General features: G+C 63.5%; 47 protein-coding genes, 5 tRNA genes and 1 pseudogene (1 of these 53 running past the window's edge). 9 read left to right on the forward strand and 44 right to left on the reverse strand.

Annotation, left to right across the window (positions count from 1 at the left end):
• Positions 1-498: 498 nt before the first annotated feature.
• From MUN85_RS06690 to aspS, 12 genes are all read right to left on the reverse strand, one after another.
• Positions 499-1,260, reverse strand: a complete 762-nt coding sequence (locus MUN85_RS06690) for an ABC transporter permease (RefSeq protein ID WP_250505971.1) — start codon at positions 1,258-1,260, stop codon at positions 499-501.
• On the reverse strand, positions 1,257-2,162 hold the full coding sequence (locus MUN85_RS06695) for an ABC transporter ATP-binding protein (RefSeq protein WP_250505972.1): 906 nt from the start codon (positions 2,160-2,162) through the stop codon (positions 1,257-1,259). Before MUN85_RS06695 ends, MUN85_RS06690 begins: the two co-directional genes overlap by 4 nt.
• 94 nt (positions 2,163-2,256) lie before the next feature.
• Positions 2,257-2,937, reverse strand: a complete 681-nt coding sequence (locus MUN85_RS06700) for a lysophospholipid acyltransferase family protein (protein WP_250505973.1) — start codon at positions 2,935-2,937, stop codon at positions 2,257-2,259.
• Positions 2,934-3,644: a (d)CMP kinase gene (gene cmk, locus MUN85_RS06705; RefSeq protein ID WP_250505974.1), complete on the reverse strand. Its 711-nt coding sequence runs from the start codon at positions 3,642-3,644 to the stop codon at positions 2,934-2,936. The genes MUN85_RS06700 and cmk overlap by 4 nt, the downstream gene beginning before the upstream one ends.
• Entirely contained in the window at positions 3,641-4,729 is a 1,089-nt protein-coding gene (locus MUN85_RS06710) for a prephenate dehydrogenase (protein WP_250505975.1), read from the reverse strand. Before MUN85_RS06710 ends, cmk begins: the two co-directional genes overlap by 4 nt.
• Before the next feature lie 9 nt (positions 4,730-4,738).
• Positions 4,739-5,479 carry a pseudouridine synthase gene (locus MUN85_RS06715; RefSeq protein WP_284500993.1) on the reverse strand — a complete coding sequence of 247 codons (741 nt, stop codon included), beginning with the start codon at positions 5,477-5,479 and terminating at the stop codon, positions 4,739-4,741.
• On the reverse strand, positions 5,473-6,048 hold the full coding sequence (scpB, locus tag MUN85_RS06720; RefSeq protein WP_250505977.1) for an SMC-Scp complex subunit ScpB: 576 nt from the start codon (positions 6,046-6,048) through the stop codon (positions 5,473-5,475). The genes MUN85_RS06715 and scpB overlap by 7 nt, the downstream gene beginning before the upstream one ends.
• Positions 6,035-6,847 carry a segregation and condensation protein A gene (locus MUN85_RS06725; RefSeq protein ID WP_250505978.1) on the reverse strand — a complete coding sequence of 271 codons (813 nt, stop codon included), beginning with the start codon at positions 6,845-6,847 and terminating at the stop codon, positions 6,035-6,037. Before MUN85_RS06725 ends, scpB begins: the two co-directional genes overlap by 14 nt.
• A complete protein-coding gene (locus MUN85_RS06730; protein ID WP_250505979.1) occupies positions 6,848-7,705 on the reverse strand; it encodes a ParA family protein in 858 nt (285 codons plus the stop codon).
• A gap of 17 nt (positions 7,706-7,722) precedes the next feature.
• Positions 7,723-8,340, reverse strand: coding sequence for an L-threonylcarbamoyladenylate synthase (locus MUN85_RS06735; protein ID WP_092561567.1), 618 nt, complete (start codon positions 8,338-8,340; stop codon positions 7,723-7,725).
• Positions 8,341-8,374: 34 nt separating this feature from the next.
• The gene (locus MUN85_RS12915) at positions 8,375-9,106 is read right to left on the reverse strand and encodes a GNAT family N-acetyltransferase (RefSeq protein WP_250505980.1); all 732 of its coding nucleotides are present in this window, start codon (positions 9,104-9,106) and stop codon (positions 8,375-8,377) included.
• Positions 9,103-10,881: an aspartate--tRNA ligase gene (gene aspS / locus MUN85_RS06745; RefSeq protein ID WP_092561621.1), complete on the reverse strand. Its 1,779-nt coding sequence runs from the start codon at positions 10,879-10,881 to the stop codon at positions 9,103-9,105. The genes MUN85_RS12915 and aspS overlap by 4 nt, the downstream gene beginning before the upstream one ends.
• 87 nt (positions 10,882-10,968) lie before the next feature.
• Between aspS and MUN85_RS06750 the strand changes: the two genes are divergently transcribed.
• On the forward strand, positions 10,969-12,378 hold the full coding sequence (locus tag MUN85_RS06750; RefSeq protein WP_250505981.1) for an MFS transporter: 1,410 nt from the start codon (positions 10,969-10,971) through the stop codon (positions 12,376-12,378).
• A 158-nt stretch (positions 12,379-12,536) separates the two neighbouring features.
• A pseudogene (locus tag MUN85_RS06755) lies at positions 12,537-14,255 on the forward strand (DEAD/DEAH box helicase); the annotation flags it as partial.
• A gap of 17 nt (positions 14,256-14,272) precedes the next feature.
• Here the strand turns inward: MUN85_RS06755 and MUN85_RS06760 are convergent.
• Genes MUN85_RS06760 through MUN85_RS06775 form a run of 4 tightly spaced genes read right to left on the reverse strand, consistent with a single transcriptional unit; the run spans position 14,273 to position 19,709 of the window.
• Positions 14,273-15,853, reverse strand: coding sequence for a GTPase (locus MUN85_RS06760; protein WP_250505982.1), 1,581 nt, complete (start codon positions 15,851-15,853; stop codon positions 14,273-14,275).
• Positions 15,853-17,607 (reverse strand): dynamin family protein, encoded by a 1,755-nt coding sequence (locus MUN85_RS06765; protein WP_250505983.1) that lies wholly within the window; start codon positions 17,605-17,607, stop codon positions 15,853-15,855. Before MUN85_RS06765 ends, MUN85_RS06760 begins: the two co-directional genes overlap by 1 nt.
• Positions 17,604-18,935: a histidine--tRNA ligase gene (gene hisS, locus MUN85_RS06770; RefSeq protein ID WP_250505984.1), complete on the reverse strand. Its 1,332-nt coding sequence runs from the start codon at positions 18,933-18,935 to the stop codon at positions 17,604-17,606. The genes MUN85_RS06765 and hisS overlap by 4 nt, the downstream gene beginning before the upstream one ends.
• Positions 18,936-18,980: 45 nt before the next feature.
• Positions 18,981-19,709 carry an MBL fold metallo-hydrolase gene (locus tag MUN85_RS06775; protein ID WP_250505985.1) on the reverse strand — a complete coding sequence of 243 codons (729 nt, stop codon included), beginning with the start codon at positions 19,707-19,709 and terminating at the stop codon, positions 18,981-18,983.
• Between the two features lie 126 nt (positions 19,710-19,835).
• Here MUN85_RS06775 and MUN85_RS12740 point away from each other — a divergent pair, with 126 nt between their 5' ends.
• Positions 19,836-21,407, forward strand: a complete 1,572-nt coding sequence (locus tag MUN85_RS12740; RefSeq protein ID WP_431603550.1) for a DUF349 domain-containing protein — start codon at positions 19,836-19,838, stop codon at positions 21,405-21,407.
• Between the two features lie 66 nt (positions 21,408-21,473).
• The gene (locus MUN85_RS06785) at positions 21,474-21,992 is read left to right on the forward strand and encodes a hypothetical protein (protein ID WP_250505986.1); all 519 of its coding nucleotides are present in this window, start codon (positions 21,474-21,476) and stop codon (positions 21,990-21,992) included.
• Here MUN85_RS06785 and MUN85_RS06790 read toward each other — a convergent pair.
• The 24 genes from MUN85_RS06790 to MUN85_RS06905 all read right to left on the reverse strand — a co-directional run bounded on the left by MUN85_RS06790 (position 21,989) and on the right by MUN85_RS06905 (position 44,140).
• Positions 21,989-24,286 carry a RelA/SpoT family protein gene (locus tag MUN85_RS06790; protein WP_250505987.1) on the reverse strand — a complete coding sequence of 766 codons (2,298 nt, stop codon included), beginning with the start codon at positions 24,284-24,286 and terminating at the stop codon, positions 21,989-21,991. The genes MUN85_RS06785 and MUN85_RS06790 overlap by 4 nt on opposite strands.
• A gap of 38 nt (positions 24,287-24,324) precedes the next feature.
• Positions 24,325-24,867 carry an adenine phosphoribosyltransferase gene (locus MUN85_RS06795; RefSeq protein WP_250505988.1) on the reverse strand — a complete coding sequence of 181 codons (543 nt, stop codon included), beginning with the start codon at positions 24,865-24,867 and terminating at the stop codon, positions 24,325-24,327.
• Entirely contained in the window at positions 24,864-26,000 is a 1,137-nt protein-coding gene (gene secF, locus MUN85_RS06800) for a protein translocase subunit SecF (protein WP_250505989.1), read from the reverse strand. Before secF ends, MUN85_RS06795 begins: the two co-directional genes overlap by 4 nt.
• Positions 25,997-27,781, reverse strand: a complete 1,785-nt coding sequence (gene secD / locus MUN85_RS06805) for a protein translocase subunit SecD (RefSeq protein WP_250505990.1) — start codon at positions 27,779-27,781, stop codon at positions 25,997-25,999. The genes secF and secD overlap by 4 nt, the downstream gene beginning before the upstream one ends.
• Before the next feature lie 45 nt (positions 27,782-27,826).
• Positions 27,827-28,228 carry a preprotein translocase subunit YajC gene (locus MUN85_RS06810; RefSeq protein WP_250505991.1) on the reverse strand — a complete coding sequence of 134 codons (402 nt, stop codon included), beginning with the start codon at positions 28,226-28,228 and terminating at the stop codon, positions 27,827-27,829.
• Positions 28,229-28,315: 87 nt separating this feature from the next.
• Entirely contained in the window at positions 28,316-29,344 is a 1,029-nt protein-coding gene (gene ruvB / locus MUN85_RS06815; RefSeq protein ID WP_250505992.1) for a Holliday junction branch migration DNA helicase RuvB, read from the reverse strand.
• Entirely contained in the window at positions 29,344-29,928 is a 585-nt protein-coding gene (gene ruvA / locus MUN85_RS06820; protein ID WP_250505993.1) for a Holliday junction branch migration protein RuvA, read from the reverse strand. Before ruvA ends, ruvB begins: the two co-directional genes overlap by 1 nt.
• A 77-nt stretch (positions 29,929-30,005) precedes the next feature.
• The gene (gene ruvC, locus MUN85_RS06825) at positions 30,006-30,626 is read right to left on the reverse strand and encodes a crossover junction endodeoxyribonuclease RuvC (protein ID WP_250505994.1); all 621 of its coding nucleotides are present in this window, start codon (positions 30,624-30,626) and stop codon (positions 30,006-30,008) included.
• 10 nt (positions 30,627-30,636) lie between these two features.
• A complete protein-coding gene (locus MUN85_RS06830; RefSeq protein WP_250505995.1) occupies positions 30,637-31,362 on the reverse strand; it encodes a TSUP family transporter in 726 nt (241 codons plus the stop codon).
• Between the two features lie 26 nt (positions 31,363-31,388).
• On the reverse strand, positions 31,389-32,147 hold the full coding sequence (locus MUN85_RS06835) for a YebC/PmpR family DNA-binding transcriptional regulator (protein WP_250505996.1): 759 nt from the start codon (positions 32,145-32,147) through the stop codon (positions 31,389-31,391).
• Positions 32,148-32,191: 44 nt separating this feature from the next.
• A complete protein-coding gene (locus MUN85_RS06840) occupies positions 32,192-35,245 on the reverse strand; it encodes a transglutaminaseTgpA domain-containing protein (RefSeq protein WP_250505997.1) in 3,054 nt (1,017 codons plus the stop codon).
• The gene (locus tag MUN85_RS06845; protein ID WP_250505998.1) at positions 35,242-36,228 is read right to left on the reverse strand and encodes an AAA family ATPase; all 987 of its coding nucleotides are present in this window, start codon (positions 36,226-36,228) and stop codon (positions 35,242-35,244) included. Before MUN85_RS06845 ends, MUN85_RS06840 begins: the two co-directional genes overlap by 4 nt.
• A 13-nt stretch (positions 36,229-36,241) precedes the next feature.
• The gene (locus MUN85_RS06850; protein ID WP_250505999.1) at positions 36,242-37,396 is read right to left on the reverse strand and encodes an NUDIX hydrolase; all 1,155 of its coding nucleotides are present in this window, start codon (positions 37,394-37,396) and stop codon (positions 36,242-36,244) included.
• Positions 37,393-38,577, reverse strand: a complete 1,185-nt coding sequence (locus tag MUN85_RS06855; protein ID WP_250506000.1) for a glycosyltransferase family 4 protein — start codon at positions 38,575-38,577, stop codon at positions 37,393-37,395. The genes MUN85_RS06850 and MUN85_RS06855 overlap by 4 nt, the downstream gene beginning before the upstream one ends.
• Positions 38,574-39,512 (reverse strand): phosphatidylinositol mannoside acyltransferase, encoded by a 939-nt coding sequence (locus MUN85_RS06860; RefSeq protein ID WP_250506001.1) that lies wholly within the window; start codon positions 39,510-39,512, stop codon positions 38,574-38,576. Before MUN85_RS06860 ends, MUN85_RS06855 begins: the two co-directional genes overlap by 4 nt.
• On the reverse strand, positions 39,509-40,120 hold the full coding sequence (pgsA, locus tag MUN85_RS06865) for a phosphatidylinositol phosphate synthase (protein WP_250506002.1): 612 nt from the start codon (positions 40,118-40,120) through the stop codon (positions 39,509-39,511). Before pgsA ends, MUN85_RS06860 begins: the two co-directional genes overlap by 4 nt.
• Positions 40,114-40,656: an HIT family protein gene (locus MUN85_RS06870; RefSeq protein WP_250506003.1), complete on the reverse strand. Its 543-nt coding sequence runs from the start codon at positions 40,654-40,656 to the stop codon at positions 40,114-40,116. Before MUN85_RS06870 ends, pgsA begins: the two co-directional genes overlap by 7 nt.
• Positions 40,646-42,676: a threonine--tRNA ligase gene (gene thrS / locus MUN85_RS06875; RefSeq protein WP_250506004.1), complete on the reverse strand. Its 2,031-nt coding sequence runs from the start codon at positions 42,674-42,676 to the stop codon at positions 40,646-40,648. Before thrS ends, MUN85_RS06870 begins: the two co-directional genes overlap by 11 nt.
• Positions 42,677-42,841: 165 nt before the next feature.
• Positions 42,842-42,915 (reverse strand) — tRNA-Cys (locus tag MUN85_RS06880).
• A 24-nt stretch (positions 42,916-42,939) separates the two neighbouring features.
• Positions 42,940-43,015, reverse strand: a tRNA-Gly gene (locus MUN85_RS06885).
• Positions 43,016-43,044: 29 nt separating this feature from the next.
• Positions 43,045-43,119 (reverse strand) — tRNA-Val (locus tag MUN85_RS06890).
• A gap of 20 nt (positions 43,120-43,139) precedes the next feature.
• Positions 43,140-43,211 (reverse strand) — tRNA-Val (locus MUN85_RS06895).
• A gap of 158 nt (positions 43,212-43,369) precedes the next feature.
• Positions 43,370-43,442 (reverse strand) — tRNA-Gly (locus MUN85_RS06900).
• Between the two features lie 89 nt (positions 43,443-43,531).
• Positions 43,532-44,140 carry a hypothetical protein gene (locus MUN85_RS06905; RefSeq protein WP_250506005.1) on the reverse strand — a complete coding sequence of 203 codons (609 nt, stop codon included), beginning with the start codon at positions 44,138-44,140 and terminating at the stop codon, positions 43,532-43,534.
• A gap of 121 nt (positions 44,141-44,261) precedes the next feature.
• Here MUN85_RS06905 and glgX point away from each other — a divergent pair, with 121 nt between their 5' ends.
• The 5 genes from glgX to MUN85_RS06930 are packed head-to-tail and all read left to right on the forward strand — an operon-like array spanning position 44,262 to position 52,586.
• A complete protein-coding gene (gene glgX, locus MUN85_RS06910) occupies positions 44,262-46,544 on the forward strand; it encodes a glycogen debranching protein GlgX (protein ID WP_250506006.1) in 2,283 nt (760 codons plus the stop codon).
• Between the two features lie 21 nt (positions 46,545-46,565).
• Positions 46,566-49,052: a malto-oligosyltrehalose synthase gene (gene treY, locus MUN85_RS06915; protein ID WP_250506007.1), complete on the forward strand. Its 2,487-nt coding sequence runs from the start codon at positions 46,566-46,568 to the stop codon at positions 49,050-49,052.
• Positions 49,053-49,054: 2 nt separating this feature from the next.
• A complete protein-coding gene (treZ, locus tag MUN85_RS06920) occupies positions 49,055-50,809 on the forward strand; it encodes a malto-oligosyltrehalose trehalohydrolase (protein WP_250506008.1) in 1,755 nt (584 codons plus the stop codon).
• A 26-nt stretch (positions 50,810-50,835) separates the two neighbouring features.
• Positions 50,836-51,393, forward strand: coding sequence for a DUF3000 domain-containing protein (locus tag MUN85_RS06925; protein WP_250506009.1), 558 nt, complete (start codon positions 50,836-50,838; stop codon positions 51,391-51,393).
• On the forward strand, positions 51,390-52,586 hold the full coding sequence (locus tag MUN85_RS06930) for an HRDC domain-containing protein (RefSeq protein WP_250506010.1): 1,197 nt from the start codon (positions 51,390-51,392) through the stop codon (positions 52,584-52,586). The genes MUN85_RS06925 and MUN85_RS06930 overlap by 4 nt, the downstream gene beginning before the upstream one ends.
• On the opposite strand, the gene MUN85_RS06935 is transcribed toward MUN85_RS06930, so the two are convergent.
• The 4 genes from MUN85_RS06935 to tgt all read right to left on the reverse strand — a co-directional run.
• The gene (locus tag MUN85_RS06935) at positions 52,583-53,824 is read right to left on the reverse strand and encodes a carboxylate--amine ligase (protein WP_250506011.1); all 1,242 of its coding nucleotides are present in this window, start codon (positions 53,822-53,824) and stop codon (positions 52,583-52,585) included. The genes MUN85_RS06930 and MUN85_RS06935 overlap by 4 nt on opposite strands.
• A gap of 10 nt (positions 53,825-53,834) precedes the next feature.
• Entirely contained in the window at positions 53,835-54,728 is an 894-nt protein-coding gene (pflA, locus tag MUN85_RS06940; RefSeq protein WP_431603551.1) for a pyruvate formate-lyase-activating protein, read from the reverse strand.
• 7 nt (positions 54,729-54,735) lie between these two features.
• Positions 54,736-56,994 (reverse strand): formate C-acetyltransferase, encoded by a 2,259-nt coding sequence (gene pflB / locus MUN85_RS06945; protein ID WP_348647961.1) that lies wholly within the window; start codon positions 56,992-56,994, stop codon positions 54,736-54,738.
• A 100-nt stretch (positions 56,995-57,094) separates the two neighbouring features.
• On the reverse strand, positions 57,095-57,671 hold the 3' end of the coding sequence (tgt, locus tag MUN85_RS06950; RefSeq protein ID WP_250506012.1) for a tRNA guanosine(34) transglycosylase Tgt. 647 nt of this gene lie beyond the right edge of the window; only the last 577 of its 1,224 coding nucleotides appear in the window; its start codon lies off the right edge, out of view; it ends in the stop codon at positions 57,095-57,097.

Genomic DNA, 57,671 nt, shown 5'->3' on the forward strand with positions numbered 1-57,671 from the left:
CCGGCTCGTCGAGGGCCAAATCGTCACGAACTGGAAACAAGCACTCGCCCAACTCGCAGCCGCCTACCCAGACCGTATCAACCCCTACTTGTAACCAATCAACTTACACAAAAAACTTGACAGGCCCCCGCGAATTTTTCTGCTGCTTCACTCACGGTTAGCCCTTGGTCCAGGATGGAACGCACGATGACGAGGTTCTTGTGGTTGCGCATACTCCGACCATGCCGAAGGTGTCAACGATGTCGCGAGACATCTGTCATGTGTCAGTGTGCTGTGGCTGTCAAGGATGTCGCGAGACAGCTGTCAAGTATCACCGGCCAGGCCCGCGCAGATTGGTGTCAACTATGTTCTGACACTGCACATGGTCGCCCCGGTAGCCAGCCGTACCGCGAAGACGATGCTAGCGAGTGCAAGGAGTACCCACGCCACCCACAACAGAAGTCCTTCCCACAGCCGTGCGGGATGGCCGGGCGGTGCCGGTTGTGGTCTCACGATCCCCTACTCCCATCGGAATAGCTTCGCTGCTATCGCGGATGCCACCAGAGCGATGGCTGCCATCATTGTAAGCTGCGCCCACACCGACCATCCCAGGCCGACGGTGTGAGCGGCCGCTGCAGGATCCCATGAAGCCAAGAGGTTCTGGACCCCCGGAGGCACGAAATCGCCGATAGTCATGACGATGTCCGGCAGCATGAAGCGAGGCAGAAAGACGCCGCCAAAGAACATGGTGAGCAAGAACAGCACCATCGAAATCCCGGTCGCTGACTGCGCCGTCGGGGTGACCGCCGCGCTAATCATGGCGACGCCGACAAGCGCAGCGAAACCCAAGACGAACGCGAGCATAAACGTCACCGGCTGCTGCGGAAGGCTCACATCGAGTACCAGCCAAGCCGCGGCGATAAGGATGACAGCCGACAGGACAACAAAGACGAAGGCGACGATGAGCTGAGCCACGAGCAGCATCGACGGATGAACGGGCGTCGTTCCTAGCCGCCGCAGAATACCGCGCTCTCGATAGGTCGCCACGACGATCGGCACGTGTTGAACGCCGATCGCGATCATCCCAATCACGAGTGCTGATGGAGCCCAGTGGTCAACGAAGCGCACCCCAGCAAATTCTGGTGACGGTTGACGCAGGATTGGAATCGAGCCCAACCCGAGCAGCAGCACGGTCGGAAACAGCAGTCCGTAGGCCACTGCTATGGGATCGCGCAGGAATAGTTTGGTTTCTGTCATGATGAGCTGCCGTAGTGCGGTCATGCGCCCTCCTTGGTCGTGAGGGCGAAGAAGGCGTCCTCGAGATTGGGCTCTTTGGTTCGGAGTTCTTCAGCGATGATTCCGTGCCTGGCTAGTTCACCGGCGGTGGTAGCTAGCAGATGTCCGGTGCCCGTGACGGTCCACATCCGATGCTCCACAGTGACGTCCTCGACGCCGGGCAGCGCCGCGATCGTGCTCGGATCGAGATCCTGGCCAAGCCGGAAATGGAGGGTCTGTGCGCCGCGCACTAGGTCGACGAGAGCTGCGGGGCTGCCCTGAGCAATGATCCGCCCGTCATCGATCATGGCGATCTCATCGCATAGGCGCTGTGCCTCGTCCATGAAATGGGTGACGAGAAGGATGGTGACGCCGGTATCCCTCACCCCTTCAATGAGCGACCAGGTTTCTCGCCGCGCCGAGGGATCAAGCCCGGTCGTCAATTCGTCGAGAATCGCGACCTTGGGATTGCCGATAAGAGCGAACGCAATCGACAATCGCTGCGCAAGGCCGCCCGAGAGCTTTGCGTAGGGCGTGGTGCGATGCGCCGCGAGATTGAACATGTCGAGCAGTTCGGCACTCGAGCGCGGATGGGGATAGAACGAGGCATATAGATCCAGAGCTTCGATCACGGTGAGGCGATCCGGGAGCGCGCTTTCTTGCAGTTGAACCCCGAGTAGCTGGCTAAGTCGCCGGTGCTGCGTAGCGGGGTTGAGACCGCAGACCCGGACGGTACCCGAATCTGGCGTGCGCAGGCCCGAAATGCACTCCACGGTGGTCGTCTTTCCGGCGCCGTTGGGCCCGATGATGCCGAAGATCTGGCCCGGGCTAACGGTCAGTGAGATATCGTCGACGGCCACCTTGGGGCCGTACGTTTTCCTGATGTTTTTCAGCTCGATTGCTGTCATACCTGACAGGCTAGAAATTCGAGCCGGCTTTCACATCCACGTTCTGGGTGCGCTCGCGGTTGATTGAGGTATCCCCCGTTTGGGGGATGGGGCGTTACATCTCCGGCAGGGCAATCCCGGTTCGTGCGGAGGCTTCCCGGATGTGCCGTGACATGACGTCGGCGATCTGGCTCATGGCCTCGGCGGTGGCGGCGCGCCCCTTGAGATCGGCGACGTCGACGGTCATCGGGGTGCCGAACTCGACGTAGAGCTTGGTTCGGGGCCGGGGCACGTGGGAGCGGGAATCACCTGGGCCGCGGGTGCCAAGGACCGCCGTCGGGATGATCGGTGCGCCCGAGCGCAGGGCGAGCCAGGCGACCCCGGCGTGGACGGCTGAGATATCGCCGCGCCCGCGGGTGCCTTCGGGAAAGATACCGACCAGGCGATCTTCCTCGAGCAGCGCCAGGGCGACCCGTAGGGCCGCGGATCCGGAGGATCGATCGACGGGAATCTGGCCCGAATACGTCATGAGGAAACCGAGAGCGGAGTCGAAAAACTCTTGCTTGACGATGAAATGGGAGCCGCGGGGCAGCGCCCCGTGCACGACCGGGCCGTCCATAATGCCGACGTGATTGGCGGCCACGATCGCGCGCGTGTGTTGGGGAATGTTCTCGGCGCCGACGACGGTCGTATTCCAGTAGATGTGATCAAGAAACCACCCGACCCGCCGAGACCACGTGGGGCCCCAGCGCCGGATGTCGCTCGGTTTGACCTGCTGGCCGCGTGCCCCGCTCATGATCGGGCGCGCTTGGCGCGTGCCTCATCGACGATGGCGGCGAGCGCGGCGAAGGTCTGATCGGGGGTGAGGTCGGATGAATCGACGGTGATGACGCCGTCGGCGGCCGTCGTGAAATTGGAGACTGTTGAATCATCGGCATCGCGGCGGATGACTTCGTCTCGCGTCGCGGCAAGGGAGGACTCATCATCGGAGCCGAGCCGCTGGCGGGCGCGCCGGGTAAGGCGGGCGTCTTCGGATGCGGTGAGCAAGATTCGCACATCGGCATCGGGGGCGACGACCGTCGTAATATCGCGCCCCTCGGCCACGATCCCCTTGCCTCCCGAGCGTCCGCCGTCGCGTTCGGCGGCGATCAATTCGCGCTGCCAGGCCTTCATCAGGGCCCGGACCTGTAAGTTCGTCGCGACCGCGGACACGATACGCGAGACGTCGGCCGAATACAGCGCCGCGCCTAGTTCGCTGCCTTCGAGCAGGACGCGCGGCCTGGCCGGGTCCATCACCATCTCGAGCGGCATGTTCTCAATCGCCGCGGCAACCGCGTCGTGATCGACCAGATCGAGGCGCTGGTTGCGCGCGTAGATCGTCGCCGCGCGGTACATCGCCCCCGTGTCGAGGTAGGACAGTGCGTAGCTGCGCGCGAGTCGTTTCGCGATCGTCGACTTTCCGACGCCTGAGGGTCCGTCGATCGCTATCACTAAGCCGGTCATCTCACGACACTCCAATCGAGGTTTTCCAAATGGGTGGCAAGGAACTCGCCAACGGTGGGCTCAACCGAGATGGTGGCAAGACCGACCTTCGCGCCGGCGGCGTGTTCCAGGCGCACGTCTTCGATGTTGATTCCGCCGCTGCCGATATCGGCGAATAGCCGCGCGAGTTCGCCGGGCTTGTCCGGCACGTAACACACGATCTCCTCGTAGGTGCGCTGCGCGCCGCCGTGTTTGCCCGGGATTCGTGCGACACCGGCGTTACCCGCTTCGATGGTGGAAGCGAGGGTGGCGACGGCAGCTGGCGGGTACAGCTCCGATTCACATTCAACCAGTGCCTCGATCACCGACCCGAGGGCGTCGTGGATGCCCCGCAAGTGCGAGAGGACGGGAGATGCGTTCACGCTGAGGATATTGGACCACAGCATCGGGTCAGACTTGGCGATCCGCGTCGTATCGCGCAGTCCCTGGCCCGCGAGCGACAGGGCGCCTTCCGGTACCTCGGCGAGGCAGGAAGCGAGCAGCGAACTGACGAGTTGGGGCACGTGGCTAACAGCCGCGACCGCGTCGTCGTGCTCGGCGGCGTTCATGACGATCGGCAAGGCGCCGACGTCGACGGCTAGGGTGGCCACGAGGTCTTGCGCCTCGCGTGAGGTGGCGGGGGTGGGCACCACGACCCACGGCCGCCCTTTGAAGAGGTCGCCGTCGGCGTTCGGTGCGCCCGAGCGTTCCTTGCCGGCCATCGGGTGTGAGCCGACGAACCGCTCGAGACCGCTCGGCGCAGCCGCGAGAATATCGTCGATGACGTAACTTTTGACGCTCGCGACATCGGTGACGATCGCCTTCGGGTATGCCACGAGTTCGCGCACGACGACTTCGGCGGTCACGTCCGGCGGGGTGGCGACGATGACGAGGTCAACGTCCGTATCGTTTTCCCCCGGTCGAGTAACTTCGCCCGCTCCGAGCCCGCAGGCGAGTGATAGCCCGAGGGGCGAGACGTCATCGAGCACCACTCGGTGCCCGAGGGAGGACAGGGCAAGGCCCAGTGAGGCTCCCAGCAGGCCCGCGCCCACGACACGAGCGGTCATGATCTGCTCCTAGAGTCCAACAGTGTGCATGAGCTCGGCGAGCTCCTTGCTGTTCAATGGCCGCGATTTGCCCGGGCGCATGTCGCCCAGGTCGATCGGCCCCACCGACGTGCGCACGAGACGCACCACGGGATAGCCGGCCTCTTCCAGCATGCGGCGCACGATGCGGTTGCGTCCCATGTGGATCGTGATCTGCACGAGACTCAGCTCGTCCTGGGACTCCATAAGGATGAACTTGTCCGCCTTGGCGAGCCCGTCTTCTAGCTCGATGCCCTTGCGCATGAGGTTCGGGATTCCTCGGTGCATCTTGCCTTTGACCGTCGCGACGTAGGTTTTTCGCACCTCGTAGGACGGATGTGTCAGCCGGTGGGCAAGCTCCCCGTCATTTGTTAGGAGAAGGAGGCCTTCGGTCGCAATGTCGAGGCGTCCCACGTGGTAGAGTCGCTGCCCGTAGTGACCGACGTACTCCCCTAGCGCCGGACGCCCCTCGGGATCATCCATCGTGGAGACGACGCCCTCGGGCTTATGGAATGCCACGGTTAAGTGCTCGTCGTTTTCGGTAAAAATGCGGCGATTATCGACGTGGATAATGTCGGTTGGTAGCGCCCGCGAACCGAGTTCACGCACCACGGTGCCATTGACTTTCACTCGGCCGGAAGCGATGAGTTTTTCGCACACGCGGCGCGATGCCACGCCTGCGTTCGCCATTACCTTTTGGAGGCGTTCGCCCTCTTGAGCCATCTCTACCATTCCTCTTCGCTTTCCAATTCCTCACCGTCGGGCAGATAGGGTGCAAGCGGCGGGAGATCCTGCACGCTATTTAACCCCATCTTTTCCAAAAAGTAGGTCGTCGTCTGATAGCGCATCGCGCCGCTGTCTTCGCTGCCGGCTTCCTCGATCAACCCACGCGCCAGCAGCGTACGGACGACGGAGTCGACGTTCACGCCTCGGATCGCACTGATTCGGCCGCGCGTGACCGGCTGCCGGTAGGCGATGACCGCGAGGGTCTCTAACGCCGCCTGCGTCAGGCGCGAGGTTTGCCCGGCGAGGACGACCTCCGCCACGATCCGCTGGTATTCCGGCGCGGAATAGATGCGCCACCCACCCGCGCGCTGCAGCAAGCGAAAGCCCCGTGGCCGTGAGCCGCCGACACCTTCATAGTCGCTGGCTAGCTCCTGAAGCAGCTCACCGATTTGGGCACCGGACACACCGACGGCGTCGGCGAGTGCCTCCTCCGTCAGCGGGGTCTCGGCGACCATGAGGATTGCTTCGAGCGCAGCTAGGTGATCGCGCGGATTAAGATCGTCAGTTCGCTGCATCGGTTGGGCCTTCCTCGTATTCGTCTCGCAGGTGAATCTCGGTGGACTCATCGCCCAAATAGACGACGGCGAGTTCGTCTTCGGGGTGTGCCTGGTCAAAGTCGAGGACCTCGTCGCGATACAGCTCGAGAAGGGCTAGGAACCTCGAGACGATGACCGCCGGCGACGAGGCATCCGCAACGAGAGCCCGAAACGTCAAGCGCGGTGAGCCTTTGAGACGCTGCAAGATCACCTGGGCCTGCTCTGCGACCGGGACGACCGGGTGGTGCAAATGGTCGACCCGTACCTGCGGTTCGCTCGTATCTCGGCTAAACGCCGCTGCGGCGATCGCTGCGAGTTCGTTCGGTCCAATCGACCAAATGAGCTCGGGCAAAAGCTGTGCGAATTGAGGTTCCAACGGCACTAGGCGCGGATGCGCGGCGGACGCTTGCCGCAGCCGGTCCTCAAACTCGGCGGCCACCTCTTTGAATGCGCGGTATTGCAGGAGGCGAGCAAACAGAAGATCGCGTGCCTCAAGCAGCTCGAGGTCCTCCTCATCGCTCTCGGCGCTGCGCGGCAGCAGGCGCAGTGCCTTCAGGTCGAGCAGCGTCGCGGCAATGACGAGGAACTGGCTCGCCTGAGATAGGTCCCATTCTTCGCCGGAGGAAAATGCGTACGCGAGAAACTCGTCCGTCACCTGCGCGAGGGCTACCTCAGTCACATCCAACTGATGTTTGGATATCAGTTGGAGGAGCAGATCGAACGGACCGGAAAAGACGTCCAGCTCGACGGAAAACCCTTCCGACGGTGCTGCGGACATTTAGGCAGCGGCCCCGCGCGCAATGAGTTCGCGCGCTAAGCGGCGATAGAGCTGGGCGCCCGCATGCTTCGGCGCGTAGCTGGTGATGGGCTCGGTAGCGACCGTGGCGTCGGGGAATTTGACCGTACGCGTGATCTTCGTATCGAAGAGACGGTCGCCGAAGGCCTCGCCGACCCGCTCGATCACTTCGCGCGCGTGCAGGGTACGCATGTCGACCATCGTCGCGACGATGCCATCGACCTTCAGCTTCGGGTTGAGTCGGCTGCGGACCTTATCGATTGTCTCCACGAGCAGGGCAACGCCGCGCAGGGCAAAGAACTCAGCCTCGAGCGGGATGAGGACGCCGTGGGCGGCGGTCAGCGCGTTGACGGTCAGCAACCCGAGCGAGGGTTGGCAGTCGATGATGATGACGTCGTAGTCGTCCATCACCGGATACAGCACGCGCATGAGGGCTTGCTCGCGTGCGACTTCGTTTACCAGCTGTACTTCGGCTGCCGACAAATCGATGTTCGCGGGCACGAGATCGAGACCAGGGGTTGAGGTCTGGTGGATGATGCGCCGAACGTCCGGCTCCGCCGCCATGAGGTGGGTGTAGATCGTTTCATCAAGCTCGTGGGCGTTGATGCCAAGGCCGGCGCTGGCCGCCCCTTGCGGATCGAAGTCAACGATCAGGACCTTGCGGCCGTACTCGGCCAGTGCGGCGCCCAGGTTGATCGTTGTCGTTGTTTTCCCTACCCCGCCCTTTTGATTACACATGGCAATGACGCGGGCCGGACCGTGGCCAGAAAGTGGCTCAGGAATGGGAAAGCCCTCTTCGTCGGCCGGGTCCGGGATCAACTTCGGTTGGTTCAACGTCACGTCCCTAGGGTAGTCGATTATGATCCGTACAACTCTCCGGCGCCTTGGCGCAGGATCTCTGGTGCCCCACTTGTCAGGTCGACGACCGTTGTGGGTTCGGGCAGCGTGACCGGCCCCTCGACGACGACATCGAGAAGATGGCCGTACCGGTCTTGGATTTCCCATCCTTCGTTCATGGGCTCCTCCTCCCCCGGCGGAATCAGGGTGGAGGACAAGATGGGTTCACCGTGCGCCTTGAGGATTTCCTGGGTGATGGCGTGATCGGGAATCCGCGCGCCAACGGTGTTCTTCTTCGGGTTCAAGGTCATGCGCGGAACTTCCTTGGTTCCCTTCAAGATGAAGGTGAAGGGACCAGGGGTGAGCTGCTTAATCAGTCGGAAGGCCGGATTATCGACGATCACGAGCGGGCCGAGCTGCGCAAAATCCGCGCACATGAGGGTGAAATGGTGTTTTTTGTTCAGCTGACGGATCGTGCGGATGCGATCGAGCCCTTCCTTGTTCGCAAGCGAACAGCCAAGGGCGTACCCGGAGTCCGTGGGGTACGCGACGACACCACCCGCTGCGAGCGTCTCAGCTACCTGGTTGACCAGGCGTTGTTGCGGGTTAACGGGATGAATGTCGAGATAACGGGCCATGGTCTCAGTTTACTGCCGGGCCGCGCATTCGACGTCACATCCGCCGCCAACCGCGAATTGCGTGCTCTTCGCGATAGCCAAGACGTCGATAGATGCGCAGCGCGGGTTCGTTGCTTTTCCACACGCCGCATTGGACGACCGCGCCGCGCGTCAGCCCGTAGTTTGTCAGCGTCGCCATCATGGCTGCCGCGATCCCCTGCCGGCGGTAGGCCGGATCGACGCCGAGGGCAGACAGCGAGATTCCGGCCTCGCCGCCTACGAGATGCTCGGGCAGGTCCTGGACTGCGACGATGCCCGCAATGACGCCGTCGGGGGCTTCGTAACCCCACCACTGATAGGCGGGGTCGTCGCTTTGGACGTGCGTGTCGGGATTGCAGCGAGATTGCGCATCGCGAATTTCTTCCGGGCTCAGCGTAAGAGGCGCAACCCGCTCTTGTCCGGCCTGGTGCGCGATCGGAGTACGGCACGCCATCCACCACCAGTCACCGATGGGGAGAAAACCGGCTGCGCGCAGGACCTCATCATCGGCGTGATCCTCCCGAGCTTCAGCCATTACGAAGTGGACGTCCTCGGGCAGGTAGGACTCGATGAGTTCGGGTGAACGCTCACCTACGACGAGGACATCGCCTCGCTCTGGGTCCGTGGGAAGCAAGATGAACGATGGCGTTGGGCCGTCCAGAGAGAAGACTCGGTGGCCGGCCCAACGCGTCGTTGCCTCAGCAATGTTTGGCCAGTGTGCTGCGGCCTCCTCATACGAGGAGATCACTCCTTGTCCGCCTCGGCGTCCTCGGGGCTGGCATCAACACCGGCTTCCTTGCGTTGTTCGGCCGTGATCGGCGCCGGAGCCTGCGTCAGCGGATCGAAACCGCCGCCAGACTTCGGGAATGCGATGACATCGCGAATCGAAGGCGCCTTGGCAAGCAACATGACAATTCGGTCCCAGCCGAAGGCGATTCCGCCGTGCGGGGGCGCACCGAACTTGAAGGCGTCGAGCAGGAAGCCGAACTTCTCTTGAGCTTCTTCCGGTCCAATACCCATGACCTTGAAGACGCGTTCCTGCACGTCTCGACGGTGGATACGAATCGAACCGCCACCGATCTCGTTGCCGTTGCACACGATGTCATAGGCGTAAGCCAGCGCGTTGCCTGGATCCTCTTCGAAGCGGTCAATCCATTCGGGGTTGGGAGAGGTGAAGGCGTGGTGGACGGCGGTCCAGGCCGAATGGCCGAGATCCACGTCATCGTCCTGACCGGCAGGCTTGAACAGGGGTGCATCCACAACCCATACGAAGGACCATGCGTCGTCATCGATGAGGTTGCAGCGCTTGCCGATCTCCAGGCGTGCGGCCCCGAGCAGCGCCCGGGAGGAGTCCACCGCGCCGGCTGCGAAGAAGATCGCGTCGCCTGGTTCGGCTCCGGCGGCTGCCGCAAGACCATCGCGCTCCGCATCGGAGATGTTCTTGGCAACCGGGCCGCCAAGGGTGCCATCTTCTTGGACCGTGACATATGCAAGGCCACGGGCACCGCGCTGCTTTGCCCATTCCTGCCACGCATCGAACTGGCGTCGGGGCTGCGAAGCGCCGCCCGGCATCACGACAGCACCGACATAGGGGTTCTGGAAGACCCGGAACGGCGTGTCCTTGAAGTAGTCGGTCAGGTCAACGAGTTCGAGGTCGAAGCGCAGGTCCGGCTTATCGGTGCCGTACTTTTCCATCGCCTCGGCGTACGTCATGCGCGGGATCGGGGTCGACAGGTCGTAATCAACGAGCTTCCACACGGCCTTCAGGACGTCCTCGGCAACGGCGATGACATCGTCTTGTTCGACGAAGCTCATTTCGATATCGAGCTGGGTGAACTCCGGCTGCCGGTCGGCTCGGAAGTCCTCATCGCGGTAACAGCGCGCGATCTGGTAGTAGCGCTCCATGCCGCCAACCATCAGAAGCTGCTTGAACAGCTGCGGGGACTGCGGCAGTGCGTACCAGGAGCCGGGTGATAGCCGCGCCGGGACGAGAAAGTCGCGGGCGCCTTCGGGCGTCGAGCGAGTCAGCGTCGGAGTCTCAATCTCGACGAACTCGTGCTCATCGAGGACCTTGCGAGCGGCGCGCGAGACGTCGGAGCGCAACCGGATCGCCTTCTGGGCGCTGGAACGGCGCAGATCGATGTAGCGGTACTTCAGGCGTGCTTCTTCTCCGACCTGGCCGGCGTCCTCGGCGTGATCGGAGATCTGGAAGGGCAGGGCTGCACACGGATTGAGGACTTCCACGTCCTCTGCGATGACCTCGATGGCGCCGGTTGGCAGCGTATCGTTCTCGTTGCCCTCGGGCCGCCGGTTCACGGTTCCGGTGATCTTCAAGACGAATTCGCTGCGGAGCTGGTGGGCGACGTCCTCGCGAACGACCACCTGGCAAATCCCCGAGGCGTCGCGCAGGTCGATAAAAGCGACCCCGCCGTGATCGCGGCGACGGTCCACCCAGCCGGCGAGGGTAACGGTCTGATCAATATGTTCTTCGCGCAGGTCCCCTGCGCGGTGTGTGCGGAGCATGGTGCATCCTTCCCTAATCGGTGTGCGAACCGCGAAACGGGCGGTCGCGCGCTTGAGTCTACCGCTGATGCGGGCGACAATCGGCTGGTGACAGACATCAAGCCGCATTCCGAGAGCGATGCGTTTCTTCGCCGCTTACTGTGGCTTTCGGTCACCCTGATCACCGTGGGGGCCTTCGAAGCGCTGGCATTAACGACCGTTATGCCGCGCGTTGCCGAAGCCCTCAACGGCGATCACCTCTACGCCATCGCCATGGGAGCGCCGCTGGCCACCCACGTGATTTCTACTACGTTCGGGGGCAAGTGGGTCGACGCCCGCGGTCCCTTCCTTCCCACGATCACCGGCTGTGCACTTGCGGCCTCGGGACTCGTCATCGCTGGCCTCGCTAATCACATGGCAGTCGTCGCGATCGGGCGTGCCGTGATGGGGCTGGGCACCGGCATGCTCATGGTCTCGCTCTACGCCATGGTGGGCTCACTCGTGCCCACGGCGAAGCAGCCGATGTTCTTCGCGGTCTTTGCTGCTGCCTGGGTTGTGCCCTCGATGTTTGGCCCCTACTTCGCGGGCCTCATCGCGGAGAAATACTCCTGGCGAGTCGTATTCCTTGCTGTCGTTCCCATCCTCGTGCTCGCGATCCTCGCGATGATCCCGATCCTGAAGCCACTGCCGCGTAAGCACGAGAGCGTCTGGAAGGATCACGGCGCTTACCGCCTTGTGCTCATCGCCACCGGAGCGGGTGGCGGTGCTGCTCTCATGCAGGTGGTGGTCGCGCGGCGCTCGATCCTCGCAGCGATCCTGTTTCTCATCCTTGCTGCGGGCGTCTTCTACCTGTTGCGCCAGCTCCTGCCGGCCGGTTCTCTCACCGCACACAAAGACCAGGTTGGCGCGGCAATCGCGACCCGCATGTGGATCAATGCGCCGATCGTGGCTACTGAGTCCTTCCTGCCGCTCATGCTGGTCAAGATTCATGGCTGGGAGGTCAGTAGTGCGGGCATCATTTTGACCATCGGTGGAATTTCCTGGGCTATCGGATCATTCGTCCAGGGCAAGATCGCCGATCCTGAGCTCCGTCATCGGTTGCCGATAATCGGCGGAGGCCTCGCCACGATCGGCATCCTGGTCGCAGCGTTTTCCGCCCTGCCGTTCGCTCCCCCATTGCTGACCGCACTGGGATGGTTGCTCGCGGGCGCGGGCATTGGTCTGACGCTTCCTGCCATGAGCGTTGTCGCCCTCGGCAAGACTCCGCAGCATGAGCACGGTCAGATCTCGGCGTCCCTGCAGATTGTCGACGGTATCGGCGCTGCCCTGGCCATCGGTGTCGTCGGGTTCTTCCAGATGGTGCCCTACATCGTCGGTAACGGAAAGTTGGATGGCAATCCCTTCGTTCCGGGGCTTATCTTCATGGCCTTGCTGGCCGCGTTCTCGACGTTCACTGCGACTCGTGTGCCCAAGCTCACCGCCTCGGACAACATTGGTTCCGCAGCGCGGGCAGACTAACGCGATAGGGTGGACGGGCCCCGCTGGAGAGTCCGCGGGTGACATTTTCTGAGCGCGCACCCCGAGCCTGGTTTCTCTGTTAGGCCATTGGTGCTCCTGATCGGGTCAGCTACTCCCGACAGCCGCTTAGCACCGATGGGATTGATCATTTCATGACAACTTTTGCTGACCTTGGCCTGCCCGAGGAGCTCCTCGACACCGTCACGGACCTAGGATTTACCACCCCAACCGATATCCAGCGCGAGGCCATCGGCCCGCTCCTTAGCGGCCGAGATGTCGTCGGTATTGCGCAAACCGGCACCGGCAAGACTGCCGCTTTTGGCCTTCCCCTGCTTGCTCGCATCGATCCCGATGCCTCCCAGGTTCAGGCCCTCGTGTTGTGCCCGACGCGTGAGCTTGCGCTGCAGGGCGCCGAAGCTATCAAGACCTTCGCCTCCCGACTACCCGAGATCACGATCGCGGCCGTCTACGGTGGCGCCGCCTACCAGCCGCAGATGAAGGCGCTCAAGCGCGGCGCCCAGGTCGTTGTCGGGACCCCGGGCCGCATCATGGACCTCATGGAAAAGGGCGCTCTTGACCTTTCCCACGTGCACGTCCTGGTGCTGGATGAGGCCGACGAGATGCTGCGCATGGGCTTTGCCGAAGACGTCGAGCAGATCGCCAGCCAGTGCCCGAAAGAGCGCACCACGGCCCTGTTCTCCGCGACCATGCCGCCGGTGATCGCCAAGGTCGCTAAGCAGCACCTGTCCGATCCTGTCCGCCTCGAAGTCACGAGGCAGGCGTCCACCGTCGATACGGTGACTCAGGAGTACGCCGTCGTTCCTTTCCGCCACAAGAATGGTGCGCTGGCTCGAGTCCTGGCCACGACGAGCGCCGATGCGGCCATCGTCTTTGTGCGTACCCGCGCCACCGCTGAAGAGGTGACCGCCGACCTGACCGGGCGCGGTATCGCCGCGGCCGCGCTGTCCTCCGACGTGCCCCAAAAGGAGCGGGAGCGGCTCGTGGAGCGCCTGCGCGGCGGCTCGCTCAACGTCATTGTCGCGACCGACGTTGCGGCCCGCGGCCTCGATGTTGAACGCATTGGGCTCGTCGTCAACTTCGACGTACCGCGAGAAGGCGAGGCCTACGTCCACCGCATTGGCCGGACCGGCCGCGCCGGGCGTTCCGGGCGTGCACTGACCTTCTTTACCCCGAAGGAAAAGCACCGCCTGCGCCAGATCGAGCGCCTGACCGGCTCCGAACTGACCGAGATCCGGATTCCGAGCCCGAAGGACGTCTCGCACCATCGCGTCACCCAGCTGCTCTCCGAGGTTCCTGCCCGTATCGAGGCCGGCCGACTAGAGCTCTACCGCGAGGCCATCGCCGAATCCGGTATCGACGTCACCGACCTCGCGGCCGCGCTGCTCGCGCTCGCGGTCAAGGACAACGGGCCGTCGAGCGACGATTCGGAACAGATTTCCAGCGTCGACTTCGATGACCCGCGCAGCGGCCAGGGCCGCGGGCAAGGACGCGTCCGTGTTCCGGCCGGCGGCACGCGCTACCGCGTGGAGGTCGGGCACAAGGACCACGTGCTCCCGGGCGCGATTGTCGGCGCCATCACGGGCGAGGCAGGCCTGAAGGGAACCGACGTCGGCAAGATCGATATCTTCCCCACCTTCTCCCTCGTCGATATCCTCGTCGACCTCGATGCTGAAACGCTGCGCACGATCGGCCGCGCCCAAGTCCAGGGCCGAGCACTAAAGATCCGTCCCGATCGCGGGCCGCGCGGCGGCAAGCGCACCGACCGCAAGCCGGCCGGCGGGTTTGCTCGCACGGGCTATAAGGGCAAGAAGCGCCGTGAAGAGGCCGGGCACTGGGACAAGCCCAAGCGCAAAGGCTACGGACGCAAGAGCTTCTAGCGCGTGCCTGCCGCGCGTCTGGCCGCGTCGACGAAGAAGGAGTAATCCTCCAACTGTTCGCGTACCGGCTGGATGAGTTGGCGCTCGATTCGTGAATCGACGGCCGTCATGACCCGGGAACGGGTGATGGCGGCCCGTCGCTTTGCGCCGGCGCGCGCCGTCAATCGCCCGATGAGAGCAAGCAGGAGGCCGATGGCAAGGCCTGCCAGCAGGATGAGCGTTGGGACTGAGATGCCGCGCCACGTCGGAGCCGAAAGGTCGAACTGGAGGTAGGAGGCGACCGCGATCGCCGCGAGCCAGCCGCCGCCCACGAGGACCGCGATCGCTGCCAGGACCTGGATGATGCTCGCGAGCGTCCACCAGCGGGCGGGGGCAAGCGGCAGCTCGACCCGCGCGAGGGCTTCATCCAGGCTGTCGGTCAGCGCCGGAATGCGAGCCTGGGTATCGGCGACGAGCTCATTGCGCCACCTATCGGGCAGATTCTTCGCCGAACCCAAGACGAACTCATGCGCGCTGGAGCGCACGTTGGCGGCCTGCACCGCCGTCGGGGCGGGAAGCGAGGTGGTTGGCACGATCGCTTCGCGCTCGATCCGATCCTTGCGTCCAGCCGCGAGGTGGAGTTTTGCCAGCGGGTCGGGCCGGAGGCGAGCAACCCAGCGCACGAACGGCCACCCCACATGCTGAGTGCTGCGGCGCTGATAGGAACGCGCCACGGCCGAGGCGAGCGCGTCCATCCCGGCGGCCTTCGCAGCGGCGGTCACGAGCGGCTGGGTCGGCGCGAGCGAGGTCTCGGAGGAATCGACCTCCGCCAGCAGGCGCTTGGCCACGTGAGTGATCTCGGAGCGGGACTTTGCGCGCACCGCTTCCTGCCGGGAGGCAATGCCTTCGAGGGTTTCGCGCAGCTGGGTGACGCCCGCTCCTGTCTTCGCGGATGTCGTCACGACCTCGACCTTCGACAGCCCGTCGGCGGCGAGCAGGCGCTTGACGTCGGCGACGACGCCGGGCACATCAGCGGGCGCGATCTGGTCGATCTGGTTCAGGACGATGACCGTGACGTCCGCGTGGCGTGCCAAAGGCGCGAGGAAGTCGTGATGGACGACGGCGTCGGCGTATTTTTGCGGGTCCATGACCCACACGAGGACGTCGACGACCTTGGCCATCTTCTCGCTGAGCTCGCGGTGGTGACGTTCGACGGAGTCGATGTCCGGCAGGTCGACGAGAACGAGATCCTTGCTGAGGACTTCGCTCGTCGCGCGTTGGGAGAACTCGAGCCAGTCCAGCAGCGCCGTGGTCTCGGCATCGATGGCGCGCGCGAGGGCCAGCGGTTCGGTGGTTGTTGGCCGGGTGTGGGCCACGCGCGCGAAGGATGTCTTCGTCAGCGCATTCAGGAGCGAGGATTTTCCGGAGCCCGTCGTTCCGAACAGGGAGGCGACGGTCCTCGTCGTATCGACGCTGCCGCGCGCCGAGACGTTGGAGACGACCTCCCGGCCGGCTTCGATCACGGCCGGGTCGAACCTACCGTCGGCGAGGTCGAGGGCACGGGTCAGGTGATTGAGGTGCTCGGCGATGGTGGCCATCAGGCGGTCAGCCCTTCTGCTTTGCGGGCGCGTGACAGGTCGATCAAGGCATCGTGCAGGGTATCGGGCGCTGCGGGATCGAGCCCCAGGTCGGTCAGCGGCGACCGGTAGGCCTGGGCATGCCAGGCCAACAGTTCGCCCGCGCGTTCCTCCAGGTTCTTGCGCGCATTGCGAGCCATCTTGCGGACGGCCTCATCGCCGAAGACCGCTTCCAAGAGTTTTTGTCCGACGACGGCGGTGCCGCCGGCAGCGGCGACCTCCATGCCGGTAATCACGCCACCGGTGGAAGCCAGGATCACGAGCATGAGCGCGATCCCGAGGGTGTTGACGCCGAGCGACATCGTGCGAGCGGAGAAGCGTCGATCCTCGCCTTCACTTCGGACCATCTCGAGAACGTCGCGTTGCCAGGCCCGAACCGTCTGCGCTGCACGGTCATCGAGCTCGCTTCGCGGTGGCAGGTTGATGTGGGCGCGCATGAGGAGTTCGCGGGCGGCGGGCTCGCGCTGCCAGGCGTAGTCGACCTCGCTGCCGGCACGCGAGGCTTCGGCGGCCAGCAGGGTGAATAGCCCGGTTTCGATCGCTTCTTCGACCTCGGCTTCGGGCGCGGGCTTGCCCTTGAAAAACGCCCCGAGCCGGTCCCGCATCCGCCCGACGGCCGCTTCGATCGATCGGATGAAGTCCCCGGTGCCGACGAACTCCTGCCAGCGCGCGAGCACCTCGCCACGCAGCATCGAGCCATCCTTCGTGGCCTCGGTGATCCGCGAGTGTGCGTCCGCATAGGAGTCGTCGACGCGGCGCGCAAGGTCCGTATAAAACGAGATCGTGTCGCGCGAGGCATCGATCGCATCAGCGCCGGTACGAACGAGCTCGTCGAGCGCGCCGGCCAGCGTCGTGCGTGCGACCATGGCTCGCGTCGCTGCGTTATCCGTCAAGCCCTTCAGCCATCCGACGATTGGCTCGATCGATTCCACGGGGATGCGTCCCGTGTCGGTAATGTTCTGCTCGCCGATAGTAAAGACGGGTGCCTGCGCCAAGCCGGCCTCGGTGAGCCGACGGGTCAGGTCGGAGCGGACTTCGTAGGCCGCCCCCGACGGAACACGATTCAACACGACGGCGACGACGACCTTGCGTCGCGCAGCCTCGCTCAAGAACTCCCACGGTGCCGCATCGGCGTAGCGTGCCGCGGTGGTGGTGAAGATCCACAGATCGGCCGCGGCCAGGAGCTGGCGGGCGAGCGCGCGGTTCTTTTCTTCTACCGAGTCGATATCGGGCGCATCGAGGAGCGCAAGTCCCGGCGGGACGCGCCGCGTCGCGCGGATCTCGACTTCGCTGGTGCTGCCCTCTTCCACGGGCGACATGCGCTCATCGATGCCGCGTCGCACGCGAGCCAGATCCGGCAGGATCCGCGAGCCTTCAAACCACGAGGTGTCATCGGGGTGGTGAATGAGCACGGGCCGGCGCGTCGTCGGCCGGATCGCCGAGGTGTGGGAGACATTCGTGCCAAGCAGCGAGTTGACGAGCGTGGACTTCCCCGCGCCGGTCGAACCACCTACGACCGCGAGCAGCGGCGCATCCAGGGCCTCGTAGCGCGGGATGAGGTAGTCATCGAGCTGAGTCATCGCCTGGCGGCTCAGCGCCTTGCCGCGCTGCGCGTCGCGGAGCTCAAACGGAAACTGCAGGCCCGCAAAGCTCGTGCGGACCTTCCTCAGGGCATCCCCGACGTGACGGGCGGGCGCAGCCGCGTGATCGGTCACGATGACATGTCTCCTTGTCGCCAGCGGGCCACGGGGTATAGGTCCTTATCCGGGGCCTGCCAGGAGCGCGGATCAGCCTCGACCTGCTCGCCACTTCGAATGTCCTTGACCTGATTGTCGCCCGGGAACCAGACGAAGGGAATTCCAAGCCGGTTGGCGTGGCGGATCTGCTTGCCGAATTTCGCTGCCGTTGGGGCAACATCGGCCGCAATGCCTCGCGCGCGGAGCTGAGCTGCGATCTCATTGGAGGCGTGGCGCTCGCTTTCGCTCGTCACGGCCACGAGCACGACCGTTGCGACCGGCCGCCCCACTTCGGCGCTCGCCAGGAGCCGCGAGAGCAACCGGGTGACGCCGATGGAGATACCAACACCCGGGAAACTGCGCTTTCCGACGGTTGCGAGCGAATCGTAGCGTCCCCCGCCACCGATGGATCCGAGGTCTTCATGGCCGACGAGCAGCGTCTCGTAGACGGAGCCGGTGTAGTAGTCCAGGCCGCGCGCGATCTTCAGCACCGCGCGGATCGCGCCGGGCCGGGTCGCCTGCGCTTCGGTGAGCAAATCCCCCAGCTCACTCAGGCCCACCTCGAGTAGCTCGGTCGACACGTCGAGCGCACGCACCTGCTCGATGACTTCCGTGGCGTCCTCACCGGAAATCCGCGCGAGGTCGAGCGCCGCTTCGGCCTGCTGCGTACTCAGCCCGCCATCGTCGACGAGAATCCGTGCGACCCCCTCCTCGCCGATCTTGTCGAGCTTGTCGACCGCGCGCAGCGTGCCGGCAACATCGACGATCTGCAGGCCCTCGTAGAAGCCTTCGCACACCTTGCGGTTGTTGACCTGAATGATCGTTTGGCCGATATCGAGGCTTTCAAGCGCTTCAGCCATAACGAGCGGGAGATCAACCTCGTAGTGGAATGGCAGCGTGTCCTGGCCGACGACATCGATATCGGCTTGGACAAATTCCCGGAACCGGCCCTCCTGGGGCCGCTCGCCGCGCCAGACCTTTTGGATCTGATAGCGCTTGAAGGGAAAGACCAGATGCCCGGAATTCTCGACGACAAAACGTGCGAATGGCACCGTCAAATCGAAATGGAGCCCCAGCTGCGCGTCACTGCTATCGCTCTTCACATCGTGGATCCGCGACAGTGCGTAGACCTCCTTGGACGTCTCGCCCTTTTTCGCCAGCGTCTCCAGCTTTTCGACGGCCCGAGTTTCCAGCGGGCTAAAACCATGGAGCTCGAACGTGCGTCGCAAAGAATCGAGCATCTGAAGCTCGGCGAAACGTTCGTGAGGTAGGAGTTCAGGGAACCCAGAAATCGAGGAGCGAACCATGGCTCCTATTGTTTCACGCTCCGGCCCCCGGTTCGAACTACTCGCCTAACGCGCACCGAATTGCAGGAATGGGTTTGTTGCCTTTTCATGCGCCATTGTTGTGGCGGGGCCGTGACCGGGAAGAATCATCGTCTCGGGATAAATGACGGTCGCCAAGGTCCTCAGCGAGGATTTCATCTCCTCATCATCGCCACCCGGAAGATCGGTGCGGCCCATCGAGCCCGCAAAGATCACATCACCGCCGAGCATGACGAGGCGCACGCCCGAATCGCTTTGCTCGCCGACGTTACCAAAGCTCGGGAGCTCCGCGTCTGCGGTTGCCTGGGCGAGGAAGACAGTGGAGCCCTCGGTGTGACCGGGCGCGGGAATACCCCGAATGACGATGCCCGGAGCAATCGGCGCGCCCTCGCCTTGGCAAACCTCAGGGGCCAGCTCAACGAGGTTCGTCGGGGCCGAGAGCGGATAACCAGCTAAGGCTTCAAAAGCGAACTCCGGCGGCAGGCCGAAGTTTGGGGTGGAAAAGCGGTAGCGATCGGGCGAGGGCACGATGACGGGTTGCTCCCCCGCAACTGCTGCCGCATCCCACATGTGATCCGGATGCGCGTGGGTAAGCAGAACCGCCGCGACGGATCCATCGTGCTCGGCGAGCCACTGCCCGACAGGTTCGGAAGTCAGAGCACCGGGGTCGACGACGACAGCAGATTTCGATTCAGGATCGAAAAGAATGTAACAATTAGCGGCCAGCACGGGAGAAACGAAGCGACGAATGATCACGATTCGATTATATCGAGCCACTCATGAGGAAAGGTGATCTGCAAGACACTAGAGTGGTGATGTACTGTGCGCATCGATTACGCGCGCCCTCGCGAGTCCCATGCGGTATCGCAACCACGAAAAGGAGTGAGTCCGTTGACCGAAGAGCAGCAGAATCCCGAACAGGTTCCCGCTCACGAAGGTAGCCGGGAGACCGAAGCACCTACCGAGGCTCCTCCAGCCGACGCATCACCTGAGGCCGAGCCGGCCCCGGCGGCTGTGGCTCCCGAGCCGCCGAAAGAAGAAGAAACTCCTTCGCAGGACGCCACCGAGACGGCCCCCGCGGCTCCGATGCCGGCGCCGCCTGCTGCAGCTCCCGTTCCAAGCCCGACTCCGCCGCCCGCAGCGCCAGTGGTGCCGCCGCCATCGGCCGCTCCCCTCACCGCCCCGACGGGTGTCCCGCAGGTGACGGTTGCCGCGCCGAGTCTGGATGCTGACCAGGCCGGAGAATACGGCCGGGTCGACGAGGAGGGCAACGTCTGGGTACGAGAGAATGCCGGCGAACGCTCGGTCGGACAGTTCCCCGATGCCTCCCCGCAAGAGGCCCTCGCGTTCTACGTTCAGCGCTACCTGGATCTCGATGCCGAAGTTCGGCTAGCCGAAGCGCGCCTGCCCCACTTGAATGCCCGTGAGGTCGATACGACGCTGACGTCCCTGAAGGAACAGGTGGCGGCACCTGCAGCCGTTGGTGATCTCGATGGACTTCGCGCCCGCGTCCAGGCGCTGGAGACCGCAGGCGCAGAACGCAAGAAGCAGGCGGCAGCTGAACGCGAAGCGGCTAAGAAGGCAGCGGTCGAGCAGCGCGAAGCGATCGTCGCCCGGGCGGAGAAGATCGCGAATCGCGATCCCCAAAAGACGCAGTGGCGGCAGTCCGGCCAGCAGATCCGTGACCTGCTCGGGGAATGGAAAGAGGCGCAACGCCGTGGCCCGCGTCTTGACCGACCGACGGAGGATGCCCTGTGGAAGCGCTTCTCGCACGCCCGCACCACCTTTGACCGGCATCGCCGGCAGTTTTTCTCTGGGCTCGATGCCAAGCAAAAGGAATCCAAGGCAAAGAAGGAAGAGCTCATTGAGCGCGCCACCCAGATGTCCGATTCCACGGATTGGGGACGCACGACGATTGCCTACCGCGATCTGCTTGAAGAATGGAAGGCTGCGGGACGCACCAATCGCAAGGATGATGACGAGCTCTGGAAGCGTTTCCGCGCGGCCCAGCAGGTCTTCTTCGATGCACGCAACGCCTCGAATGCGCAGGCCGATCAAGAGCAGCAGGAAAACCTCGTGAAGAAGCGCGAGCTGTGTGAACAGGCGGAAGCGCTCCTGCCGATCACCGATCCCAAGCGCGCCCGTTCCGCACTGCGTCCCATCCAGGACGCCTGGGAGCAGATTGGTTTCGTGCCGCGCAACGCGATGAACGAGGTCGAAGGCCGGATGCGGAAGGTCGAGGATGCGATCCGGGAAGCCGAGCAGGAGCAGTGGCGCGCCACCGATCCGGAAGTGACGGCTCGCAAGAGCGCGCTCGCCACCCAGATCGAAGATGCCCTTGCCACGCTCGATGACAAGATCGCTCGCGCCAAGGAATCCAACGATTCTGCCAAGGTCGCCAAGTTGGAGGAAGAGCGCGCCGCCAAACAGGCCTGGCTCGACACCATCAGCTAGTTATACCTAGTCTCGGGGCGCTGTGGATATCTGCCACGGCGCCCCGCAGTCGTGTCTACTGGCGGTATGCACTCCCCGATCGCCCACCTTCGTCCGATGGGCCCAAGCGAGCCTGTCATTGATCCGTTACTGGAGACCGATTCCTGGCAGCTCGGATTCCTCACGACGAACCCGTCGCTGCTGCCAATCCGCTCGGACCCGGATTTCCGGTCACGCATCGTAAGCCATCAGCTGCAGGGCGACTATGTCATCGCTGGCCGGTCGGCACTCTTCGTGTGGGGCGCGCGGGTGCCCGACGTTCACGAGATCTATCCGCGAGCCAAGGCCCCGCCGCCAGGCACCCGAGTCTTGGACGTGCATCTGCACTATCGGGATTTCGTGCGGTTTGGTAGCCGCGTCGTGACCGAGCCCTATCGCAGCATCATGGACACGCTGAGCGTCCACGGGTTGACGTACCTGAGTGACATTATCGATCTTCGCTCACGGATTTCTTCATCGAAGCTTGCCCACCGCTGCCGTGCGTCAAAGATCGCCCGCCCCGTGTGGGAGGAAGTCGTGGAGATTTTAGAGGTGATGGGCCACTAGCGGCTTTGCCGGCGTGCGCCTGGCCGGATGCGGGAGGCTTCATAGACCCCGTCAACACTGCGCAACGCAGACAAAATATGGGTCATATGGGTGGCATCGGCGAGTTCGAAAACGAAGCGCAGTACGGCCAGTCGGTCACGGTTGACCGAAGTGGAAGCGGAGTGAATGTTGACGTGGTTATCCGACAGGATCTTCGTAATATCGTTCAGCAGTCCCGCACGGTCGATAGCCTCAACCTGGACCTGGACGAGGAAGGAGCCCTGCCGGTGCTCCCCCCAGCTAACTTCGAGAATGCGCTCGGGCTCGCGCTTGAGGTTGGCAACGTTCGCGCAATCCACGTTGTGCACGGAAATCCCGGAACCGCGAGTCACGAACCCGATGATGTCGTCACCTGGAACGGGTGTACAACACTTGGAGAGCTTGACCCACGCTTCGCCCTGCTGCATGCCCTCGACTATGACGTTGGGTTCATTCAGGCTCGCGCGGCGTTCCTGCTGGGTGCCGGGCACCGTCGCCTCGGCCAAATCCTCTTCCGCGCCTTCGTCGCCGCCGACGAGCTCGATGAGTTGCGTCACGACATTGCCGGCTGAGATGTGTCGCTCGCCTACCGCGGCGTATAGGGCCGAAACGTCTTGGTACTTCAGCTCATCGGCAAGGGCCGTCAAGGATTGATGGCTCATGAGGCGCTGGATGGGAAGGTTCTGTTTCCGCATCGCCTTGGCAATGAGGGTCTTGCCTTCTTCAACGGCCTCTTCGCGACGTTCCTTGGAGAACCACGCACGGATCTTGTTACGTGCGCGGGCCGAGCCGACAAAGGTCAACCAGTCGCGGCTGGGTCCGGCATTCTCCGCCTTCGAAGTGAAAATCTCGACTGTGTCGCCGTTATCGAGCTGGGTCTCCAAGGGAACGAGCTTGCCGTTAACCCGCGCTCCCACAGTGTGGTGGCCGACTTCGGTGTGAACCGAGTAGGCGAAATCGATCGGGGTCGAGCCGGAGGGCAACGTGATGACGTCACCGCGCGGGGTGAAGACGTAGACCTCGGTCGAGGCCATTTCATAGCGCAAGGACTCGAGGAACTCGGCAGGGTCCTGCGTTTCTTTTTGCCAGTCCACCAGCTGCCGTAGCCAGCGCATGTCTTGCGGGTCCGAGCCGGGGGCATCCGTGGGCTTCGTGGCGTTCGGATTCTGCTTGTACTTCCAGTGGGCAGCGACGCCAAACTCCGCGGCCTTATGCATCTCATAGGTCCGGATCTGAACCTCGATCGGCTTACCACCGGGACCAAGAAGCGTCGTGTGGAGTGACTGATAGAGGTTAAACTTCGGAACCGAAATATAGTCCTTGAACCGGCCGGGAAGGGGCTTCCAGCAGCCATGCAGCGCGCCAAGGACGCCATAACACTGGGTCACGGTGTCAACGAGGACTCGGATTCCGACGAGATCGTAGATGTCGTTGAAGTCTCGCCCTCGCACGATCATCTTTTGGTAAATCGAGTAGTAATGCTTTGGCCGACCGGTGACCGTTGCCTGAATACCGGCCTTGCCAAGGACGTCTTCGATGCGCGAAAGGACGTTATTGAGGTATTCGGTTCGCGCAGGGGCGCGGTCCGAGACCAGGTGGATGATCTCTTGATAGACCTCGGGGTACAGGGTTTCGAAGGAGAGATCCTCGAGTTCCCACTTGATGGCGTTCATGCCGAGACGGTGCGCTAGCTGGGCATAGATCTCGAGGGTCTCGCGAGCCTTGCGTTTCGCGGATTCGGACGGAACATATTTCCACGTGCGGGCATTGTGCAGGCGGTCGCCCAGTTTGATGATGAGAACGCGAATGTCCTTGGACATTGCCACGACCATCTTGCGTACGGTTTCTGCCTGCGCAGCATCGCCGTAGTTGACCTTGTCGAGTTTGGTCACGCCATCGACGAGCAGCGCGATATCGTCGCCGAATTCTGCGCGCAGGTCGGACAGCCGGTAGGAGGTGTCTTCGACCGTGTCATGCAGCAGCGCGGCCGCGAGCGTTGACGGCGTCATCCCTAATTCAGCGAGAATCTCTGCCACCGCGACAGGGTGGGTGATGTATGGCTCGCCGCTCTTTCGGAACTGACCCTCGTGCGCCCGCTTCGCGACAACGTAGGCACGCTCAATCAGATCGGTGGGTGCCTTGGGGTGGTTCTCATGCAGGGCCTTAACGATCTTCTCGATCGCTGGATCGACCTTGTGCTTACGCGTCCCGAGCCAGTGCAGCATCGAGCGCTGCGAGGTGTTCCCACTTGGGGTTGTGGACTCGGGTGAACTCATACCCCTAGTCTAAGCCAGCCTGGCTAGTTCTCTGCTCACTAGTATGTGACGACGGAGTCAACTTGATAGCCTTCGAGCTTGGATCGCCCAGACAGGCCCGCAAGCTCGAGAAGCATGCAAAGCGCCTCGACACTGCCGCCGGAATGCTCCACGAGATCGATCGCAGCCCGTGCCGTGCCACCGGTTGCTAAGACATCATCGATGATGAGGACGCGATCCCCATCCTTTACGATCTCCGGATGGACCTCCATGCGTGCCGTGCCGTATTCGAGGGCATAGTCCACGCCGAAGACCGCTCCAGGCAGCTTGCCAGCCTTGCGGATCGTAATCATCCCGATTTCCAGCTCGACCGCGAGCGGCGCAGCCAAGATGAAACCGCGGGACTCCAATCCCGCCACGGAGTCGATTCGACCCCGGTAGTGCTCGGCGAGGCCTTTGATGAGTTTCCGGAATGCCGGACCGTCAGCTAGGAGGGGGGTGATGTCTCTAAAGAGCACACCCGGTTCCGGAAAGTCTGCAACTTCGCGGATATGGGTTTTAACGAGGTCCGTCAATTCGACCGGCAGCTGTGGCGAGCTCATCGGCGACCCTTCTTCTTTCGAGGCTGGTGACGCGTTCCCAGGTGCTGTCCCGGCTCGACCACGTCAGTACTAGTGTCCACCTTAGCGACTGCCGAGGACTTCGGCCGTGACACTGGAGCGGTGGCGTCCTCGGGGTCGATCTCACCACGTTCGATCTGGACTCGACGGGTGTGTTCCTTGATGCGTGCTTCTCCGTTGCGGAAGACGACCTCAAGTGGGGTCGCAAGGAAGATCGAGGACACGGTCGAGATGATCATGCCAATAAACAGGGCGAGCGCAATATCGCGCAGGGTGCCAGCTCCAAGCAGGAATGCACCCACGAAGAGAATCGAGCCCACGGGCAAGATACCCACGATCGAGGTGTTGATCGAGCGGACCAGAGTCTGGTTAACGGCGAGATTAGCCTGGTCCTCGTACGTCACCTGGTACTGGTCGAACAGGCCCTCGGTGTTCTCACGCACCTTATCGAACACCACGACAGTGTCGTATAGCGAGTAGCCCAAAATAGTGAGCAACCCAATCACGGATGCCGGCGTCACTTCAAAGCCGACGAGGGCGTACAGGCCAATCGTGACGATGACGTCGTGAATGAGCGCGAGGATCGCGGCCAAGCCCATTCGCCATGCGCGGAAGTAGGCCGCCATGACAATCGTTACCAGCACCATGAAGGTGACGAGGCCTTGGAGGGCCTTCTTGGAGACATCGGCCCCCCAGGATGGGCCGACCGAGCTCGAGGTCACATCACTTTCGGCAACGCCGTAAGCGTTCGCTAGCTCGTCTGAGACAGTCCGCAGTATTTCGCCGGAGGTCTTGCCTTCGGGGACCGGAATATTCTCGGTCTGGATACGCACGGTGTCGCTGCCGACGGTGGAAACACGAGGCGGTTCAGACACCCCGTTTTTCGCAAGGACATCACGAGCGGCATCGCCCGAGTGGACGGACGTCTTAGAGATCGTAAATTCGGTGCCGCCACGGAATTCGATTCCGGGGTTGAGCCCCTTGATCCCCACGATGAGTCCGGACAGGACCATCGCGGCAATGGCGATGATGAACCACCATTTGCGTCGCTGGACGATCGGATAGGACCGCTCCCCCGTGTACAGCTCGTTACCGAATGTGGCTAGTGAGATCATTTGTTCTCCTCCTCAGCCGCTTCGCGTTGAGCTCGCCGTTCGGCAGCGCGCCGCTCCGCAATGGTTAGCGTGCTAGATCCCTTCGTAGGGGCCGTCACCTTCGCCTTCTTGGGCTTGGGTGCCTCAATACCGCGGCCACGGCCGCGATAGACCGGAGTGGCGCCAAGGTGCGTCGGATCTAGTCCGGACCACTTGTGGCCGCCACCAAAGAACCGGGATTTCACGAGCAGTTCGAGCAGCGGGTGCGTGAACCAGAACACGACCAACAGATCGACGAGAGTAGTCAGGCCCAAGGTAAAGGCGAAGCCGCGCACGCCGCCCACCGCGAGGAAATACAGCACGATGGCGGCCAGGAAGTTCACGGCGTCCGAGGCCAGGATCGTGCGGCGAGCCCGCTTCCAGCCGCGGGAAACCGCAGTCTGGAGGTCTGCGCCTTCCCGCACCTCGTCGCGAACACGTTCGAAATACACGATGAAGGAGTCTGCGGTTATACCGATGGCAACAATCAACCCGGCAACACCTGGCAAGGAGAGTCGATAGCCCTGGGTCCAGCTCAATAATGCGATCGTGCCGTAGGACAGGATCGCAGCCATGATCAGCGAGGCCATCGTAATGACCGACAGCCCGCGATAGGTGAAGATCATGTAGACCATGACGAGGCCGAGGCCAATAACGCCCGCCAAAATACCGCGCTCAAGCTGCTCGGTACCGAGAGTCGCGGAGATCTGTTCCTCGGACTGCACTTCGAAGTTCAAAGGCAGCGAGCCGAAGGACAGCTGCTTGGCCAGAGCGAAGGACTGCTCCTGAGTGAAGCCACCTGTGATGGAGGCCTTACCGTCGAGAATTGCTGACTGCATCCGCGGCGCCGAAATCACGAGCCCATCGAGCACCATCGCGAACTGGTTGCGGGGCGGCGGAAGCGAGATGAGGCGCTGCGAGGTTTCGGCGAACTGCTTAGTGCCCTCGGACTTGAACTCAAGACCAACTTCGTAGTCGCCGGTCAGGACCTGGCCGTTAGAGTGCGGACGTCCCTGCGCACTAGAAATCTGGGTGCCTTCGACATCGGTCGGCCCGAGAATGAACTTCGCACTACCTTCCGGGTCGCACGCCACAATCGGCTTATCGGCCGGGTGAGCCGCGCCTCCGGTGAGGTTCGCCGGATCGGTGCAATCGAGTTTGAAAAAGTCATAGAGGACCTTCTCGGTTACCCAGGCCGGGTCCGAGTTATTCGCGGGGTCTGTCGCGGGTTCTTCGGAGAGCTTGCCATCCTTGTCTTGATCGGCAGCAGCCAGGTAAGGATCTTCTGCGCCCTCGATGTCCTCACCCTGCGTAGTCTTCAGCTGCTCCTCGGTTACGACACCGGGATTTCCGATCTCCAAGACCGGTCGAAAGCGCATCAAGGCGGATTGCCGGACGAGGTCGAGCGTTTCATCGCTTGGCGTACCCGGCAGTCCCACGACAATGTTTTGTTGGCCCTGCCGCGTGATCTCGGCTTCTGCGACACCAGAGGCGTCCACGCGCTGGCGAATAATGGCGATCGCTTCGTCAATATCCTCGGGCGTGATGCGTGAACCGTCGGTCGTCTTGGGCGTCAAAATGAGTTGGGTGCCACCTTCGAGGTCCAAGGCGAGCTTGGGCGCCCAACTAGCATCGGAGGTCTTCGTCCCGATTCCCAGCGAAGCAAAGATCGCGATAACCAGGATCGCGAGGAGTGCCAGCGGCCGTAGTGGACGTGAGGGTTTAATCGGTTCCGGAGTGGACCTTTTGGGCGCAGTATTCACAGGTGTCTTTTCAACGGGACGGGTGGGACGACGAAGTCGGCGCGCTTATCGCTGCGTCGTGGGGCCCTCTCCGGGCTGATCGTTACCTTTGTCCAAGCGCTCGCCGAATTCGGGCTCATAGCCTTCGGTGAGCGCAGGGTTAGTGGGGTCAGCGCTCTCGCCTTCGAGTTCGATTTCCTCGGCAGTGGCGTAGGGCGGAGCCTGCTCCATGGCAATCGCGTGCTTATGCCAGACCGTCTCATCACCGGCAGGTGATTCGAGGGTGACGGTATCTCCATCGATATCGACGACGGTGCCATAGAAACCGGACTGGGTTCGCACCTGGTTTCCAATTACGATGGCGCTCTCGCGTTGTTCCATGATCTTTTGGCGCTGCTTCTTGCCAAAGAAGTTCATCAGCAACACCATGCCGATCACAACAACGAGCATCATCAGCAACGGATCCATGTGTCTCTCCACGGTTGGGGCAGCGGTAACCGTACCGATTCTAAGGCAGTGCCGTCACTTCACAAAGACGACGTGATGTGTGTGACCTTATAGTCCTGGGAAAGCTCCGTCGGCAGGTGGGGTCAAACCAAGATGATGGTATGCCGCCGACGTCGCCATTCGTCCCCTGGGCGACCGGACGATAAACCCCTCGCGCACGAGGAAGGGCTCGGCCACTGTCTCCACCGTTTCGGCCTCTTCCCCGACGGCCACGGCCAATGTGGTCAGTCCGACCGGGCCACCGCCAAATCGGGTGCACAGTGCGTGCAGGACGGCCCGGTCCAGGCGGTCGAGCCCCTTGGCGTCGACTTCGAAGAGCTCAAGTGCTGCTTCGGTGGCCGCGAGATCAAGTGCGCCGGTGCCATGAACCTGCGCCCAATCTTGGACGCGACGCAGCAAGCGGTTGGCGATCCGAGGGGTTCCGCGCGAGCGCGCCGCGAGAAGAGCGGCAGCCTGCGGATCTAGCGTTGCATGCAGCAATCCTGCCGAACGAGTGAGCACGCGTTCGAGTTCGTCATCGGAGTAGAACTCAAGATGGCCCGTCAAACCGAATCGGTCACGCAGGGGCGCCGGCAACAGCCCGGCGCGCGTCGTTGCACCTACGACGGTAAATCGCGGCAGGGTGAGCGGAATCGAGGTGGCTCCTGGCCCCTTTCCGACGACGACATCGACCCGAAAGTCCTCCATGGCCAGGTAGAGCATTTCTTCGGCAGCTCGCGCTAGGCGATGAATCTCGTCGATGAACAACACGTCGTGTTCGTTCAATGAGGAAAGAATCGCCGCGAGATCTCCAGCGTGTTGGACGGCCGGACCCGAGGTCGGCCGCAGCACTCCCCCGGTTTCGGCTGCGATGATCATGGCCAGTGTCGTCTTTCCGAGCCCGGGTGGCCCTGAAAGTAGCACGTGATCGGGCGCCGCTCCGCGCTGTGCTGCGGCGGTGAGCACGAGATCGAGCTGGGCGCGAAGTTTGGGCTGGCCCACGAATTCGCCGAGGCTTCCTGGACGAAGCGCGGCTTCTGCAGCCCGCTCGAGGTCTCCCGCCTGGGCGTCAACGACCCGTTCTTCTTCGAAGTCCATCACTTCTTACCGCCAAGGTGCTGCAGGGCGGCCCGCAGGATTTGCGCGGTCGTCATTCCCGGTTGGTAGACCGTCTCGACCGCCGCTTCGGCGGCCTTCAGCTGCCAGCCGAGTCCCACGAGGGCATCAGCCACGCTCGGATCTGCCTGGCTCACAGGCGACGCGGCAGGAACCTCGTGCCGCGGCGCTCCGAGCTTGTCCTTCAGTTCAAGGACCATGCGGGAGGCCGACTTTTTACCAATCCCGGGGACCTTCTGGAGGGCGGTGATGTCGTCGGTCGCGACGGCTTGTCGCAACTCATCCGGGTTGTGAACCGCAAGCACAGCGAGTGCGGTGCGGGCACCGACCCCCGTGACCGTCTGTAGGGCACGGAAACACGTACGCTCATCATCGTCAGCGAAACCGTACAGCAGCATCGCATCCTGCCGAACAATAAACTCGGTCACCACCGTGGCTTCGTCTCCGGTGCGCAAAGCGGCAAGAGTGGCCGGGGTAGCCTCGATCCGCATCCCAAAGCCGCCGGCGTCGATGACGACGTGGTCGAGCCCAATCGTGCTGACCTGGCCCCGGACGTGATCGATCATGACATCTCCTTACGCGCAGCTTGCGAATACAGCATAATAGAACGGCTGTACGAAACAATGGTGGACTCGCCGGAATCTCAGGATGGTTTCCTGCCAAGGCGTCCGCGCCCCGAGCGGTAGCCGGTCCGCCGTGCGGCTCGTTCTGCCGCCGCCCATCGTTGTTGGGCGCTGGTCTGTTGGGCGGTATCGGTCGCCACCGCACTGCCTTGCCGCCACACGTGACAGATGGCGAGGGCTAGCGCGTCAGCGGCGTCTGCTGGTTGCGGAAGCTCTGCAAGTCCGAGGATCCGCTTGACCATGTGCTGGATTTGCTCCTTTGGCGCATCTCCGTATCCGGTGACCGCGGCTTTGACCTCGGATGGGGTGTGCTGGGCAACGGGGATTCCGCGCGATGCGGCGGCAACCATCGCGAGGCCGGCAACCTGAGCCGTGGCCATCACCGTGGAGACGTTGTGCTGGGCGAAGACTCGCTCGACAACGAGCACCTCTGGTCGATAGGTCTCTACCCACCGATTGAGTTGGGTACTAATCTCGGCGAGCCGGAATTCCAGATCCTTATTGGGGTGGGTGCGCAGCACGTCGGCCGCGATGAAGCCAGGTTTAGCGCTACCGATGCTGCCAGGGATCGGGGCGCTCGGCCCGGAGACAACGGCGATTCCACAGCGGGTGAGGCCTGGATCGATTCCCATGACACGCATAGCTTCGATCCTAGATCAGAGCGGACAAGCCCTTGACCAACAGCGAAATGCTGCCGGCCGTGGCCACCACGATCGCGAGGGCCCGAGCGCGGTGAGCTGGGATCCGTTTCGCCAACCGGCCACCGATTCCGGCGCCTGTTAACACCGCAGCGATGACAACCGGAATGACCCACCAGGGCGGCAGGGTGCTCCCGGACGGCAGGCCCGGAATGAGCTTGGCGAGAACCGAGACCGTGTTAAGTACCAGAAAAATGGGCTGCAGCGAGGCTGCGAATCGAACATGATCCCAGCCGGTGATCCGCGAATCCATGACGAGGATGGGACCGGCCATGCCCACGAGAGCATTCATGAGTCCGCCGGTAAACCCACTGGCCGCATCGACACTTCGGGCACGAGCGGGGTGACTACCAAGCCGGAAGCTGGTCAGGGCGAGCCCCGCGAGCAGGAGCACCGCGATCAACACCTCAAGCCAGGCGGAGGTGACGGCGTGGATCACTGCGACGCCCGCAATGATCCCCAGAGTCCCAAGACCACAGATCATGGCGACTCGGCCCCAGTCGACGTGGGCTCGTAGCGAGATCGTCAGAACCGCGGCCGTCGCGATAGCCGCCGTATTGGTCGTTAATACCCCGACCACCGGCCCCAGGCTCAGCGCCAGGATTGGTCCGGCGACGATGCCGGTGCCCATCCCGGAAATACGTTGGAGGCCGCCTCCGAGGAGGAAGGCGGCCACCACGATCGCTAGGATGAGCGGACTCAGGACTAGTCCTCGTTCAGTTGCGCCATGACCTCATCGGATGCATCGAAGTTGGCGAAGACATTTTGCACGTCGTCGCAGTCCTCGAGCGCATCGACGAGCTTCAGGCACTTCTTCGCGCCCTCAAGGTCGACCTCAATTTCCGTTGCCGGCACGAACTGAGCCTCGGCGGAGTCATACTCGATGCCAGCGTCCTGCAGGGCGGTGCGAACGGCTACAACATCGCTTGCTTCGCAGCGGACTTCAAAGACCTCGCCATGATCTTCGACTTCTTCGGCACCGGCATCCAGCACGGCGGCAAAGACATCGTCTTCGGTGACGGACTCCGTCTTGGGAACGACGATGACGCCCTTGCGAGAAAACAGGTAGGACACCGAGCCCGGATCGGCGAGCGTACCGCCGTTGCGGGTGAGCGCGACGCGCACGTCGGAGGCGGCGCGGTTGCGGTTATCCGTGAGGCACTCAATGAGGAAGGCGACGCCACCAGGTCCGTAGCCTTCGTACATGATGGTTTCCCAGTCGGCGCCGCCGGTTTCCTCGCCGGAGCCGCGCTTGACGGCGCGCTCGATGTTGTCGGCCGGGACGGAGTTGCGCTTGGCCTTTTGGATCGCATCAAACAGCGTCGGGTTTCCGGCGGGATCGCCGCCCCCGGTGCGGGCTGAGACCTCAATATTCTTGATCAAGCGTGCAAAGAGCTTGCCTCGCTTGGCGTCGAGGGCTGCCTTCTTGTGTTTCGTCGTGGCCCACTTAGAGTGACCGGCCATGGGTGTTCTCCATCCTCAAATCGTGTTATCCGCGTGCCATTATCTCATGATTCGCGGCGGAGCTTTGAAGCCACCTGCCGCGCGCGCTGGCGTTCGGCCCGCGTGGGCTTAAAGGGCGTTGCGGCATACCTCGCGCGGGTAAGTAGCTCGGCTGCTTCTCGGCCTTCGGCCGCCAGATCGCTGCGCGCGGCCGCGAGCGAATCGGCGAGCTGGGTTTCGGTGCTCCCCTCGGGCACGCCAGAGCCCGAGCGGCGCAGCGCATAGAGCAGCGCGTCGTCGACGTCAGCAATCAGGGCCTGCTCAATGGTGGTGGTGCGCCGCCAGTACAGGAAGCTAGCAGCCGCGATCGAGGCCAGCACTGCGAGCAGGGCGAGGTAGCGCGGCAGTTCGCTCGGCTGCGCAGAGCTGACCGTTGTTCGCGGCGCAGCTGCGACATCGCTTGCTTCGGGCCGCGGCGCACTCGGGCTCGGAGAGGCTGCTGGGGCGCTCGGCTCGGCCTCCGTCGTCGGGGAGAGCGTCGGCCCAACCGAGGGCAACGTGCCGGGGAAAGTCCCGAGTCTGCGCTGCAAGGCGCGGTCAACGGCGGGTCCGCCGGGGGTCGGGTCGACGGTGATCCAGGAGCCATCGAGGAAGACCTCGACCCACGCGTGCGCCTGCGCGCTTGTGACAAGGAAGCTCTCGCCGTCGGGGCGGCCTGGTGCGTAACCGACGGCGACGCGGGCGGGAATGCCGAGGTCGTTAGCGAACAGGGCGAAGGCGGCGGCGAACTGTTCGCAGTAACCTTCGCGCGTCTCAAGAAAATGCTCGAGCGGGTCGGCCCCCGGGGGCGTCGACACGTCAAGCGAGTAGTCAAAGGTGGAGAAGTACCGCAACAGCTCCCCCAGCTGCTCATCGACCCGGGTGCTCTCCCCGACGATGGAGGCGGCGAGCTCGCGTCGTTGGTCGTCGGGATCCACGCTGAGGTCGGTCACAGGCTGGAATGAGACCGAGATTGTCTCGCTCAGGTAGTCCTCGATCGTGGGCTGCGCGGTGTAACCAACGAGATAGGGGTCGATGATGCCAAGTGCGCGGACGGCCGGCGCATCCTCGGGCGGGAAGAATACGCCGAACTCCGGCCCGGCGATCTGCAGGGGGCGGACGGGCACGGGCAGGAAGCCGGCAATTTCGTCCTCGGGCACGATCTCGAGCTCGTGGCGCGGCTGCTCGCTTGGTTCCGGTGCTCCGCCATTGGCCATGACAACCGAGGGGGCAGCGCCCATGGACCAGCTGCGGCCGTCGAATGCGGTGAGCACTGCGGTTCGCAGGTAGATCTCTTCGGAGGTGCGTAAGATCGGGTGGTTTGCTGGGGCAATGGAGTTTTGCACGATGGACACCCGCGGGTCGAGCGAAGTCATCCCGGTGATGCGGTACAGCGATTGCGCTCCGCCGGTAGCAAAGTGCTGAGCCAGTGGCAGGGAGGTTGGCGTCAAGGGCGCTAGGGCACCGATAAGGCCCCCGAGGCTGATTGCCACTAGTCCGGTTGCGAGCACCGTTGTGGGGCTTTTCATCAGGCGCACGCGAGCGAGGTGGAGGGCGGCAATGCTGAGCACCGCTGCTGCCGCCAAGGCGACGTTGATGCGCTCACCGAGTTGCCCGGTAAAGACTTCGGGCAGGGCAAGCAGCACGAGCAGCACGATGATGGAAAACAATCCAGTCCCGCTGGCCGGACCGACCCACAGGCCGCGGCGCCGAGAGCGCTCCACCAGATGGATGGTGCTCCGGCCGGCCGACAGGTCGGTGTCGAAGGCGATCGCGAGCAAGCTTGTCATGATCGCTAGCAGGGTGCCAAGGATCGCCGATGGCGCATCGCCCGGATACATGCGTTCGAGTTCGTTCGCTCCCCCGCCTAGGAGCCCGGCCGGGCTATCGAGGCCGAATTGCCGCAGGTAGAGACCAATGGGAACGAGCACCTGGAGAGCGGCGATGAGGATCGTCGAATCGCTGGAGCGAATCGAGCGCAGCATGAACCCCAGCAGAATGACGATGCCGGCGGCGATCATCGCCGTTCGAGTCCACGCGCCAGGAGCGAGTTCCGCGACGATCCGAACCGCGAGGACCGATACCGCGAAGGCGAGGAGTGCACGTAAGAGTCGGGAGGCGATGGGCGCTAGGCGCCTGCGGCGTTCACTCGCGCGCACCCCCGTCACGTCCATGGGGCCCGCGGCCGGTTGGGAGGAATCCGCGATCGGGATTGCTCGAACCGGGATTCCGCGCAGCTGGCTGGGCGGTGTTCCCGCCCCGGCCCACAGCACGACGCGGGCATCATCGAGGTATCCGAGCTCGGCGGCGAGGTCGGTATCGGGTTCGATGAGCGCCAGCGTATGGCGCATGTCCCGCTCATCGTCGCCGACGGTGAGCAGTTCGCCACGGGGGCCAACGAGCGCGACCTGGGCGCCGAGGTCGTGGAGGGTTTCCGCTACCCCGACGGCCGTGGCGAGGACATCGGCGAAGAACACCCCCGCGTGCGTCGTGCGGTTGTCGATCGCTATCGCGATGATGGGTTTTGAGACGCGTTCTGCGACCTTGGTCATGAGCGAGCCGGTTTTGGCGCTCGCCTTCCAATGCATGGATTTGGGACTGTCGCCGGGCAGGTAGTCGCGGGCCTGCATCGCGTCCAGGATCGAGGAGGTCTGCTGCCGCTCGGACGTGACGATCTCGGACAGCAAGCGCGCATCGGCCGGGGCCGATCGCGGCAGGACGAGAATGTCCTCATCGCTACGCACCGGGCTCGCGGCTCGCGCGAGGCCAAAGGGCAACAGGGCGAACAGGTCGAAGCTCGGCAGGTGTGCGACGCCGTAGCTGAGCGTCGGCAGCTGGAAGCTCCACCGGCGGGACCGCCAGGTCGGCACCTTCCCACTCGTGATGACCGGGTGGTGAGGTCGCGGCGTGATCCTGCGCTCGCGGTACGCGAGGGCGAGGAGGCTCGCAAAGATGATGCCGACCAGGACTCCGGCGGCGATTGCTCCCGCACGCAGGCTGTAGGTCGTTGCGAGCCAGAGCGCACCAGCGATGAGCGCGATCACGATGATCGCGACAAGGCTTGGGCGCACGCGCTTCATGAGCGCGGTGTCCGAGAGGGCAAGGGCGTGCGGGCCAGGATATTGGTCAGGACGTCACCGACGTTGTCGCCGGCGCGCGCCGCCGCCGGGGTGAGCGTGAGGCGGTGCCGCCACGTCGAGTGCGCTGCCGTCTGAATATCGTCCGGTAGCACGTGGGTGCGGCCCGCGGTGATGGCGATGGCTTTGGCCATGACAATGACGTGAATAACGCCGCGGGGAGAAATACCGAGGCGGAAGACGTCCGTGCGGCGAGTCCCGTCGGCCAGACGGACTGCGTAGCGGTAGAGCGCATCGGCGACGTAGACCTTGCGCACGAGGACCTGCGCGGCGAGCAGGTCTTTGGCGCTCGCAACGGCGGTCACGCTCGCAGCCGCGGTTTCGTCGGGGCGGGCGGCGGTACGAGCCGCGACCATGGCAGCCTCGCCTGCTTCGTCCAGGTAACCGATGGATAAGCGGGCGGTGAAGCGATCGCGCTGAGCTTCGGGCAGCTGGAACGTGCCGTCCATTTCGACCGGGTTGGCGGTCGCGATGACGAAGAAGGGCTGCGGAGTGAGGTAGGTCGTGCCATCGACGCTGACCCGTCGCTCCTCCATCGCTTCCAGCAGGGCCGATTGCGTGCGCGGACCGGAACGGTTGATCTCATCGGCGAGGACCAATTCGTGAAAAATCGGGCCGGCTTCGAACTTCCACGCACCGTCGGCGGGGTTGTAGACGCGCACGCCGGTAATGTCACCGGGCATGAGGTCGGCCGTGAACTGGATGCGGGAGAAACTGAGCTGGCAGGCGCGGGCCAGGCCCGTCGCGAGGAGTGTTTTGCCGACGCCGGGAACGTCTTCAATCAGCAGGTGGCCGCCGGTCAGCATGACCTGGAACGCGGATCGGATGACGTCGTCTTTTCCGGTGAGCCCCCGCGAGACGTGTGAGACGACGCGCTCCGTGATCTGGGATACGGCCCGGGCCTCGTTCTCGGTCAGCTCTGTCATCTTTTCGACCTCGTTAGCGAATCGTTGGCGTCGTGCCGTCCCAACCCTCACGCCAAATGGTGGAGGCAAAATCGGGCAACATGCTTGGATAGACGTTCTGGCCTGATTGTGTCATGTCAGTCAATTCCTGGGGGGTCAGCCACGCAAACTCATCCAAGACGTCCTGTTCTATGACGCTGTGTCGAGTGGTGTCGAGCGTGTCGACGGGGGCGTCGAGCGTATAGGTGTAGAACAGCTCGTGCTGGACGCGAGTGGCGGCCGCGAAATGGAATTGCTCGCTGCGTTGTGCAATGGGTCCGATCAGCGCTGCCGGATCAAGTTGGATACCGGTTTCTTCGAACAGCTCCCTGACGGCTGCGGCGCGCGGATCCTCCTCCGGGCTCCGGCCGCCTCCGGGGGTGAACCACCAGCGATGGTCCAGGTCGTCGATATCGTGACCGAGGATCATGAGGATGCGGCCGGCGGGGTCGAACAAGAGGACGCGGGCAGCGTCGCGCTCGGGATAACCCGACGGTCCGATGGGCCATTCAGCCGCATAGGCCTGAGCTGGGTTCGCGGGCGGCTCCGGCGCGGAGTACGTCGAACCCTTTAAATCCGCGTCAAAGGTCGTCGGCATGGGCGCGAAACCCGCAAGGCGCAAGATCCGTACGAGGTGGTCACGCCGGATGCGCACGACCTGAGTTTGCCGGGAGTCATGGAAGGTTCGCGCGAGCTCGGCCTGGTACCACGACAGCAGTAGGTCATCGAATGCCGGGAGGCGACGCGCAGGCGAGTCGTCGGGCAGCGAGGCGAGGATCTGGCGCAAAACCGCGGTCAACTCGGTTTCGACCCGAGCCCGATCGCGGTCGACGATTCCGGCGGCCAGCGTGCCATCGGAGGTGAAGATCTCCTGCTTTTCCAAACCATCTGCCACGATCGTTCCGGCCCGACCGAGCGAGGCGTGAGCCGCGTCGGCGAGCAGCATTGACGAGGCGGGGTCCAGTAGGCCGGAACCGGCCAGTTCCTGGGCTGCGCCGGCACGCGCGACTAGCTGAGCATCTAGAACGTGTCGGCACGAGATGAGCATCTTGTGCAAGCGATCGAGGCCGCGAGCAAGAATGACCGCTCGAACGAGAATGATCAGGAGCGCGATACCGAGGACGGCGATAACGTAGGGCAGCCAGTTCACGTCAATTCGCCGTTCTTCTTCCAAGCTCCGGCGAACAGACCTGCGCTCGATTGCGGAACGCCGGCTGAGACCGCAAAGTCATAGGTGGAGACGATCCGTTTACCAACGCTGTCCCAGTCGTACTGGCCGCGCCATTCACGCACATATTCGTCGCGCGCGGTGCGCTCTTCCGGCTCCCTGCGCAGAACATCGATGATCGTCTCGGCAAGGGAGTGTGGGTCGTTGACGGTAAACAGATCTCCTGCGCGTCCCTGGTCGAGCACGTCACGAAACGCTGTGATGCCCGATGCCACGACACTAGCTCCGGCTCCCATGGCCTCCACGAGGACGATCCCGAAGGACTCGCCACCGGTCTGGGAGGCGACGTAGATATCGCTGGAGGCAAACAGTGCCGCCTTGTCGGCTTCGGAGACGCCGCCAAGGAAGGTGACCGCATTGCCATAGGGAGCTAGGGCGGCACGTTCCGTGCTGGCCTCTCCCCTGCCGGCGATGAGGAAGCGGGCACCCGGGTAGTGCTTGAGGACCTCGGGAATGGCTGCGGCCAGGACGGGAAGCCCTTTTCGAGGCTCGTCCAACCTCGCCAAGAAACTGACCACGGGAGCATCGGGATTGCCGGTGATGCGAGTACCCGCCCATTCAGGTTTGGCTGGCACGTCGAAATTCGAGAGTTGGACGCCATTGGGAATGATCGCCGGATTAGCTCCGAGGTGTTCCACAATCGTTCGGCGCGCCTCGGAGGAGACAGCGATCGGAGCCGTGATCTTGTCGAGCATCGGCTGAAAGGGCAGGCGCAGGGTCCACATAGCCCGCGAGTGCGACTGGTTGGAATGGAAGGTCGCGACGATCGGAATCTCAGCTTGCCATAGCGTCAACATGCCAAGTGAAGGCGTAAGCGGCTCATGAATATGGACGACGTCGAGATTCTCGTCCGCGAGCCATTTTTGGGTGCGCTTCGCGGCCTTCGGACCAAAGCACAAGCGCGCTGTTGACCCGTTGTACGGGACCGGGAAAGAACCCCCCGAAGAGACGTAATAGTCGGGAACCTCGGTTCCCTTGTCGATCGGAGCGAAGACGGAGACCTCGTGTCCCTTGCCGCGAAGCCATTCGGCGAGGTCCCGGATATGAAACTGTACGCCGCCGGGAACATCGAAGGCGTAGGGGCACACAATTCCGATTTTCATGCCGCCCCCTCCTGTTTGGCGCGGACGCGGGCGAGATCAAGATCGGCATCAAATACCGGCTGCAGCATGTGCCAATCCAGCGGGTAGCGTTCGAGGTAGTGGCTCATGGCCGCGGTCCACTGGGCGGTCAGGTCCGCGATGCCCTCAGACCCCGACGCTGCAGTTGTGAGTGGGCCGGTGAATTCAAGTTCGATCCCCCACGGTGATCCCGCCGCGCGGCGAGCCTGACCGGTCAGGCGAACGTGCCGAATCCCCACGAAGTACAGCGGAATCTTTGCCGCGAGCGACAGCGCCGCCGGACCTGCGGCGACACGAGCCGGCTGCCCACACAGCGAGGCCGGAAGGCCCGTGTGTGACAGGTCGCGATCCGCAAGCAGACACACGAGGTGATGGTTGGCGCGCGAGTGGCGAAGTAACTGCGGAAATACTCGAGAGCCCCGTTCCAGGGCGATGATCGTCATCCCGGCATCCTCGCGCAACTTGACGAACGCTCGGAAGAGTTCTTCGGGCGACAGGTGCTCGGCAACGGTCAGCACCGGGGCTAGGTGGCGGCTCCCCCACGCGCCGGCAAGGTCCCAGTTGCCGAGGTGTCCCAGCGCCAGCAGCGTCGAGCCATGGGCGATATCGCGCCGGGCTTCCTCACTCATGACGACGCTGACCCGCGCGTCAATCTGTTCCTTGCTGTAGGCGCCCAGCCGCAGGGCTTCGGCGTAGTAACGGAAATAGTTCCGCATCGCGGTCCGGCTCGCTTTTGACACCGTCGCGGGATTAGCCGCGCGTATCCGCAGCAGGTTCTTTTCCAGCTGCTTGACACCGCTACCGCGGATGAGCCAAGCGACATCGGCCGCGAAGGCGCACGCTGCCCTGACGAGGCCGTCGGGCAGGCGCGGCGCATAGATAAATGCCGCGTTGAGCAGCCGGTCGGTTACAGTCATGGGCGAGCCTGCTGGTACACCGTTGCGAGGCGCTGACCGATGGTGATGGCCGCGGCAACAGCGAGGTAGGTCAGGGCGACGGGCAAGATCCAGGTGGGAAGTCCGCACCCGACAAGCAGGGTGGCCAGCAGCGCGATGAGCAATCGATCGGATCGCTCGGCGATACCGACACTCGCCTGGTAGCCCGAAGCTTCCGCACGGGCGCGGGCATAGGGCACGACGGAGCCGAGGATCGCGGCAGCAATGCCCGCGTACAGTCCCCAGCGGCCGATGCTCCCCGGCACCCCCGCGAGGTAGATCGTGATGGCCGCGAAGATTGCGCCGTCGGTGATGCGGTCGAGAGTGGCATCCAGGAAGGAGCCCCAGGGCGAGTCGCGGCCAATGAGGCGCGCCATCGTCCCATCGAGCGAGTCAGTGAAAACGATGATGCCGACGGTGAGCGAGCCGGCAATGAGATAGCCCGGCGCGATGAGTGCCAACGCCGCGACGGAGGCCGCGATCGTGCCCGTGATCGTGACGGCGTCGGGGCTGACACCGGCCTTGACTAACGCTCGCGCGATGGGGGTGAAAACTGCCTTGATGGCACCCCGTCCGTGCTGTCCTAACATTCGTTCCAACCTGTAGCGAGCAGCTCACGCGTGTCGCCGAGGACCTGCGGGAGCGCTTTCGTTTGAGCAATGATCGGGAAGAAGTTGGCATCGCCCTTCCACCGCGGCACAATGTGCTGATGCAGGTGGGCGGCAATTCCGGCGCCGGCGACATCCCCCTGGTTCATTCCGACGTTGCAGCCATCGGGTTTGCTCACCTTGGCAAGCACCCGCATCGCCCGCGAGGTCAGTTCCCCGAATTCGTCTCGCTCCTCAACCGTGAGTTCCGGGTAGGTCGCGACATGCCGATAGGGACATACCAGGAGGTGTCCGGGGTTGTAGGGGTAGAGGTTCAAGATGACGTAGCATAGCTCGCCGCGCGCGATGATGAGCGCCTCGTCGTCGCTGCGGTGGGGTGCCGCGCAAAATGGACACTGATCGGTGGAGGCGTCGGCGGGCTTATTCTCGCCCCCGACGTAGGCCATCCGGTGCGGGGTCCACAGCCGCTCGAAAGCGTCCGGGACCCCTGCCGGAAGGTAGGACTCGCTAGTGCTCATCGGGCGCGAAGTTGTCGTCATTGCGGCGGGAGCGAACGGCAGCCACGATTTCCGCTACGGCTTGGTCAACGGGCACGGCGTTGCGCTGCTCGCCTCCCCGGTAACGGAACGAGACGGCTCCGGCGTCGACGTCCTCACCGCCGGCGATCAAGGTGAAGGGGATCTTGTCCTTGGCCGCGTTGCGGATCTTCTTTCCGAACCGGTCATCACTGCGATCGACCTCGACGCGGATGCCTTCGGCGCGCAGCTTCGTTGCGACCTCTTCGAGGTAATCGTCGAAGGCATCGGCGACGGGAACGCAGCGAACCTGCACGGGCGCGAGCCAGGCGGGGAACGCACCGGCATAGTGTTCGAGCAGCACGCCGAAGAATCGCTCGATGGAGCCGAACAGCGCGCGGTGAATCATGACCGGGCGCTGGCGGGAGCCATCAGCGGCGGTGTATTCCAGGTCGAAGCGCTCCGGCAGGTTGAAGTCCAGCTGGATCGTCGACATCTGCCAGGTGCGACCGATCGCGTCCTTTGCCTGAACGGAGATCTTCGGCCCGTAGAAGGCCGCGCCGCCCGGGTCGGGCACGAGATCCAGGCCGGAGGCCACGGCCACCTCTTCCAGGGTGCGCGTTGCCTCCTCCCAGATCTCGTCATCACCGACGAACTTCTCCGGGTTCTTGGTCGAGAGCTCCAGGTAGAAGTCATTCAGACCGTAGTCCTTGAGCAACTCGAGGACGAAGGTCAAGAGCTTCGTCAGCTCTTCCTTCATCTGATCCCGGGTGCAGTAGATGTGGGCGTCGTCTTGCGTGAAGCCACGGGCGCGGGTCAGGCCGTGAATGACACCGGACTTTTCGAGTCGGTAGACCGTGCCGAATTCGAAGAGCCTGATCGGCAGCTCGCGGTAGGAGCGACCGCGTGAGGAGAAGATCAAGTTATGCATCGGGCAGTTCATGGGCTTCAGGTAGTAGTCCTGGCCCTGCTTGGTGATCTCCCCGGTTTCGGGATCCCGCTCCTCATCAATATGGATCGGCGGATACATGCCATCGGCGTACCACTGGAGGTGACCCGAGGTCTGGAAGAGCTTTTCCTTGGTGATGTGGGGGCTATAGACAAAGTCGTAGCCCTCTTCGATGTGGCGCTTGCGCGAGTATTCCTCCATCTCCATGCGGACGATGCCGCCCTTGGGATGGAAGGTAGCGAGCCCCGATCCGATCTCGTCGGGGAAGGAGAACAGGTCGAGTTCTGCTCCGAGCTTGCGGTGGTCTCGGCGCTCGGCCTCTGCTAGGCGATCGAGGTGGGCGCGCAGATCGTCCTTGCTAGCCCAGGCCGTGCCATAGATGCGCTGCAATTGCGGGTTCTTTTCGCTGCCGCGCCAGTATGCTGCAGCCGAACGCTGCAAGGCGAAGCCGTTGCCGATGAGGCGAGTGGAGGGCAGGTGGGGACCGCGGCACAGGTCCTTCCAGGCGACCTCTCCCCCGCGTCGGACGTTGTCATACATCGTGAGTTGGCCGCCGCCGACCTCGACCGAAGCACCTTCGGCAGCGGCCTCGGCATCGGAGCCTTTCAGACCGATGAGTTCGAGCTTGTAGGGCTGATCGGCAAGCTCTTCGCGCGCTTCCTCATCGCTCACGTCTCGCCGAGCAAAGGTCTGGCCTTCCTTGACGATGCGGCCCATGCGCTTTTCGATCGCTTTGAGGTCTTCCGGCGTAAAGGGCTCGACGTTACCGAAGTCGTAGTAGAAGCCGTCCGTGATCGGCGGGCCGATGCCAAGATCCACGTCGGGGTGGATGTCCTGGACAGCTTGCGCGAGCACGTGCGCGGCAGAGTGACGGAGGATCGCGAGGCCCTCATCACTCGTGATGGTGATGCCGGTGACCGCAGCGCCATCGGGAATCGTGCGGAAGAGGTCTTGGGCCTCACCATTGACGTGCATCGCGATGATGCTGCGGTCCTTTTCGAACACGGTCGTTCCGGTGGTTCCCTCGGGCAGCGAAGTGTCGTGGCCGTCAATGGTTACCTGGATGTCAGACACCGGTCCTCCTCGTGAAGCGAATGCATGTCGTGCCCTGTGGCACGCTCCCGAGTCTAGCGACGCTCGCGGGCTTTCCCTACTTTGGGACAAATGTTGCGCTCGTGGTGTGGGGCGCACCTCATCGAGGAAAACAAAAAATCCCTTTGCGAAACGCAAAGGGACCTTTGGAGGTGGGTACGGGATTCGAACCCGTGTATACGGCTTTGCAGGCCGCTGCCTCGCCTCTCGGCCAACCCACCGTGGTCGGGCCAAGGGGCCGGACCTGGAGCGGATGACGGGACTCGAACCCGCGACCCTCACCTTGGCAAGGTGATGCTCTACCAACTGAGCCACATCCGCATCCCGGGTCTCCCCGGTTGCTTCGGCGGTGGTGGGCGATACTGGGTTCGAACCAGTGACCTCTTCCGTGTCAGGGAAGCGCGCTACCGCTGCGCCAATCGCCCTTTAGCGACCCGCCGTTGCGTGGGCGATACTGGGTTCGAACCAGTGACCTCTTCCGTGTGAAGGAAGCGCGCTACCACTGCGCCAATCGCCCGACACAAGCGTTGTGTCGCGGTGATCTTGCGATCACCTGCGGGTTGAAACTTTACCGGGCTTGCCTACCAGTTGCAAAACTGGTGACCGGTGCCGTGTCTCACATTGCCTGTGCACTACTGCAATAAGAAAACCACCCCACCAGGGGTGGCCTCTTCGAGCGGATGACGGGACTCGAACCCGCGACCCTCACCTTGGCAAGGTGATGCTCTACCAACTGAGCCACATCCGCGTTGCGCCTGAGCGCCCACTCATCTTAGACCGGGGGCGCGCACGCGGTCAAAACCGCCGCGAATGACGCGCCCCACACTCTGTAGCGGACTACGCCAGCGCCTTCACATACCCGTTCGCAGTCTTGTCGAAACCGACGTTTTCGTAATAGTCGGGTCCACTGCTGGGCGCGACCACCCGGGAGAAACCGTGGTCGGTAAACCACGCGGGGTTAGTAAAGACGAACTCGCCCGGAGTGAAGTCACGGTACTTCTCGCTGACGTAATCCAGCACGATCTGCGCTTCACCATCTCCCGCATCTTTAGCAAGGACGTAACCAACGGTCTCCGTTCCCCGCATGATGAGGAAGGCGTGGGTGGCATCCCGAGCGCCATCGAAGGTGGGATTGAACTTCTTGATGTCACTACTCTGCTGATCGATGAGGTAGCGCAGGTACGGGTCACCGACATCCGTATCGACGACCTGGTACGTCGCTTCATCGTGACGCGTGTTCAGCAATCGGTACAGGTTCACAATCTGGATAATCGAGAGCACGACGTTCAAGCCGACGATCGGCCAGGCTTGGATAACGGAGTTGTAGATGACATGAATGATGCAGCCAACGAGGTTGATCATGCGAAGGCGCATGATCCGCTGCTGCATCATTGAAAACACGAGGATCGCAGAACCGATCCAACCGAATAACTCTAACCAGGGCATTGCCTGATTTTACCTTTCATTCACCTGCGAGACCTGCGGTTGGTCTCGTCTAGGCCGCAGTGTGACGAAACTCCGAGCACAAGCGCCGACTCTGACGGCATTGACGTGTCACCCTAGTGACATGCAGATTTGGCCTGGAACGTCTTATCCGCTCGGCGCCACCTTCGATGGTTCGGGCACTAACTTCGCGATCTTTTCCAACATCGCGGACAAGGTTGTCCTGTGCCTGATCGCTGATGACGGGACCGAAACTCAAATAACGCTCACCGAGCAGGACGCCCACGTGTGGCACTGCTACCTGCCCGGTGTCCAGCCCGGCACCCGCTACGGGTACCGCATTCACGGCGAATATGCCCCCGAAAAGGGCTATCGGTGTGACCCATCCAAGTTGCTCCTCGATCCGTACGCCAAGGCCATTGATGGCCAGATCGATGGTGACCCATCGCTGTACTCCTACACCTTTGGCGAACCCGACAAGCGCAATCAGGACGACTCGGCAGCCCACGCCATGCTCTCGGTGGTGATCAATCCGTTCTTTGACTGGGGCCACGATCGCCCGCCGCGCCACGAATACCACGACACGATCATTTACGAAGCCCACGTGAAGGGTATGTCCGCTCTGCACCCCGAGGTGCCAGAAGAACTTCGCGGCACATACGCGGGCATGGCGCATCCAGCAATCATTGACCACCTCGTCGAACTCGGGGTGACGGCCGTAGAACTCATGCCGGTCCACCAGTTCGTTGATGACCCGCACCTGCAAGAGCGTGGACTGCACAACTATTGGGGCTACAACACCATCGGATTCTTCGCACCCCATAACGGGTACGCCGCCTACGGCACGCGCGGCCAGCAAGTCCAAGAGTTCAAGGCCCTCGTCAAGGCCCTGCACGAGGCCGATATCGAAGTCATCTTAGACGTCGTGTACAACCACACCGCCGAAGGCAACCACCTGGGCCCGACGCTCTCCTTCCGCGGAATCGACAACCCGGCCTACTACCGGCTCGTCGATGAGGATCCCTCGCACTATTTCGACACCACTGGCACCGGCAATTCGCTCCTGATGCGCTCGCCCGCGGTCCTGCAGCTCATCATGGATTCGCTGCGCTACTGGGTGGAAGAAATGCACGTCGATGGCTTCCGTTTCGACCTTGCCTCCACCCTGGCCCGGCAGTTCCACGAGGTCGATCGCCTCGCCGTCTTCTTCGAGCTCGTCCACCAGGATCCGGTGATTTCTCAGGTCAAGCTCATCGCCGAACCCTGGGACCTTGGCGACGGCGGCTACCAGGTCGGCAACTTCCCGCCGCTATGGACCGAATGGAACGGTAAGTACCGGGATACCGTGCGCGATTTCTGGCGCGGTGAGCCATCCACGCTCGCTGAGTTTGCGCGGCGACTGACGGGCAGCGCGGACCTGTATGAACACTCCGGGCGCCGCCCGGTAGCCTCCATCAACTTTGTCACCGCCCATGACGGCTTTACGCTCACCGATCTCGTGTCCTACAACGAGAAGCACAACGACGCCAACGGCGAGGGCAACATGGACGGTGAGTCCCACAACCGCTCCTGGAACTGTGGCGCAGAAGGACCCACCGATAACGAGCAGATCAATCGCCTGCGATCGCGCCAGCAACGCAATTTCCTCACGACCCTGCTCGCGAGCCAGGGCGTGCCGATGATTTCGCACGGCGACGAGCTCGGACGCACCCAGCAGGGAAACAACAATACGTACTGCCAGGACAACGAGCTGTCGTGGATTAACTGGGATCTGACTCCCGCTAACGAGTCGTTGCTGGCCTTTACGAAAGCCCTCATCCAGCTGCGCAAGGATCACCCGGTATTTCGCCGTCGCCGGTTCTTTGAGGGCCGCCCCGAAAAGAGCGCAACGTCCGATTTGAAGGACATCGAATGGTTGACGCCCTCGGCCGCGACCATGCTTGACCGCGATTGGAACACCACCTACGCGCGTTCGCTTATGGTCTACCTCAATGGGGAAGCGATCCCCGAGCCGGATTCGCGCGGCCAAAAGATCCACGACGAGTCCTTCCTCATTTTGTTCAACGCGGCCGAAGAACCCATCGACTTCACGATTCCAGATAAGGAGTTTGGTAGGTCGTGGCGGGTGGAGGTCGACACCAACTCACCCCAAACCCTCGGCACGGTCGTCGCCCCCGGCGCAACCGTCATGGTGGAAGCACGCTCGGTCACCTACCTCATGTCACACGACGCGAAGCCCGAGCTCAGCGATGATGTCGACCTCGCCGAGCGCGGTGAGGCCAGCGCCGAGCGCTACAAGGTCATCCCCCATAACCCGACTCCCCCGCCGTCGCTGAAAACGAAACCAGACCAGCCACCGCAGGCATTACAGAAGCCGGAAAAACGGCGCCCAGCTGACCGTTCGTAGGCAGCGCGATAGATTGAGGTTATGCCCGCTTCACCGCTCCATCGCCCCCTAGCTGGCCGACGTACCCCGGTCACGACCTACCGCCTGCAACTCACGCCGGACTTCAACTTCGCGGCGGCGCAGGCCATCCTGCCGTATCTGAGCGAGCTCGGCGTCACCGACTGCTACCTCTCGCCCATCTTGCAAGCGGCGCCCGGCTCGCTGCACGGCTACGACGTCGTTGACCACAACGCGATCTCGGCAGAACTTGGCGGGCGGGAGGCCTTCGAGGCGTTCTCCCGCGCCGCGCATGACGCGGGCCTGAACGTCCTTGTCGATCTCGTGCCCAACCACATGGCCGTGCCCACCCCGGCCTGGCACAACACCGCCCTGTGGTCCGTCCTCTCGCTCGGTGCCGACTCGCCCTATGCCTCATGGTTCGACGTCGACTTCGGCGACGACGGCCTCCTCATGCCGGTTCTCGGCGAACGAATCGGCGAAGCCATCGGCTCCGGCCACCTCACCTTCGACCACGCGCAGATCCCCGGTCAAGACGGCGAAGTCCCCGTCCTGCGCTACTTCGACCACGTCTTTCCCGTGCGCGCCGGCACCGAGCACCTGCCGCTGACCGCACTCGTCGACCGGCAACACTACCGACTGGCCTATTGGAAAGTCGCCGACGAGGAGCTGAACTATCGCCGCTTCTTCGACGTCGGCACGCTGGCCGCCGTGCGAGTGGAAAACCCCGAGGTCTTCGACGCCACCCACGCCCTGCTGCTCGAACTATTCAACGCCGGCTTGATCGACGCCTTCCGGATCGACCACCCCGACGGACTCGCCGATCCGCAGGGCTACTTCGAGCGGCTCTTCGAGGCGACGGGCGGGGCCTACATCGTCGCCGAGAAGATTCTCGAAGGCGATGAACCGCTGCCCGGAGCCTGGCCCGTAGCGGGTACGACGGGCTACGACGCCGCCTGGCGAATCGGCGGCATCCAGGTCGATGCCCACGGCCAGGGCGACATGGCCCGCATCATGACCGAGCTCACCGGTGATTTGCCGGGCACGCTGGATGAGGTCATCGAGGCCTCCAAGCGCGAGATCATCGACACCTCGCTCACCGCGGAGATCCACCGCCTCGCCCAGCTTGCCGCCGACATCTTCCACGACGACATTCGGCTGCGCGATCACACGCGCGCGGCAATCCAGTCGTGCCTGACAGAGCTCGTCGTCGCCATCGATCGCTACCGTGCCTACGTCCGGCCCGGCGAGCCCGGTGAGCCCTGGCCGCCGATGGACCCGGAACAACGCTCCGCGCTCAGTGCCGTCGCCGACCGGGCCCGCGAGCACCTCACGAGCGATGAGCTTCAGACCCTCGACGTCCTGCTCGATCTGCTGACCGGCGCCGAGGCCGGCAGCGCCGGACGCACCCACGAAGAACGCCGCGCCGAACTCGCGATCCGCTTCCAGCAGGTGTGCGGCGCAGTCACCGCCAAGGGCGTGGAGGACACGGCCTACTACCGCTGGACTTTGCTCGCGTCGCTGACCGAGGTCGGAGCCGATCCTCATACCTTCGGTTTCCACCCCGATGACCTGTACGCCTGGGCGCAGCAGATCGGTGCCACTCACCCGGTCTCGATGACGCTCGGCACGACGCACGATACGAAACGCGGCGAGGACGTGCGCGCCCGCATGTCCGTCATCAGCCAGGACGTGCAGGGCTGGCGGCGCCTCATCACGAGCCATGCCCACCTCTTCGACGGCGTCCACGGCCGCCTCACCAACCTCATGTGGCAGGTCCTGTTCGGCACCGCCATCGAGTCCGACCCGATGACCGCCGATCGCCTCTCGGCCTTTGCGATCAAGGCCGCGCGCGAGCAAAAGGACGTCACGAGTTGGACGCGCGTCGACCAGGAAGCCGAAGCCGCGCTCACTCAGGCCGTGACCGCAGCGCTCGCCGATGCGGAGTTCCAATCCGACCTCGCCGCCTACGCTCAGCAGCTATCGGCCGGGATCCGCACCGCCATCCTGTCCACCAAGGCCGTCCAGCTCAGCCTCATCGGGGTCGCCGATATCTACCAGGGCAGCGAAGTCTTGCGCTCCTCCCTCGTCGATCCCGACAACCGTCGCAGCGTCGACTTTGGTGTCCTTGCCGAGGCCCTGGCGGAACTGGACGCCGGAAAGAACCCAGCAAGCCTGGATGAGGAAAAGCTCTGGCTGACCGCCACCCTTGCTCGCCTGCGTCGCGCGCGGCCCGACGTGTTCCTGTCCGGCATCGTGAGCCCACTTCCGACGACGACCACCCTCGCCCTCGCCTTCACGCGCGGCGAGGACGCGGATATCGCCGTCGTCGCCGAGCGCCTCGGTACCCGAATCGCGCAGCGCGGCGGCTTCCGCGATCACGTCGTCGTCCTACCGCCAGGCCGCTGGCGCGATCTGCTCACCGGTGAAGAGTTCGACGGCGGCAGCCTCCGCCTCGCCGACCTCCTCGCCAGCTACCCCGTCGCCATCCTCACGACCACCAAGGACTGATCATGGTTCGACCCGTTCGACTCTGGGCTCCCAACGCACGCGCCGTCGACGTCATCACCGACGCCGGACGGCAGCCGATGCAAAGCGAGGGTGCGGGCTGGTTCGTCACCGAACTCGCCCCCGGCACGACCTACTCGTTCTCGCTCGACGGCGGCCCCGCCCGCCCCGACCCGCGCTCCGCCTACCAGCCCGAAGGTGTCCACGGCCCCTCGCAGGTCATCGACCTGTCACGTTATTCCTGGCGCAGCGCACCCGAGGTTGGGATCGACGCCCTGACCTCGGTCATGTACGAAATCCATGTCGGCACCTTCACCTCCGACGGCACCTTAGCGGCAGCCGCCACTCGCCTGCCCGACCTCGCTCGCCTCGGCGTCACCATGGTCGAACTCATGCCGCTGGCCGCATTTCCCGGCCGGGCGGGTTGGGGTTATGACGGGGTCGGCCTGTGGGCGGTCCACGAGGCCTACGGCGGACCCGAACAGCTACAGGCCTTCGTCGACGCCGCCCACGAACTCGGCATCGGTGTCTGCCTGGATGTCGTCTACAACCACCTCGGCCCCTCGGGCAATTACCTCGCGGAGTTCGGCCCCTACTTCACCGACGCCCACCACACCCCGTGGGGCGCCGCCATCAACCTCGATGGGCCCGACTCGCGGCCGGTGCGCGACTTCATCATTGACAACGCCCTGCGCTGGTTCACCGACTTCCGGATCGACGCGCTTCGCCTGGACGCCGTGCACGCCCTGATCGACGACTCCGCCACGCACCTGCTCGCCGAGCTGTCGGATCGGGTCGGTGAGCTTCGAGCGAGCACCGGCCGGCCGCTGCGGCTCATCGCTGAATCCGACCTCAACGACGTCGCGATGGTGACCCCAACCTCCCGCGGCGGCCTCGGGATGGACGCCCAGTGGGACGACGATATCCACCACGCTGTCCACGCCTGGCTGACCGGCGAGCGGCACGGCTACTACGCCGATTTCGGGGAATCGACCGTCCTCGCCAAGGCGCTGACCGAGGTCTTCGTGCACAATGGCACGTTCTCCTCCTTCCGTGGCGTCCACTGGGGCGCACCGGTCCCGCCCGATGTCGACGCCCGGCGGTTCATCACCTTTACCGAAAACCACGACCAGGTCGGCAATCGCGGCATGGGCGATCGCCCAAGCGAACGCCTGCCCTCCACCCTGGTCGCGGGCGGCGCCGCGCTCATGCTGCTCGCTCCCTTCACCCCCATGCTGTTCATGGGCCAGGAGTGGTCCGCCTCCACTCCTTTCCCGTTCTTTACCGACCACGCCGAAGACGAGCTCGCCCACGCCATCCGCGAGGGCCGGCGTAAGGAGTTCGCCGAACACGGCTGGGCCGATCTCTACGGCCCCGATGCCGCCATGCCCGATCCCCAGGATCCGGCGACGGCAGACTCGGCCGTCTTGAACTGGGACGAGCGCATGACGGAACCGCACGCGCGAATGCTGCAGTGGTACACCGACCTCATCGCGCTGCGCCGCGAGTATTTCGGCGACGGTGCCCACGAGCAGGTCGTCACCCCAAGCTTTGGCGACCATTGGTTCGCGATGCGGCGCGGCCCGCTGACCGTCCTCGTCAACCGCTACGAATCCGAAGTCAGCATTCCGGACGTCAGCGGTGAGGTCGTGCTGTCCTACTGTCAGCCCGGTACCGAAGTGTCGCGAGTTGATGCGGGCGTGTCGCTGCCAGCGCTATCAACCGCGGTGCTATCCTCCGGCGCGCCGACGACGTTCTAACGCCGCGCGTGCCTTAATCTTGCGGTGTGGCCGAACAGCTCGCACCCAGCGAATTCAGCGACGCACTGGCGTCGCTGCGTGGTCACCGCCTCCGCCCCGAGATCACTCTCACGGAGATCCCCGGACCGACGAGGCTCGCGCCTTTTGCCGCGGCTCTGAGCGCCGAGGTCCTTACCGATGACGATGAACTGACGGGAGTCGGCCGCTTCGTCATTCTCTATGATCCCGAGGGCCAGCCCGCCTGGCACGGTGATTTCCGAATCATTGTCCTCGTCAAGGCCCCGATGGATAACGAGGTCTCCGATGACCCTCTCCTCGGCGAAGTCGGGTGGTCCTGGCTGACCAGTGCCCTCGAAGATCAGGGAGCCGGCTACCACCACCTGTCCGGGACCGTCACGCGCGTCCTGTCGGAATCTTTCGGTGGTCTCGTCCTATCCGACCAGTCGCTCGAGATGGAGATCCGCGGATCGTGGACTCCTGTCACGAATGATCTGGGGCCGCACATCCAAGCGTGGTTAAATCTCGTTGAGATCTCCTGTGATCTAGCGCCCCTGCCCCATATCGTGCCCGAAAGGGGACAATGACCGAATCCGAGCTCCCCCTGCTCTCCTCCCCCGCCGACGGCGTCCCGGACGTCATGACCGAAGAGGCGGATCTTCGCGACTATATTCGCCGCCTGAAGCGCGGCCGCGGACCCCTCGCCGTCGATACCGAGCGAGCCTCCGGCTTCCGCTACACCTCGGACGCCTACCTCGTCCAGGTCCGCCGCGAAGGCGCGGGAACTGCCCTCATTGATCCGGAGTTCTTACCGGATCTGTCCGCACTGTCCGACGCGATGACGGACGTGACGTGGGTGCTGCACGCGGCCTCCCAAGACCTGCCCTGCCTCGCCCGCGTGGGCATGCGGCCGCAAGAAATCTTCGATACCGAACTCGCCGCCCGGCTGCTCGGCGACCCGAAAGTCTCGCTAGGAGCGGTCGTCGAACGCGAGCTTGGGATCCGGCTCGCCAAAGAGTTTTCCGCCGTGGACTGGTCCGAGCGGCCGCTGCCGCACGAATGGCTCGTCTACGCGGCGCTCGATGTCGAATTGCTGGATCAGGTCATGGCCAAGCAACAGGCGCGGCTGCAGGCCGCCGGCAAGCTGTCCTGGGCCCGGGAGGAATTCGAGTTCGTTCGCCAAGCCGATCCGCCAAGCACGAAGCCCCACCAGTGGCGCCGAATTTCCCGGCTTTCGGACCTCAAGGGGGGCCGCCAGCTAGCGATGGCCCGCGAGCTGTGGAAGGAGCGCGATGCCATTGGGCGCGAGACCAACACCTGCCCGTCTCGGCTACTACCCGATCGCAATATCATCGCGCTGGTCAAGGCCAATCCGCGTACGTCCCGACAGGTCAAGAAGCTCCCGGGCCTGCGCAATCGGCGGCTCGCGGATCACTGGTTGGCCGCGATCGAGCGCGCCCGGCTGCTCGATGACAGCCAGCTGCCCTCCAAACGTGGTCCCGGTAAAGCGGGCCTGCCCGATCACCGCCGCTGGTCCCAATCCAATCCGGAAGCCGCCGAGCGACTCGCCGCTATTAGGGATGTCGTTGCCAAGGTCGGCGAGGAGCATAACGTGCCCGCCGAGAATATGTTGCTACCAGCCCACCAGCGATTGCTGGCGTGGGTAGAGTTTCCTGCCAGCCCAGCCGCCGTGAGGGCGGCCCTCGATGAAATGGGGACGAGGTCCTGGCAGATCGGGCTCCTTGCAGAGCCGATCGCTCAGGCACTTCGCGCGCTCTAACCGCTTAGGCCAGGGCGATTCACCTTGCTCGGCGGGTGGTGGCGGAAGAATTTGCGCCACTGGTTGACGTATGCCGCGAGGACATATGCCCAGCGCTTCGGGTGGCGTTCGGCGGTATTGAACAGCGGGCTAGCCACTCTGCCGGAGGCCACGAGTTTGGCGATACGTGCCCGCTGGCCGGGTGTGTACAGCATCAGCAGGCTGATCGGCACGACCGTATAGAGCCCTTCTTTGGCGACCGTGTAGCACCGCTCAATAACCTCGCCCGCCACGAAATCCCGCAGATAAAATTCTGCCGGATTCGCCCCCACCGCCGTGAGATAGTGGTGGGCGCGTCCAAGGCGGGCGTTCATCTCAAAGATCATGGGCGAGCCGGTGCGCGGATCGATCTTGATATCGAAACACGCGAATCCGCGCCACTTCAGATCCGCCACGATCTTGGCAGCTTCGGCGACAATGCCCGGATCCATCTCGGTGATGATCGCAGCCGAATTACCGATAGCGCTCGGCGCGTGTTCCTCCAGCAGCACCCGTCCTAGCCCGGCGAAGACGACGCGGCCGCCCTCCTGGCAGTACAGGTTCAGCACGCGCATCTGGGAGTCCGGTCCCGGGACGTACTCCTGCAACAGGAAGTCTCCCTGATAGCCAGCATCGTCGGCGGCGCCGAGCGCGATGCGGGCCTCCTCGGGATTTTCGAAGGTGAACACCTTCTTCTTTCCCGCAAACTCCACGTCGTGATAGGCGGGCGTGTCCGTGGCCTTGGCGACGATGGGGTAGGTCAGGGCCTGGCCATCGAGCGGGATGTCGCCGCCCGGCTGGCGCACGATGCTGCGCGGATGCGGTACTCCCAGGCGTTCACACATCGCGGAAAAACTCGCCTTATCGGTTGCTCTGGCAACAGTATCCACGTCCGGGTATGGCACAATCCAGCGCGGTGGCAGCTGATCGCGCAAGCTCAGCAGGCTCTCGACGTTCCAGTCGGCGCTCGCCACGGCAATGATGTGCGGGCTCGTGATACGGGAGTCGAGCTCGAGCAGCCGGGCCTTTAAGGCCGTGAGGTCTTCCATGTCGGGTTCGACGATGAGATCGGCGATGGAGGAATCGCGCACAATGCCACCGCCAAAGGCGGAGATGATCGTGGGTTTGTTGCCGGTGGCCTGGAAGAACGCCCGCGCCACGGAATAGGCGCCGATATCGCCGCCGAGGACGACGGCGGTCGTTGAGGAGTCGGAGTGCATAGCTTCTTTTCTAGTACACGGTCAGGCCGCGCGCAGCGAAGACGTCGCGGGCCGCGGCAGTTTCCTCGGCGCTCGGGGGCTCAACGTCGCCGAGCTGATAATCGAGTCCGAGGCTCGCCCACTTATCGCGCCCCATCTGGTGGAAGGGCAGGACCTCGACGCGGTGCACGGCGCCCCATGTCGCGACGGTGTCAGCGACCCGCTGGATGTTATTGGGATCATCGGTGAGACCGGGGACGAGCACGAATCGGATCCACATGGGAATGGCGAGCTCATTGAGCCGTGTGCCAAAGGCGATCGTCGGCGCGAGGTCGCGACCTGTGACGCTGCGATAGGTCTCGGGAATGCCGGATTTGAAATCAAGCAGGACGAGGTCGAGGTTGTCGAGCATCTCGTCGCTGGCGTTCGCGCCTAGGAAACCGGAAGTATCGATCGCCGTGTGCACGCCAAGGGCCTTACAGCCGGCGAGCATGCGAGCGAGGAATGCGGGTTGCATGAGGGGCTCGCCGCCGGAGAAGGTCACGCCACCCAGGGTGGCGTCAAAGACCGGGCGGTAGCGGGCGATACGCTGCAGCAGATCATCGGCCCGCACGGCCTCCCCGTCACGCATCTTCAGCGTGTCGGGGTTGTGGCAGTACAGGCAGCGCAGCGGACAACCGGCAAGGAAGACCGTCAGGCGCGTGCCGGGGCCATCAACCGCGGTAACGAGCTCCCAGGAGTGCAGGGAGCCAATCTCCCCGGCCCGCACGGCCGCGAAGTGTTCGGAACGACTCATCGCCTCCGCGGCATCGATACCGGCGAGGCCAGCAGAGCCGCGAAGGCGAGGGACGTCATCGCCGGCGGGCTCGAGCCGGATTTCTCCGGTCACGCCATCGCCGGCGATGCCGCCATGAGGATGGGTCATGCGGTCCTTACATGGAGCCGTGGAACGTCCGCGAGATGACGTCGAGCTGCTGCTCGCGGGTCAGTCGCACGAAGTTCACGGCGTAGCCGGACACGCGGATCGTCAGCTGCGGGTACTTCTCCGGGTTCTCCATGGCGTCATACAGCGTGTCGCGGTTGAGCACGTTGATGTTGACGTGGAAGCCCTCGGAGCCCATGTAGGCGTCCAACAGGCCAACGAGGTTCTTCACCTGCTCGTCCTCGGTACGGCCAAGGCCGGAGGGAACGACGGTGTTGGTGAGCGAAATGCCGTCCTGCGCCTCCGAGTACGGAAGCTTCGCAACCGACAGGGCCGAGGCCAGCATGCCGTGGGTGTCGCGTCCGTTCATCGGGTTGGCGCCGGGGGCGAACGGCTCGCCGCCGCGACGGCCATCGGGCGTGTTGCCCGTGTGCTTGCCGTAGACGACGTTCGAGGTGATCGTCAGGACGGACTGCGTGTGCACCGAGTTGCGGTAGGTCGGCAGCGCACGGATCTTGTTCATGAAGGAGCCGACGAGCTCGACGGCAATATCGTCGACGCGGTCATCGTCGTTACCGAACTTCGGGAAGTCACCTTCGACGAGGTAGTCGACCACGATGCCGCGATCATCGCGCACCGGGGTGACCTTGGCGAACTTGATGGCGGACAGGGAGTCGGCCGCGACGGACAGGCCGGCGATGCCGCAGGCCATGGTGCGCAGGATTTCCTTGTCATGCAGCGCCATCTCGATGCGCTCGTAGGCGTACTTATCGTGCATGTAGTGGATGCAGTTCAGGGCATCGACGTAGGTCTGGGCGAGCCAGTCCAGCAGGTTATCGAACTTCGCGCGAACATCGTCGTAGTCGAGGATGCCTTCGCCCACAGGCTCCGAGACCGGAGCGACCTGCTTGCCGGAGTTCTCGTCCTTGCCGCCGTTGATCGCGTACAGCAGGGCCTTGGCGAGGTTGACGCGCGCTCCGAAGAACTGCATCTGCTTACCAATCGCCATCGCGGACACGCAGCACGCGATGCCGGCGTCATCGCCCCAGGACTCGCGGATCAGGGAATCCGATTCGTACTGGATGGCGGAGGTATCGATCGAGACGCGGGCGCAGAACTCCTTAAAGCCCTCGGGCAGCTCGGGCGACCAGAGCACCGTTAGGTTCGGCTCGGGGGCCGGGCCGAGGTTATACAGGGTCTGCAGCATGCGGAAGGAGTTCTTCGTGACCAGGGTGCGGCCGTCGTTGCCGGTGCCGCCAATGGACTCGGTGACCCACGTGGGATCGCCGGAGAACAGCTCGTCGTATTCGGGGGTGCGCAGGAAGCGCACGATCCGCAGCTTGATGACGAAGTCGTCGATGAGTTCCTGGGCGCGTTCTTCGCTCAGGGTGCCATCGGCCAGGTCACGCTCGATGAAGACGTCGAGGAATGTCGAGGTACGACCAAGGCTCATGGCCGCGCCGTTTTGCTCCTTGACGGCCGCGAGGTAGGCGAAGTAAAGCCACTGGATTGCTTCATGGGCGTTCGTGGCGGGACCGGAGATGTCGTAGCCGTACGAGGCGGCCATCTCCTTCAGCTCGCCAAGCGCGCGGATCTGCTCGGTGTTTTCCTCGCGGTCGCGGATGATGTCCTCGGTGGAACGCACGGCATCGAGCTCGGCGCGCTCGGCCTTCTTGGCTTCGATGAGCTTATCCACGCCGTACAGGGCGACACGGCGGTAGTCACCGATAATGCGGCCACGGCCGTAGGCATCGGGCAGGCCGGTCACGATGTGCGCGGAGCGGGCCTTGCGCACGTCCGGCGGGTAGACGTCGAAGACGCCCTGGTTGTGGGTCTTGCGGTACTTGGTGAAGATGTCGCGAACAACCGGGTCAACTTCGTACCCGTAGGTGTTCAGCGCACCCTCAACCATGCGCCAGCCACCGTAGGGCATGATGGCGCGCTTGAGCGGCGCATCGGTCTGCAAACCGACGATGAGCTCTTCGTCCTGATCGATGTAGCCGGGCGCATGCGCGGTGATCGAAGCCGGGGTGTGCGGGTCGATGTCGTAAACGCCCTTTTCCCGCTCTTCGGGGAACATCTTGGACAGTTCGTTCCAGATGTGGGTGGTGCGCTCGGTTGCCGGCACAAGGAAGGCGCTATCACCTTCGTAAGGAGTGTAGTTCCGCTGGATGAAGTCGCGGACATCGATCGTCTCGCTCCATCGTCCAGTAGTGAAGCCGCGCCAAGCTTCCTGAGTGGTGTCGGCGGCGGCGGTGTCGGTAGCCACGTTGCGGGCCTCCTTCAGTGATCGGTTTCTACCCTCTTACCGTAACGAAAAGGTCACACTCGCGCAGGGGACTTTCGACCGATTCGACCGGTGTCCTCACTCACACCTTTTGGCCGTAATAATCTCCCAAAACCTCCGAACGAAGCTCGACAAAATTTCCTTCGGAAATCGCCGTACGAATTCGGTCAACGAGGGTGATAGTGAAGAACTCGTTATGGATCGTCGCAAGCGTGGAGGCGACCATTTCCTTGGCCTTGAATAGGTGGTGAAGGTAGGCGCGCGTGTAGTGCGTGCAGGTGTAGCACGGGCACGAGTCGTCAATCGGTTCGAAGCGCGTGCGGTTCTCGCTGCGCAACAGATTCGTTCGCCCCGTCCGGGTGTAGACCGCCGAGGTCCGAGCCACGCGCGAGGGCGAGACGCAGTCGAAGGTATCGGCACCGACGGCAATGGCATTGAACAGATCGTCGGGCTCGGAGATCCCGAGGAGGTGCCGGGGCCGGTCCTCGGGCAGTTCCTCCGTCACCCAGCGAACGATGGTGGCGAGGTTTTCCTTTTCGAGCGCGCCGCCAATTCCGAAGCCGGGGAACTGATGTCCGTCGACTTCCATGGCCCCCAGGTCGCGCGCGGCTTTGCGCCGCAGGTCCTCATATTGCGCGCCTTGAATCACGCCAAACAGG

The sequence above is a fragment of the Bowdeniella massiliensis genome, from assembly GCF_023634005.1.
GTDB classification, from domain to species: domain Bacteria; phylum Actinomycetota; class Actinomycetes; order Actinomycetales; family Actinomycetaceae; genus Bowdeniella; species Bowdeniella massiliensis.

Excerpts from the sequence above, each read along its gene's own strand:
- MUN85_RS06690 (WP_250505971.1), bottom strand. The coding sequence starts at position 1,260 with ATGACCGCACTACGGCAGCTCATCATGACAGAAACCAAACTATTCCTG.
- MUN85_RS06695 (WP_250505972.1), bottom strand. The coding sequence starts at position 2,162 with ATGACAGCAATCGAGCTGAAAAACATCAGGAAAACGTACGGCCCCAAG.
- MUN85_RS06700 (WP_250505973.1), bottom strand. The coding sequence starts at position 2,937 with ATGAGCGGGGCACGCGGCCAGCAGGTCAAACCGAGCGACATCCGGCGC.
- cmk (WP_250505974.1), bottom strand. The coding sequence starts at position 3,644 with ATGACCGGCTTAGTGATAGCGATCGACGGACCCTCAGGCGTCGGAAAG.
- MUN85_RS06710 (WP_250505975.1), bottom strand. The coding sequence starts at position 4,729 with ATGACCGCTCGTGTCGTGGGCGCGGGCCTGCTGGGAGCCTCACTGGGC.
- MUN85_RS06715 (WP_284500993.1), bottom strand. The coding sequence starts at position 5,479 with ATGGTAGAGATGGCTCAAGAGGGCGAACGCCTCCAAAAGGTAATGGCG.
- scpB (WP_250505977.1), bottom strand. The coding sequence starts at position 6,048 with ATGCAGCGAACTGACGATCTTAATCCGCGCGATCACCTAGCTGCGCTC.
- MUN85_RS06725 (WP_250505978.1), bottom strand. The coding sequence starts at position 6,847 with ATGTCCGCAGCACCGTCGGAAGGGTTTTCCGTCGAGCTGGACGTCTTT.
- MUN85_RS06735 (WP_092561567.1), bottom strand. The coding sequence starts at position 8,340 with ATGGCCCGTTATCTCGACATTCATCCCGTTAACCCGCAACAACGCCTG.
- aspS (WP_092561621.1), bottom strand. The coding sequence starts at position 10,881 with ATGCTCCGCACACACCGCGCAGGGGACCTGCGCGAAGAACATATTGAT.
- MUN85_RS06760 (WP_250505982.1), bottom strand. The coding sequence starts at position 15,853 with ATGGCCACCATCGCCGAGCACCTCAATCACCTGACCCGTGCCCTCGAC.
- hisS (WP_250505984.1), bottom strand. The coding sequence starts at position 18,935 with ATGGTTCGCTCCTCGATTTCTGGGTTCCCTGAACTCCTACCTCACGAA.
- MUN85_RS06785 (WP_250505986.1), top strand. The coding sequence starts at position 21,474 with ATGCACTCCCCGATCGCCCACCTTCGTCCGATGGGCCCAAGCGAGCCT.
- MUN85_RS06790 (WP_250505987.1), bottom strand. The coding sequence starts at position 24,286 with ATGAGTTCACCCGAGTCCACAACCCCAAGTGGGAACACCTCGCAGCGC.
- MUN85_RS06795 (WP_250505988.1), bottom strand. The coding sequence starts at position 24,867 with ATGAGCTCGCCACAGCTGCCGGTCGAATTGACGGACCTCGTTAAAACC.
- secF (WP_250505989.1), bottom strand. The coding sequence starts at position 26,000 with ATGATCTCACTAGCCACATTCGGTAACGAGCTGTACACGGGGGAGCGG.
- MUN85_RS06810 (WP_250505991.1), bottom strand. The coding sequence starts at position 28,228 with ATGGATCCGTTGCTGATGATGCTCGTTGTTGTGATCGGCATGGTGTTG.
- ruvB (WP_250505992.1), bottom strand. The coding sequence starts at position 29,344 with ATGGACTTCGAAGAAGAACGGGTCGTTGACGCCCAGGCGGGAGACCTC.
- ruvA (WP_250505993.1), bottom strand. The coding sequence starts at position 29,928 with ATGATCGATCACGTCCGGGGCCAGGTCAGCACGATTGGGCTCGACCAC.
- ruvC (WP_250505994.1), bottom strand. The coding sequence starts at position 30,626 with ATGCGTGTCATGGGAATCGATCCAGGCCTCACCCGCTGTGGAATCGCC.
- MUN85_RS06835 (WP_250505996.1), bottom strand. The coding sequence starts at position 32,147 with ATGGCCGGTCACTCTAAGTGGGCCACGACGAAACACAAGAAGGCAGCC.
- MUN85_RS06840 (WP_250505997.1), bottom strand. The coding sequence starts at position 35,245 with ATGAAGCGCGTGCGCCCAAGCCTTGTCGCGATCATCGTGATCGCGCTC.
- MUN85_RS06845 (WP_250505998.1), bottom strand. The coding sequence starts at position 36,228 with ATGACAGAGCTGACCGAGAACGAGGCCCGGGCCGTATCCCAGATCACG.
- MUN85_RS06855 (WP_250506000.1), bottom strand. The coding sequence starts at position 38,577 with ATGAAAATCGGAATTGTGTGCCCCTACGCCTTCGATGTTCCCGGCGGC.
- MUN85_RS06860 (WP_250506001.1), bottom strand. The coding sequence starts at position 39,512 with ATGACTGTAACCGACCGGCTGCTCAACGCGGCATTTATCTATGCGCCG.
- pgsA (WP_250506002.1), bottom strand. The coding sequence starts at position 40,120 with ATGTTAGGACAGCACGGACGGGGTGCCATCAAGGCAGTTTTCACCCCC.
- MUN85_RS06870 (WP_250506003.1), bottom strand. The coding sequence starts at position 40,656 with ATGAGCACTAGCGAGTCCTACCTTCCGGCAGGGGTCCCGGACGCTTTC.
- MUN85_RS06905 (WP_250506005.1), bottom strand. The coding sequence starts at position 44,140 with ATGCCCTGGTTAGAGTTATTCGGTTGGATCGGTTCTGCGATCCTCGTG.
- glgX (WP_250506006.1), top strand. The coding sequence starts at position 44,262 with ATGCAGATTTGGCCTGGAACGTCTTATCCGCTCGGCGCCACCTTCGAT.
- treY (WP_250506007.1), top strand. The coding sequence starts at position 46,566 with ATGCCCGCTTCACCGCTCCATCGCCCCCTAGCTGGCCGACGTACCCCG.
- treZ (WP_250506008.1), top strand. The coding sequence starts at position 49,055 with ATGGTTCGACCCGTTCGACTCTGGGCTCCCAACGCACGCGCCGTCGAC.
- MUN85_RS06930 (WP_250506010.1), top strand. The coding sequence starts at position 51,390 with ATGACCGAATCCGAGCTCCCCCTGCTCTCCTCCCCCGCCGACGGCGTC.
- MUN85_RS06935 (WP_250506011.1), bottom strand. The coding sequence starts at position 53,824 with ATGCACTCCGACTCCTCAACGACCGCCGTCGTCCTCGGCGGCGATATC.
- pflA (WP_431603551.1), bottom strand. The coding sequence starts at position 54,728 with ATGACCCATCCTCATGGCGGCATCGCCGGCGATGGCGTGACCGGAGAA.